The following is a 42,576-nucleotide window of genomic DNA, read 5'->3' as shown; positions in this document are numbered from 1 at the left end:
GGTGCGGGAGGAGCGGGGTCGGGGTTCGGCTCCACCTGCGTGCCGGGGTCCACCACGTCCTCGCGGCCCATGGTGTTCGCGCTCTCGTCGATGACGGGCTCGGTGGCCCCTTCCGCCGCTGCCAGCTCCTCGGCCATCTTGCGGAGCGCCTCGAGACGGGAGGCCTGGTCGCTCTGCGCGTTCTCCAGCTTGGAGTTCGCCTCGCTCACCACGCTCTCGGCTTCGGCACGCTTCGCTTCGAGCTCCTGGAGCTTCTTTTCCTGCTCGTTCTTCTGGAAGTTCAAATCATCGATGAGCTTCTCGTACGTCGCCGAGCGCTCCTTCTGCGCCTCGACCTCGTCGGCATGGTACTGCATGACCGCGCCGAGGTAGGACAGGTTGCGGGTGAGCTCGTTGAAGTCGCGCGCCTCGAGGACGAGCGTGAGCAGCGACTGCGCCGAGCCGCCGTCGCGGTACTCGTACACGGCCGCCTTGCCGAGCGCCGTGCGGCCTTCGACCACCGCCTGCTGCGCGTCAAGCGCCTGCGCGGCAATCTCGTCGACGCGCGCCTGCAGCTCGTCCACTTCCTGCTTGATGGCGTCGTAGTCGTCCGAGATGCTCTCCATGCGCTGCTCGGCGTCGTCGAGCGTGGCCTGCGCGTCGTCGACGGCCTGCTGCGCCTCTTCGGCTTCGTCGGCCCACGCGCGCGGCGCGGCGCCCGCGCCCAGCCCCAAGCCGATCAGGGCGAGCGCGCAAGCGAGCGCAAGCGACAACAGCGCCTCCGGGGTGCATGCTCGTGCTATGGCTCTCATACGGCGCCTCCTTCGAGCATCATGCGATCGTGCGTGGCGCCGAGCGCGCTGGCAAGATCGACGATCAGGTACTCGTTATCGGTAAAGTACTCGTCATCATAATCGACATCGGACATGATGGCGATGACGTAGGCGTCATTATCGACGAGCACGAGGCCCGCGTCGTTGAGGGCGCCCATGTCGTACCAGGGCGTGTCTATTTCGTAGCCGGGCTTCGACAAAACCTGGTGGCGCTCGCCGAGCGCCTTGCGCAAGAACGACGAGTCGGTTTGCAGCAGCAGGTCGGCGTACCAGGAAGCGCTCCCCTGCCCCTCGGCCACGTACGCGCCTATGTTGAGCCACAGTTTCGCCAGGTCGCGCGGTGTGTAGTACGGGTACCACTCGCCCTGCCACGCCGCGGCGTCCACGTCGGCATCGGCGCACCAGGCCTCGAAGCCGCCTTCGTTGAAGCGCTCGCGCAGCAGCCCGTAGCCCGTGTTGTCGGAATGCACGATGGTGTTGCTCATGACGGTTTGCAGGTCGTAGCGGTCGATGTTGTCCGACGACATGACGCCCGTCCCGTCGAGGATCACGTCTTCGACGATTTCCTCGTCGAACGATGCCTGGCCGCCGTCCACCATGCTCTGCGCCGCAAACGCCACGAACGGCGCCTTGATGGTACTTGCCGAGAAGAACTGCGCGTCGGCGTTGTACCCGACGCCCTCGCTCGTGGTGAGGTCGTACATGACGAAGCCCACCTCGTAACCCGCATCGTGGTACGCGGCAACCGCGGCTTCGATCTCGGGGATTTCCTCGGAGGCGAACGTGCGCGCGATGCCGGTGGTGGAGTTGAAGCGGTTGACCTCGTCGGTGCCGGATGCGGCGTCGAGCGCGGTGCGCGCATCGTCGGCGACGATGCGGGGGTCGGGCGTATCGTCGGCGTCGGTTTCGGCCGGCGCGGCGGCTTCGGGCTTCTCGTCGTCGTTCTCGTCGGCAATGGCGGGCATGATGGGCTGATCGACGTGCGCGGCGTTGCCCGCAACCGCCCACCCGCCGATGAGCAGCACGGCAAGAGCGCCCACGATCACGCCCGCCACCAAAGCGGGCGAGTGCTTCAGACGGCGCTTGATGCGATGTCGAATCCTTTTGAAACTATCTACCACGGTGGCCTTTCCGGCTGGCTCGTGTCGGGGTTCTCCATACGCCGAACGCAGGTGCGCTCAGCTCGTCAGAGCAGTATTCCCTAACGAACGCCGGGATACAAGTGTGCAACGAACAAACAACATATGAGAGCCACGCCCGCGCACACAACCTCCCCGTGCTAGTCGTCCAGCCGAGCCTCCACGCCATCGGCGTGCAGCGGGTCGTGCTAGTATGGGAGCCCACCTCATGGCACGAAAGGACGGCAGGATGGCCCGGCACGAAACACACCCGACGGCGCGCTTCGCCACGCGCGACGACTTCGAAGCGATACGCGGCGTGTACGCGCCGTACGTCGACACCCCCATCACCTTCGACGTGGCCGTGCCCTCCCCTGCGCAGTTTGCCGCGCGCATGGACGCCGTCGTGCCACGCTACCCGTGCTTCGTCGTCGAATGCGACGGGCGCGTGGCCGGGTTCGCCTACGCGCACGCGCTGGCCGAGCGCGCCGCCTACCGCTGGAACGCCGAGCTGTCCATCTACCTGGCGCCGGAGGCCACCGGGCGCGGATGGGGCACCCCCGTCTACGAAGCGCTTGTCGAACTCGTGCGCCTGCAGGGTATCGTGTGCGTGTACGGCCTGGTCACCGTGCCAAACCGAGCGAGCGAGCGACTGCATCGGTCCCTCGGATTCGACGCCTCCTGGCAGCAGCGGCACGCCGGCTGGAAGAACGGCGCCTGGCACGACGTGACCTGGTTCTCGAAGGAGATCAACGCGCCGCGGGAGCAGCCGGCCGACCCCGTGCCGTTCGACGAGCTCCTGCGCACCCGCTCCGCCGACGCGCAGCAGGTGCTCGACCGCCTCAACGTCGCGCTCGCGGATCGCTGACGGATTCGCCATGCAGCCTCAACGCCTGTTCGAGATCGTCTACCTGCTCATGGACCGCGGCACCTCCACCACCTCCGAGCTGGCGGCGAAGCTCGAGGTATCCGAGCGCACGGTGCGCCGCGACGTGGACGCGCTGTCGGCGGCCGGCGTGCCCGTCTACATGACGCGCGGCAAAGGCGGCGGCGTGCACCTCATGCCCGGGTACGTGCTGGACCGCTCGGTGCTGAGCGAACGCGAGCAGAGCGACATCATGGCCGCCATCGCGGCGCTCAACCAAACCGGCGCGGCAGGCGACGAGAGCGACGTGACGGCCGCGCGCCTCGGGCGGCTCTTCCAACGCGAGAACGTCGACTGGCTCGACATGGACTTCTCGTTTTGGGGCGCGCCGCCGCAGTACCGCGCGGCGTTCAACGTCATCCGCAACGCCACCATCGGGCGCCACCCCCTGGCCTTCGCCTACCTCGACGCCGCCGGGCGCCGCACCGAGCGCATCGTGGAACCCGCGCAACTCGTGTTCAAGGAATCGTCGTGGTACCTGCGCGCCTGGTGCCGCGAGCGGCAGGACTGGCGCACGTTCAAGCTGTTCCGCATTATGTGGGAAACGCTCGAAGCGCTACCCGACACGTTCGAGGCACGCGTGCCGCCCGCCTTCGACGAAGGCGGGTATATGCAGGGTAGCGACCGCCTGGTCATGCGCTTCGCGCCCGAGGCCGAACCGCGCGTGCGCGAGGAGTTCGCCCCCGACTCCATCGCCCGCGAGGCCGACGGCAGCTGGCGCGTGGTGCTCGACTGCTCCATCACCGAGCGCACGCGCTACTACTTATTGTCGTTCGGCCCGCTGCTTGAAGTGCTCGAGCCGCCCGACCTCCGCACCTGGCTGCGCACCCAAGCCGCCGCCGTCGCGCGGCGATACGATGAAAACAATCTCGCATAACCGGACACGCCCTGTCCGGTTATGTTCGGTATCGTGTCTTTTGTCAGCACCGCCAACGAAAGGATACGAACCATGCACTACGACATCGTCGAACTTCCCGCCCGCACCGTCGTCGGCCCCACCATCCGCCTGTCGAACGGCTCGCCCGACGAAGGCTCGGCCATCGGCCAGCTGTGGCAGCGCTTCATGGAGGAGGGCATGAACCGCGCCATCCCCGACGTGCAGGTTGCCCCGTACGGCTGCTTCGGCCTGTACTTCGACTACGACCTGAACGAGATGAGCTACGAAATGCTCATCGGCTGCGAAACCGACGGCGCCGCGCCCGAGGGCATGCGGGCCCAGGCCATTCCGGCCGGGCGCTACGCGAAGTTCGCCATCCGCGGCGGCGACTGCGTGAAGAGCGTGCAGGACGTGTGGGAGGCCGTGTGGGCCGACGAGGAGCTCACGGCGAAGCGCGCGTTCACCGGCGATTTCGAGGCGTACCTGCCGGGCGAGGACATGTCCTGCGCCGACATCGACATCTTCGTGGCGCTGCGCTAGCGGAGAGCGGCACCACCCCGCGATGCGCGAGGCAACCGGCTGTTGCTTGACGGGGCCTCGCGCATCGTGGTTCCATGAAGGGACGCATCGATACCCCGGGAAAGGACGCCCCTATGGCCATCAAGGACACGCTCATCGAGATCAGGGAACGAAGCGGCCTCACGCAGGCCGAGATGGCGGAGCGCCTGTTCGTCACGAGACAGGCCGTCTCGCGCTGGGAATGCGGCGACACGCAGCCGGGCATCGACGTGCTCAAGCTCATCGCCACCACCTTCCACGTGCCCGTGGAGGCGCTGCTCGACATGCCGCTGCAAGCCGTGTGCCAAAGCTGCGGCATGCCGCTGTCGGACGAGAGCCTGCGGGGCACGGAAGCCGACGGCACGCCGAGCGAGCACCACTGCACGTGGTGCTATGCGAACGGAGCCTACCGGGGGGAATGCACCATGGACGAGATGGTGGACATCTGCGTGCAGAACATGACGGGTCCCGACGCTCCCTTCACCGAAGACGAGGCGCGCGCCTACCTGGAAGCGCTGCTGCCCACCCTCGATCGCTGGAAAAACTAGAAAACCGAGGAGACTCCCATGGCTGGCGCATTCGATTTCAAAAAGGCCTACCCCGACCTCTACCTGCCGAAAACCAAGCCCGCCTTCATCGACGTGCCGCCCATGAGCTTCGTCATGGTGGCCGGCACGGGCAACCCGAACGAGGAGAACGGTTCGTACAGCGATGCGCTCGGCCTGCTGTACGCCTTCTCGTTCACCATCAAGATGTCGAAGATGGGCTCGTGGCAGCCGGAGGGCTACTTCGACTACGCGGTGCCGCCCCTCGAGGGGCTGTGGTGGACCACCGACGAAGCCTTCGACGGCACGCGCATCCTCGACAAGGACGCGTTTTCCTGGATCTCGATGATCCGCCTGCCCGACTTCGTGACGCCCGCGGTGTTCGCATGGGCCGCCGAGCAGGTGGCGGCGAAGAAGCCGCAGCTCGACCTGGCGCGCGCCCACCTCGGACGTTTCGCCGAAGGGCCGTGCGCGCAGATCATGCACAAGGGCCCCTACGACGACGAGCCCGCCACCATCGCGCAGATGGAGGCGTTCATCGCCGCGTCGGAGTACGCCGACGACATCGCGAACCCGGCGAGCGCCGACGAGCTGTTGGCCCTGCTCGACGCCGACGGCGGCGTGCCCGCGGTGCGCCTGCACCACGAAATCTACCTGGGCGACCCGCGGCGCTCCAAGCCGGAGAACCTCAAGACGGTCATCCGCCACCCCGTGAAGCGCGCATGAGCGAGGCGCCCTGCCCCACCGTGCGCGCGCGGTCCATCCTGCAGAAGGTGCGCCATCGCGGCGATGAGTGGTTCGGCATCGACTACAACATGAACCTGTACCGCGGCTGCAGCCACGGGTGCATCTACTGCGACAGCCGCAGCGAGTGCTACTGCATCGACAACTTCGACCAGGTGAGCGTGAAGTTCGACGCGCTCGCCATCCTGCGGCGCGAACTGCGCAGCCGCCGCACGCGCGGCATCGTGGGCATCGGCGCCATGTCCGACACGTACAACCCGCACGAGCGCGCGCTTGAGGTGACGCGCGGGGCGCTCGAGCTGATCGACGAGTTCGGGTTCGGCGTATCGGTGGACACGAAGAGCACGCTCATCACGCGCGACGCCGAGCTGCTGAGCGCCATCGGGAAGCGCGGCGGCGCCGTCGCGAAGATCACCATCACCACGCCCGACGACGACCTGGCCCGGCTCATCGAGCCGCACGCCCCGCTGCCGAGCGCGCGCTTCGCCGCGCTCGCGCAGCTCGCGGACGCCGGCGTGTTCTGCGGCGTGCTGTTCACGCCGACGCTTCCGTTCGTGACGGACGACGACGCCACCGTGCGCGGCATCGTGGAGGGCGCGGCGGCGGCCGGCGCGCGGTTCGTCTACCATATGACGGGCGTCACCATGCGCGACCGGCAGCGCGCGCACTTCCTCGAGCGCATCGCCGCCGTCGACCCTGCGCTGCCCGCGCGCTACCGCGAGGCCTTCGGCGAGCGCTACGTTTGCAACAGCCCGCGCGCGAACGAGAACCGCGCCCTGTTCCGCGCCCTCTGCAAGCAGCACGGCCTGCTGTGGCGCATGCCCGACATCATCGCCGCGTACAAGCCCGCGCGCCCGATAGGGACGCAAACCTCCTTGTTCTAACCTGCTTTCTGCGAAAAACCGACCGTTCGCAGCCGAGAATCCGCCAATCGCGGGCACCGTTACCGTGCGTTCATTGACCCTGTAATTGTTACAGCCCCCATGATGACCGCACGGAAGCACCTGACTCCCGACCCCGCAATTCCCGGCATTACGAACAGGAGGACGGTCATGAAAGCAACGAACAAGGAAATGAGTGTACGGAAGTTCTGGACCTCGAACGAGCTGCTCGACGCCGTCAGCGCGCGCAAGGCCGTGTCCATCGGCATGCAACGCGGCGACGCCCTGCGCACCGCCTTGCGCGAGCTGCGCGCCCCCGAGCTGCTGGCGCTCCTCGCGAACGTCGAGGTGAGCCGCGTGGCCAAGATTGTGGCCATCTCCACCATCGACGACGTCGACCTGCTGCTTGCCATCGCGGCGAACGAGACGAACGCGGCGAACGCCTTCCCGCAGTTCGTCAGGCGAGACGCCCTTCATCGTATCGACGAGCTGTGCGACCGCACGCCCCTCGACCCGCATGACGCACGACGCCTCGTCCCCTGCCTGGACGAGAAGGACCTCGTCGCCTTCGCGGTGGCGCTCATGGACATGAGCGATTACGACTGGCCCGCGCACGGCGACGTCACCACGGTGGGCGCGCTGTGCCAGGCGCTCTACGATTGCACGAGCATGCACGAAACCGTGCTGCTCGAGGACGCACGCGCCCACCTCATGCACCGCCGTCCCGATTTGGAATCGAACATCAGCGCCTGCAGCCCCGAGCAGTATCCCCTGGTTGCCTAACACGCTTCGCCCCGTCGCACCCGCCCAGAAGGGAGTCTCCCATGAACCGCAACACGCGCAACGCCTTCATCAGACAAATGCTCCAGAACGAATCGACCATCGAGCCGTCGCCCGAGTTCAGCTACAACGCCCTCATCAAGAGCCGACAGGACTACGACGACCTGTACCGCCGCTCGCTCGACGAGCCCGAGGCGTTCTGGGCCGACATGGCCGCCGAGCACCTCGACTGGTTCAAGCCGTGGGATGCCGTTGAAGAGTACGACTTCCACGCTGAGGAACCCTACGTCCGCTACTTCCGCGGTGCCGAGCTCAACGTGTCGTACAACTGCATCGACCGCCACCTCAGCGGCGCGCGCAGGAACAAGGCCGCCCTCATCTGGCAGGGCGAGCCCACCGAAGAGGTGGACATCTACACGTATCAACGCCTGCACCGCGAGGTGTGCAAGGCCGCGAACATGCTGCGCCACCTCGGCGTGAAGAAGGGCGACCGCGTGGTGCTCTATATGCCCATGGTGCCGCAGCTGGCCATCAGCATGCTGGCGTGCGCGCGCATCGGCGCCATCCATTGCGTCGTGTTCAGCGGGCTGAGCGCCGAATCGCTCAAGGACCGCATCGTCGACTCGGGCGCGTCGGTGGTCATCACCTCCAACTACGGGTACCGCTCGGGCAAGATCCTGCGCCTCAAGGAAATCTGCGACAAGGCGCTCGACATGTGCCCCGAGGTCACGAGCTGCGTCGTGGTGCGCCGCATCGAGAAGCGCACGGCCATGAAGGCCGGCCGCGACTTCTGGTGGGACGACGTGCTGGCCTCCGAGGCGCCGCAGTGCGAACCCGAGCGCATGGAGGCGAACGACCCCCTGTTCATCCTCTACACGAGCGGCAGCACCGCGAAGCCGAAGGGCATCCTGCACGGCACGGGCGGCTACCTGCTGTACGCCACCCTCACGTCGAAGTACGTCTTCGACCTCAAGGAGAACGACATCTTCTGGTGCACGGCCGACGCCGGCTGGATCACGGGGCACTCGTACCTCGTGTACGGCCCGCTGTCGAACGGCACGACGTCGCTCATGTTCGAGGGCGTGCCCAACTTCCCCAAACCCGACCGGTTCTGGGAGATCGTGGAGAAGTTCGGCGTGAACATCCTGTACACGGCCCCGACCGCGGTGCGCGCCATGATGAAGGACGGCGACCGATGGGTGAACGACCACGACATCAGCAGCCTGCGCCTGCTCGGCTCGGTGGGCGAGCCCATCACGTCGAAGGCGTGGATGTGGTACTACTCCACGGTTGGGCACGGCACCTGCCCCATCGTTGACACGTGGTGGCAGACGGAGACAGGCTGCGTGATGATCACGTCCATCCCCGGCGCCGTGGACATGAAGCCGGGGTCGGCGGCGCTGCCGTTCTTCGGCGTCGAGCCGAAGGTCATCGGCGCGGACGGTGCCGAAGCGGGTGCCGGCGAGCGCGGCAGCCTCGTGGTTTCGCGACCGTGGCCGGGCATGATGCTGGGCGTGTACGGCAACCCGACCGCCTACAAGGACGTGTACTTCCCCACCCCGGGCCACTACCTCACGGGCGACGGCGCGTATCGCGACGAAGACGGCTACTTCTGGATCACGGGCCGCATCGACGACGTGATGAACGTGTCGGGGCATCGCATTGGCACGGCCGAGGTGGAAAGCGCGCTCGTGTCGTACCCGCAGGTGGCGGAAGCGGCCGTGGTGGGCTGCCCGCATCCGGTGAAGGGCGAGGGCATCTACGCCTACATCACCGTCAAGGAAGGCACGGTCATCGATGCCGACCTGCGCGCGTACCTGCTCGCCCACGTGCGCGAGAACATCGGGCCCATCGCCACGCCCGACATCATCCACTTCACCAACGCGCTGCCGAAGACGCGCAGCGGCAAGATCATGCGGCGCATCCTGCGAAAAATCGCCGCGCAGGAGACGGAGGATCTGTGCGACATCTCCACGCTTTCGGAGCCCTCCGTGGTGCATGAGCTCATCCAGGAGACGAAGCGCCTGAGCGCCTAGCCTGCTGGGATGCCGCACCGCCCGCATCGGTCGCACGAACGAACCGCCCGCGATTCCCTACGGATCGCGGGCGGCTTCGCGTTTCGGCTCCTTACACGTCCACGAGCACCGAGATGTGCAGGAGGTAGTCGTCCGCCGAGTCGGACATGAGGTACGAGTTCATGTCGAACTCGTACACGGGGCCCATGATTTCGAAGCCCTCGCGCTTGATATAGCGCAGCAGCTTGGCGTAGGACTGCGCAACCGTGCTCGTGCCGCCCTGATGGAGGATCACCGCGTAGTTGCCGCGCTGCTTGCACACGAGGCGGTCGCCCAACAGCATCGGATGTTCGGGCGGGGAAATCCACGTGATGAGCTTCGTGTAGTAGAAGTCTTCGGGATCGGCGAGGTCGGGGAAGTACACCGCGCGCCCGAAGGGGAACTTCGTCACGCCGGCCGACGACTTGCAGAATTCGGCGTGCTCGCTCACAGCCTGCGCGAACGACTGCTGCGTGCGCTCGAGCTTCACGTCGGTGGTGATGAGCCACGTCTCGTCCCAAAACGACAGGCGCGGCTTGTCCTTCGGGAAGAGCAGCGCGCGCTGCGTGATGTAGCGCATCTTCTCGATCATGCCGATGCGCGCGTCGAGCACGTCGCGCTGCTTCTTCATCTTCTCGATGCCCGCCTGCGTCGTTTCGAGAAAGAGGTCGGTGGTGCGGTTGTCGAGGTAGGCTTTCACCTCTTTCATGGACATGCCCGTGTCGAGGAAGAACCGGATGGCGTCCATGAGGTACAGCTGCTTGAGCGAGTAGTAGCGGTAGCCGTTCTTGCCGATTTCCTTCGGCTTCAACAGGCCCACCTTATCGTAATGGATGAGCAGCTCCTTGCTGACGTTGCACATCCGGGCGAACTCTCCCGTGGAGAGCAGCAGCGATGAGGGTGGCTGCATGTCATCCTCCTTCTTGCCGTGTCCCCTGCGGGACGATTGCTGACAGCATACCGCCCCGAACCACTGTTTTCCCTGGTAAATAGGGTAACGACACCAAACTGACCGCCAACGCACACGCCATCGCCACCACGTCGGCAAGCGGCGGCTCAGCGCGTGCGACGGCCGTCCCAAATGCCCTTGCGCTCGGGGCCCTTCCCCCTAGCGGCCGCGGTGCTTTTCTTTGCGCTTTTGCTGCTTGAGGGCGAATTGGCGCTCGGCTTCGGCCCGTCGGCGCTCGCGCGCGTCGTCCTTGCGCTCCTCCTTGTGCTGCTCGTAGCTGGCGCTCATGGCCTGCTGCGCCTTCGTGCCCACGCCCGCGCGCTCGACGAGCTTGCGCGCCTCGCGTTGGCGGCGCTTCGGGTTCGCATGGGACAGCGCGGCATCCGGGCCCTGCGCCGGATCGGCGGCGAGGCTGAACGGCAGCTGCGTCCAGCGCGCGCAGACGAACGCCAGCAGCTCGGTGTCGGTGGGCTCGGTGGCGCCGAACACGACGCGGCACGCACCGTAGCGTCCCTCGTCAGCGTGCTCGAAGATGCCGACCCAAAATTGGCCGTCGTGGAGCACGGTCAGCGTCGTTGAGGTGATGACCTGCATGATTGGACCTCCTTGTATGATGACGTACCGCGAAGGACGGACAACCAAGGAGGCAGGTTACTGACGAAACCGACGACGCGCGCAAGCGCGGCGGCGGCTTCGCGTCCGGACTACCAACCGGACCGTGTTTTCACCTTCGCACGGGACATCATAGCAAGAGAGCGCGCTTCGGTGCAACTGGGGCATGCGCTCGTGCAACACGCGGCGGGCGGCCTTGTGCGCGCACGGCGCTTTCGGCATACTGACGGCGTTGGCCAACCATCTGCCCGCCCCAACGTTAGGCACGCCCATGAACGTCACCATCACCGAGAACCCGCGGCTCGTCGACATCGAAGTCACGGTCGCCTGCCCGCGCATCGACGAGCGCGTACAGCGCATCGTCGCCGGGCTGAGCACCTTCGACCGCAAACTCACCGGCGAGTCCGACGGCGCCACCTACCGCCTCGACCTCGACGACGTGTGCTACGCCGAAACCGTGGACGGTCGCACCTTCCTCTACACGAAGGACGCGGTGTACCAGACGCCGCTCAGGCTCTACGAGCTGGAAGACCAGCTGGCAGGCACCGAGTTCATCCGCGCCTCGAAGCAGCTGCTGGCGAACTTCGACCACGTCAAAGCCATCCGGCCCGAACCGGGCGCCCGGTTGCAGCTGCTGCTCGACAACGACGAGGCCGTGATCGTCTCGCGTCAGTACGCGCCCGCCATCAAGCGCAAGCTCGGCCTCTAACGCACCCGCCCGCCTCTGCAAAGGAGCATCCCATGAAAGCATTCCTCAAGCAATTCGCCCTTGGCACCTGCGTGATCTTCACCATCTTCATGACGCTGAGCCTGCCGATGGCCTACTACTACGCCGGCCTCTCGGGCGCCGACACGCAGGGTCTCACCATCACGCTCACCCTGCTCATCGCCTGCATCTGCTTCTCGTTCCTGCAGGGCTTCTGGTTCAGCGGCCTCATCATCAAGAAGCTGGCGTATCCGCTGCGGCTCACCGGGTTCGCCATCACCGGCGCGGGCACGCTGTTCGCCTGCGGGTGGTTCGGCAACTGGTTCCCCCACGAGATCGAGGTGGTCGTGTCGTTCTTCATCACCTTCCTCGCCATCTTCGCCATCGCCACCATCGGCTACGGTATCTACTTCAAGAAGACGGCCGGTAGCTACGACGCGGCCCTCGCCCGCTATCGCGAGACGCACAAGGAGCGTTAGCGCCCGCACGCCTCGCCGCTAGGCTACCGGGAAGTCCTCGGAGCTGAAGTTCGTGTAGTACCGACCCCGATCCGCCGTGAAGCGCAGCACGCAGTAATCGGGGTCGGTGACCCCTTCGGGGTAGTAGATCTCGTCGCCCTCGCGCCAGATGAGCTCCTTCGATGCGGCGTCTTCGAGCACCTCCATGGTGCCCTTGAGCATGACGCCGCGGAAGAAGCGCCGGTCCATGAAGTAGATGCACGCCTGGGGATGCGCGCGATAGTGGCGCACGCGCATGGACGAGGTGTTCGTGGTGAAGTAGAACGTGCGGATGCCCTCGCGCTTGCGCGGCGGCAGCATGGCCTTCATCTCGGGGAAGCCGTCTTCGTCCACCGATCCCACGAACGACGTGTTCTGGTGGTCGATGAGGTTGCCGATGGTCTGTTCCGGATCTCGCATCATGCGCGTGCTCCCTTCGGCGCGGCGCGCAGGAGCAGCAGCGCTTCCGCATCGCGCAGGATGGCCTCGCTCGTGACCTCGATCATGAGCCACCGGCCCATGCTGCTGTCGGCCGATCGTTCGTACACCGCGCGCACGTGCGGATCGGCCACCGCAACGAGCGCCTCGGCCTCCTCTTTCTCCTTCGAGCCCACCGACACCATGCAGATGAAGAACCCGTCGTGCGGATACACCGTGCACAGCGCCCGGCTGCGCGCCTTGTACTTCACGTTCCAACCGGGGGCGCCGCCGCAGCGGCTGTACTCGATGCGCGGCTGAGCACCGTACGTTTCGTCGATGAACGCGGTGAACGAATCCCACAGAGGGTTGTCGATGTACGCGACGATATCGCCCATCGAAGGCTCGCGATCGAGGGGAAACAGCTCGTGCCAAACAGTCATGGGGCATCCTCCAAGCGTCGAGGGGCGATTGACCGCAGTATAGCATCCGGGCGACCCGCGTGCCGTCGCCGCCCGACGAAGAGGCTTCGCCGCGCATGACGGTTCGCCTACCGCTAACCTTGAGGCCGTCAAACCGGTGAGTGCCCGTGCTATGATTTTTATTGTAATAGTATTGCGTATCAATAAGGTCTCCCCTCGGCGGGCAGACCGCACGAAAGGACGGCTCATGGGCATCTACGTCATCACCGGCGCCTCGAGCGGCATCGGTGCGAAGACGGCCGAAATCCTGCGCGAACGCGGCCACGAAGTGGTGAACATCGACCTCAACGGCGGCGACATCAACGCGAACCTCGCCACGAAGGAAGGGCGCGCGGGCGCCATCGCCGAGCTGCACGAACGCTACCCCGAAGGCATCGACGCCATGATCTGCAACGCGGGCGTCTCGGGCGGCAAGGTTCCCATCTCGCTCATCATCTCGCTCAACTACTTCGGCGCCACCGAGATGGCGCGCGGCGTGTTCGACCTGCTTGAGAAAAAGGGCGGCAGCTGCGTGGTCACCTCGTCGAACTCCATCGCCCAGGGCGCGGCCCGCATGGACGTGGCCGGCATGCTGAACAACCACGCCGACGAGGACCGCATCCTCGAGCTCGTGAAGGACGTCGACCCGGCCATCGGGCACGTGTACTACGCGTCCACCAAGTACGCCCTCGCCCGTTGGGTGCGGCGCATGAGCCCGGATTGGGCGTCGCGCGGCGTGCGCCTGAACGCCGTCGCGCCCGGCAACGTGCGCACGGCCATGACGGCCAACATGCTGCCCGAGCAGCGCGCCGCCATGGAGGCCATCCCCGTGCCCACCCACTTCGGCGAAGAGCCGCTCATGGACCCGGTGGAAATCGCGAACGTCATGGCGTTCGTCGCCAGCCCCGAGGCCAGCGGCATCAACGGCGTGGTCCTGTTCGTGGACGGCGGCACCGACGCCCTGCTCAATTCCGAGAAAGTCTACTAGGAGGCGACCATGGTCATCAACGATTTCGTGTCTGCGATGCAGAGCAAGGATCACGAGGCGCTGGCCGCCTGCTTCACCGAGGAATGTCGCCTGTTCGACTACTGCCCCTCCATCGTGAAGCGGCAGAACTCCTTTCTGTACGGCCGCAACGCCATCGAGATGTTCTTCCACAACAAGTTCACGTTCGGCGGCTTCGGCATGCTCGACCCGCGCGTGGTGAACGAGCGCACGGTGAACTTCTACGCCGACTACAACGGCACCATCATCCATGCGCTCGCCCAAATCGAGAACTGCACCGACGGCTCCTGCAGCCTCGACGACAGCCTCATCCAAGAGCTCGTCATCCGCCCCGCGTAAGGGCCGCGGCGCGCGGCGCACGCGAACGAAGAAGGGCCCCGGCGAGGGCCCTTCTTCGTTTCCGGCGGGGCTTCTTCGTCCCACGGACTCCGCGCCTCCGGGGCCCTTCCCCACCTTGTGCACCTTTTTTCGTTCATGGTTGGCAAGTTTTTTCGCGATTGCGGTCGAATCGCGGCAATCTGCGCGCGACGTGCCGTCGCGTCCGAGCAAAAGCCCTGGTGGCGAATTTTCCGCGAGGCCATCGGGAGCCACGCGACGTCGTTCGCAGCGCCGATGCACCGCAATCGCGAAAAAACTTGCCACGTACGCTCGTTTTCCGGAGCAAGGACGGCCGCGCCCATGCCGCGGCAACCGCGCGGCCCGCGAACCTACGGCCGCACGCTTAGGGGTTGCAGACCGAGCAGGCGTCGTAGCCCTGCGCAACGGCGTCGGAGCGCGAAATGGCGATCTGGCTCTTCTTCAGGTAGCGGCACCCGTCGCGGTGGAACTTCTCGCCGGTCTTCGTGATGTACACGGTGTCGCCCCCGCCGCCGCCAGCCGATGCCGCAGCCGCCGCTGCGGCCGCTTCCTGCTCGGCCACCGCGGCAGCGGCCTCTTCCTCCGCCGCGGCCGCCGCTGCAGCTGCCTCCTCTTCCGCAGCGGCGGCAGCAGCGGCCGCAGCCTGCTCCTTCGCAGCCTGCGCTTCCGCCATGGCCTCGGCGTCGCGCACCAGCTTGATGTGCACGGTATGATCTGCGGAGCCGTCGAACGCGTAGGCGACATGGACCGCCGCGAATATCTCGTCGCCCAGCTTCAACGACGCGGAATCGACGTCGAAGGCGTACGATCCCTCCGGATACGCGGTTGCGTACGTCTTGCCGAGCGCCGCTTCGTATCGGTCGTCCACCTTGACGCCGTCGCCTTGCGTGCCGGTCACGAGGATGCCCACCGACGCCGGAAGGTCCGAGCCTTCGGCATCGACGACGAAGCTCAGCTCGTGCTGCTCGATTTCCGCCGCGGGTTCCTGCTGCGCAGATGCAGCGTCGCTCGCGGGTTGCTCACCGGGGTCGGAGCTTGCGCAGCCGGCCAACAGCGTCACGCCGAGCAGCGCCCCCATCAGCGCCAGGACAAGCGACCGCGATACGGCCGCACCCCGAGCACGAACATCCCCGCAACGTGCCTTTCCCGAACCCCTCATCGCGCACCATCCTCGCTCGAAACCCTGCTTCAACTTTTGGTTGAATTGTAGCAGAAATGGTGAGCTGTTCGCTGAGAGAACGCCGGGGGGCGCTACGCCTCCCGCAGCGTCACGGTGATGCGCAGCACGTCGCCGTCGAGCACGGCATTCACCTGGGCGTTCATGGCTTCGGCCAGCTGCGAGACGATAGCCAGCCCCAAGCCGGCGCCGGCGCTCGAGCGGGCGCCGGCGCCCTGGTAGAAGCGCTCGAACAGGCGCTCCACGTCAAGCGCGTGGGGATTGTCCACGCGGTTCGCGAACGTCATGCGGCCGCCGCGCTGCTCGATAACCGGCGCGTCCGCGCCGTGCCGCAACGCATTCGCCACGAGGTTGCGAAAGACGCGGGCGAGCGCTTCGGCGTCGGCCAGCACGAGGGCTTCCTCGTCGAGCGACACGCGCGGCTCCCACCCGCGCTCGCGAAACTGCGGGTACAGGCTGGCCAGCACATCGCCCGCCACATCGGCCGCCCGCACCGGCTCGCATGCCACCGCGAACGACGGGTCGTGCACCTGCGCGAACGCGAACAGGTCGTCCAGCAGCACGCGCACATCGCCCAACCGGTGCGCCGCCGCGCCGAGGTATCGCTCCTTCGTGGCGGGATCGGGCTCGTCTTCCGCCAGCTGCAGGTAGCCCTGCGCGCCGGCGAGCGGCGTGCGGATGTCGTGCGACAAACAGGTCAGTCCTGCCTGGAACGACTGGCGCGCCGTTTGCGCGGCGATGCGCTCGTCCTGCAGCGCGTCGAGTTCGGCGTTCACGCCGCGCGCAAGCGACAACACGCCTCGGGTGCGCACCTCGGCCGTCATGCGCGCATTGCCGACGGGTTCGCGCTGCTCCAAGAACCGCGCCATGCGCCGCAGCTCCCGCTCGTAGCGCATTGCCGCGAGCGCCGCTCCTGCAACAACCGCTGCGATAACGACGATGACCAGCGCGAACCCATCCATTGCCTACACGTCCTTCCGCGTGCACACCACCAGGGCGATGGCCGTGCATATCACCAGCGGCACGCCGCACGAAATGAGGATGTGACCCACATCGCCCGGCGCGGCCAACAGCGCGTCGCCGCCTTGCTTGAGCAGGGCGTAGTTGGCGTTCGGCAGCCATTCCGCAGCGCGAGCGAGCGGCTCCCACAGCACGGCAAGGCTCGAGAACGTCATGGCCAGCACGCTGCCCAGCACGCCCGAGCTCACGATGAGCGCCGACGCGATGCCCGCCGCCTTGCTCTGCGTCAGCCAGGTGACCACGGCCGTGATGGCCGCGTACGTCGTGAGGATCACCACGGAAAGCAGGAACCAGGTGGCGATGCCGCCCGCAGAATCGACGTGCACGTACGTGAACCCGGTCACGAGACGCCCCACTTCGAACGCTGCAATGCCGAACAGGAGGAACGCCGTCGACAGCACCGCCATGAGGAGGGTCTTCTCGCCGTAGTACGCCAGCCTGTCGCGTCGCGACGACGGGAGGTTTTTCACGTAGCCGCTCGTGAAGTCGGCGGCGAAGAACAGCGCGATCACCATGGCCACGATCACCGCGAGGCCGCCGCCACTCAGCCACATGCTCGTCTGATTCTGCGCGAAGTCGGCGATCTCGGAGCCGTTGATGCCCTCCATGCCGGTTGACGTGGTGGGAACATCGGTCTCGCCGAACGTGACGCCCATCGCCGCGGCGTTTTCCTGCTCCTCCAGCATCTGGTTGTGCATGTACACGGTGAATTCCGAGGTGGTCGACAGCCACATCATGCCCGCCATAAACACCGACATCACCAGCAGAATTCCCAGCGTCACCCACAGCATCTTGCCTTTGACCAGCCGGTACATATCCATACGGAGATACTTAAGCATTGATCCCACCCTCTCCCATGAGCTCGAGGAAGAAGTCTTCCAGATCGCGCGTGTGCGCTCGCAGCTCGTACACCGGCATGCCCTGCGCGGCGAGGAACGTGCCCACGCTCGCGGGGTCGAGCGTCTCGTCGTCCGGGGCGCTTTGCAGACGCAGCGCGCCGTCCGGCATGGCCGTGCACGCGATGCGCGGATGTGCTTCGGACAACAGCGCGATGGTGCGTTCGGGGTCGGCCGTGCGCACGACGAGGTAGTCGCCGCAGGCCTGGGTCACGTCGTCGGCCGTCATCTCGCACACCATGCGGCCGGCGTTGATCACGCCGTAGCGCGTGGCCATGCGACCGAGCTGGTCGAGCACGTGCGAGCTGATGACCACCGTGATGCCGCGCTGCTCGTTCAGGCGGATGATGAGGTTGCGCATCTCGCGCACGCCCTCGGGATCGAGCCCGTTCATCGGCTCGTCGAGCAGCAGCACGTCGGGCGATCCCAGCATGGCAAGCGCCAGCCCCAGACGCTGCTTCATGCCCAGCGAGTAGCGCTTCGTCGGCTTCTTGCCCGCGGCGTCCAACCCCACGATGCACAGCAGCTGCTCGATTTCGGCGACGCTGTCCACCAGCCCGAGGGCCATGGCTTTGCAGCGCATGTTCTCGAGCGCGGTCATGTTGGGATACAGCCCCGGGTTCTCCACAAGCGCGCCGATGCGCACGGCGCCGGCGCTCGTCGAGCTTTCCGGCGCCTCGCCGGACGCGTCGATGGAGGGGCGGTCGAACAGCAGCACCTCGCCCGCCGTCGGGCGGATCATGCCGCAGATCATCTTCATGGTGGTCGATTTGCCGGCGCCGTTGCGCCCGACGAAACCGTAGATATCGCCTCGGGTGACGTGCATGTCCAACCCGTCGACCACATTGCGTCCGCGATACGCCTTGCACAGGCCCCGCGTCTCAATGGCCAGCATGTGAGTCTCCTTCCTGTCGTGAACTCTCTGCCAACCACGATACGGGGGAGAGGTTTGGGAACCTTCCTGAAACTGTTAAGAAAGTTGTAAGAACGGGAGCGGGGGTGCGCGCGGGAGCGTGCGCGAAGGTGCGCGCAAGCGTGGGCGGGGGCGGCGAAGGCGTCATTCGGCCAGCTTGAAGCCGATGCCCCACACCGTCTCAATCTCGCCTGCGGAACCGGCGGCGCGCAGCTTGCCGCGGATGTTGCTCACGTGCACGTTGATGGCCTTCTCCTCGATGGCGCTTTCCTCGTTCCACGCGATCTCGAACAGCTCGCGCTTCGTGAACACCTTGCGCGGCCGGCGCACGAGCGCTTCGACGATGTTGAACTCGAGACGCGTGAGCCGCACCGCATCGCCCTGCACGCACAGCGTGCGGGCGTCGGTGTCGACCGTCCAATCCTTGTAGCGCATGGTCGCGGCGGACGATCCCGTCGCACGGTCGGCTGCGCAAGGCGCGGGCGCGGCGTCGTTCGCATCGCCCGCTACGGCGGACGGACGGCGGCGTTCCGCATGCCGCAGCTGCACGCATACGCGGGCCAGCAGCTCGTCGAGATCGAAGGGTTTCGTCAGGTAGTCGTCGGCACCCAGCTTGAGCAGGGCAACCTTGTCGGCGGCGGTCGTGCGCGCCGACATCACGATGACGGGCACGTCCACGCTTGCGCGCACGAGACGCACCACATCCTCGCCCGCCATGCCCGGCAGCATGAGATCGGTGATCACGAGGTCGAACGGCTGCCCGCCGCCCAGCAGCAGCCGCCCCTCGCTGCCCGAGAACGCCTGCGTGCACGCGAACCCGTTGCGACGCAGATGCACCGCCACCACCTCGTTGATGGCAGCGTCGTCCTCGATGATCAAAATGGATGCGTGTTCACTCATGCCCGCTATTGTAGCGCATGAGGAGCATGTATCGCATGCGTCCGATGTCGGCACCCGTGCGAGGGGCTTGGTATTCACCCCTCGCATCCGGCCATCAGCCTTCGTAGACGATGCGTCCGTCCGAGACGGTGTAGAGCACCTTGGAATCGGATATCTTCTTCGGGTCGACCCCGACGATGTTCTGGTCGAGCACCACGAGGTCGGCGCGCTTGCCCACCTCCACCGTTCCCACCAAGTCCTCCATGAAGTTCTGATAGGCGACGTTCTTCGTGTACGCCTCCAGCATCTGGTACGCCGTGAGCCCCTGCTCGGACCAGCGATGCATGTCGATGTCCTCTTCGCCTTCGAAGGGGCTGTTGCGCGTCACGCCCACCTCGATCTCGTCGAGCACCACGTACGGCGTCACGGGCGCATCCGACGCGCCGCTTACCACAACGCCCGCCTCCCGCATCTGTTTCGTGGGATACATGGCCAGGGCACGATCCTCGCCGATGTAGGCGCGCTCCAACTCGTAGAGCGAATCGCCGTACATCCAGAGGAACTGCAGCGCGCCTATCACCTTGAGGTCGGCCATGCGCTTAACGTCATCGTTGGTGATGGCGCACACGTGCGTGATGGTATGACGAGCATCGCGCTCCCCGTTTTCCGCCAAAGCCTCCTCGTAGGCGTCGAGCGTCGCATGCACCGCGCCGTCGCCGATGGCATGGACGTGTACCTGCACGCCCGCCGCATCAAACTCCTTCACCATGCGCTTGAACTCGTCTTCGGACCAGATGGGCTCGCCGTGCCAGTCGCTTCCCAGACCGGCCTCGGGCAGATACGACTCCAGCATGACCGCCGTGCCGCTTTCCGTGACGCCGTCGTAGAATATCTTCACCGTGTTGGTGGCCACCATGTCGGTGTCCTTCGGCGCGCTCTTGGCGATGACGTCGAACACGTCCTGGTACTCGTAGAGCGGATCCATCGTCGTCACCACGCGCATACGCAAGTTGAGCCGCCCCTCTTTCTCCAACCTGCGGTACAGATCGTTCACGTCCAGCCCGCCGCGCGTTATGTTGGTGATGCCCGTCAGGCCGTAGGAGTTCGCCTCCTCCATGAATGCGACCAGCGCCTCTTCCATCTGCTCGTTCGTGACGGTTGCGGGCACCGCGGCGGACACGAGGTCGTAGGCCGCATCCGACAGGCATCCCGCCGGCTCGCCGTTCGCATCGCGGTAGATGACGCCTCCGTCGGGATTCGGCGTATTGGCGGATATGCCCGCCATCTCCAGCGCCTTGGAGTTCACCCAGGCGGAGTGGCCGGAAACATCCGTTATCACGATGGGCTTGTCGGGGCAGATGGCATCGAGGTCAACCTTGCTGGGGCCGGGATTCGAACCATCGGACTGCTGGTAGGCGTTCAACATGAACGGCCTCCCGAAATAGGCATCCATATCGGGGTGCGCGTCAACGAACGCCTTGATTGACGCCAAGTACTCATCATTGGTTTTCATGCCCTCCAGGTACACGTTGAACAGCCTATCGAGCCACGTGCCGGGTGCATGAATATGTCCGTCCATGAAGCCGGGAGACAAAAACGCCCCGTCGAGATCAATCACTTTCGCACCATCCGCCACGAACGATTCCGCGCCAGCGTTGTCGCCCACGTACACGATCTCGTTGCCCCGCACGGCAACGGCTTCGGCGACATCGTCCTCCGACACCATCGTCTGCACGTGACCGTTCTTGAACACGAGGTCGGCGGCTTGCTCCGTCGCCTTTCCTGATGACGATGCGCCCTCTCCTTCCGATGCCGATTCACCGCATCCCCCGAGACCCGCGATCGCCCCCAACGCCAGCACGGTGGAACCCGCGAGGAACGAACGCCTCGTCAAGCGCACCTGCTTACGACCCTTTCCATCCCGCTCGTTCATACCCGCTCCCTTCGTTGTCGCAACGCGTTTGCGCAGCCCTTCCTTCGAGCCGCTGGTAACACCTTAAGAAACGCGCATAGTTTTCGGCAGGACGAATCGGGATTAGAAAGCGGTTTAGTTTTTTTCTATCCGCAGAATGAACGGTCCGGACGCTTGCATGCGTGCCGTTGCGCAGCATCCCCTTTATACTTACGCTATCGAAAGGGGATGCTATGGCCTATCTGCTTTTCTTCTACAACATAGCCATCAGTTTCGCGAGCATTCACCTGTGCTCCACCTATTGGTCCCTGTACCACGCTGAAAGACAGAGCACTTTTTTTACACGGCGCTGCTCTACCTACTCTACCTAGCCGACATTATCGTGCTGTACATGTCTGACTTCATTCCCGAATTCGAAGACGCGCTCGCCTGGCTCCAAGAATCCGCGTCGTACGCCTATCCGGCACTCAGTGTCGCCATGCTTTTGTGCTACCGGCTTATCCTCACCAGTGCGTGCGGACGCGAGAACTTCCGACGCGACGTAGCGTTCTGGGCCGCGTGCTTTATGGGCACGATTGCCAGCTGGGCCATTCCCAATTTCGCCATATCGGTGAGCGTCGAATGGGCGTTCACCACCGTCCTACGCATATGGATCATTGTGTTCGCGATGCGAATGATGGCCACCCCGGAAGTGAATCAGAACCGAGTAACTCTCGCAACACTCGGAGCGCTGTTGACTGTTTTCATCATCTGCGAAACCGCTGACTCGTTCATCACGCTGTCGAACGCCCAAGCGGGCCTTTACCCGTTACGTCGCGTCCCCATGGAGATACTCGGAAACCTATACCTGCTCACAGGCTTCTTGTACCTGCGCTACCGTCGGCGCCTCGCTTCGAAAGCTGCAGAAGCCGACCTCATCAGCATCGTCGCGCAGCGCTACGATTTAACGAAACGCGAGCAGGAGATGCTTCGTATGATGGCCGACGGCATGAGCAATCGCGAGATCAGTGAACGCGAGTACATATCCATTGGAACCGTGAAAACGCACGCACACAACACCTACAAGAAGCTCGGAATCACCGGACGCACAGAATTGGACGGCTTCCTCCAAAATGAGCTCGAGAATGCAAGCCGTCCCTCTCTGCGCTAAGCAAGCATCTTCTATGTGCAAATCGGCCCCCGAGCTTCCTAACCGTTGGGTAACGAAACGGGGAACGGGGAGCGACGGCAGGCGGGCGCGTCCTAGTATGGTGGGCGCTTTGGGCGGCGGTATCACATGAGAGGCAGGGCACGTGAAGGGGTTCTTCCAGAATTTGTCGATGAAGATGGCGCGTTGGATGCAGGGGCGCTACGGCGTGGACGGCCTGTCGAACGGCCTCATGGCCCTCGGCGTCATCACCATGCTGCTGTCCATCATCCCCCATCTCGACCTGCTGTCATGGGTGGCCATCGCCTGCATGGCCGTGGCCCTCTACCGCATGTGCTCGAAGAACTTCGCGCGCCGCCGCAAGGAGAACGAAACGTACGAGCGCGTGATGAAGCGCCCCAAGCACACGTACGCGCTCGTCAAGAAAGCGTGGGTCAACCGCAAAACCACCCGCTACTTCAAGTGCAAGAACTGCGGCCAGGTGCTGTCGGTGCCGCGCGGCAAAGGCACCTTGCGCGTGGTCTGCCCCAAGTGCAAAACCGAAACCACGCGCAAGTCGTAAAGCCAACGCCCCGCAGCAAACCGTCGTTGCCTCTACCCCACCGCCGGTTGCTGCTGCGTCATGCAGTGGATGCAACCACCGCCCATGAGGATGGCGCGCGCCTGAACGCCCACCACTTCGCGCTCGGGGAAAACCTCGCGGAATGTCTCGAGCGCGCGAGCGTCGAAGCGCTCATCGCCGAACTGCGGCACCACGACGCATCCGTTTCCTAAGAAGTAGTTGATGTAGCTGGCCCCAATGCGGTCGCCCGCCTCGTAGCACGTCGTGTCCTCCACCGCGTCGAACGAAGCAACCTCTTCGGCGGTGAAGTACAGCGGATCGGGCAGGTGCAGCTTCGTCACCTTGAGAGAGCGACCCTGCGCATCCACCTCGTTGCACAGGATTTCGTAGTTGTCGCGCATGAGCTCGTAGTTCTCGTCATCCTTGTTGTCCGACCACGCCAGCATAACCTCGCCGGGACGAGTGAACGAGCACACGAGGTCCACATGGCCCCACACGCTATCGTAGGCAACGCCGTTCTTGAGCCAGATGACCTTTTCGGCCCCCAAATATTCCTTGAGCACCTCTTCGAGCTCGGCTTTGCTCATTTTGTTCTGGTTGTGCACAAGCTCCGAGCTTTCGGTGACCAGCACGGTTCCCTCGCCGTCCCCGAAAATCGCACCGCCCTCCAAGATGATGGGAGCGCGGTAGCGGTCCACGTTCTCGAGCTCGCAGATTTTGCGTGCGGCCAGGTCGTCCTGATCCCATGGGAAGTAGAAGCCCTCCTCCAAGCCTCCCCATGCCTGGAAGCGCCAATCGACGCCGCGCACCTCGCCCGCGGCATTCCTGAGAAACGTAGGGCCAATGTCGCGCAGCCACCCGTCGTCGCACGACAACTCGATCACCTTCACGTTGGGATGCTCGGGAATGGCGCTGCGCGCTGCCTTGTAGTGCTCGCGCGGCACGCACACGTTCACCTCCTCGAACGGGGCGATGGCGGCAATCACGTCCACCATGGCCTTCTGCGCAGGCTTCGCGCCGCCCGGCCACACGTCGGTGCGAAACGGCCATCCCACCCAGCACTTCGCCTGCAACTCCCACTCGCCGGGAAAGTAGAACCCGTCCTGCTTCGGCGTAGAACCCTTGATCGTACAAGCCACGATATGCTCCTTACCCTTGATTTTCTACAAGCAACGCCTGATCATCGTTCCGTCCACTATCCTGCGCTTCACCCTCAACCCGCTTGCGCGCCAGCACGCGCTGTATGAACTCGCCCACGCCCAGCGTCAGCCCCAACCCCACGAGAATGGGAACGCTGTACGCCGCATCGAACGGTTGACCGGGAACCCACACGAACAGCACCATCGCCGCCACGAGAACCGCCGTGCACACCACGGAAAGCGCCACGCCGAACGGCGCCTTGAACGGACGTTCCGTCTGCGCGTCGGTTTTCTTCAACCTGATGTACGCGGCGAACATGATGACGTAAGGCATGAAGAAGATGATGGAACTGAACGCGAGCAGCGTGAAGAACAAGTCCGACGCCGACTCGGCCATGAATCCGTACACGACGATGGTGACGGTTGACACGATGCCCGATATCACGAGAGCGCCCACGGGCATACCGCCGCGCTTCGTCTCCTTGCCGAACACTGCCGGGAGCTCGCCCGCCTGCCCCGCCTCGGCCGCACCGCGACCGCCGGCAATGCTCCAGGTGATCATCTGCACGAACACGCCGAACAGCAGCAACACCAGCACCATGTTGCGTATAAGCTCGGAGCCGAATGCAACGCTGGCAACCGTCCCGATGCCGGTGACCAAGTCGAGGCTCTCGAGCGGCACCGTTTGCAGCACGCCCCATGAGGCGAAAATGTTCATGGCGATGGCAAGAATCACCACGCCGATCACCGCCATAGGCAGATCCTTTCGCGGGTTCTTCATCTCGTGCGCGCTCATAGCGAGCACTTCCAGCCCGCAGCAGCAGTACACGATAACCGGCAGGTATTGCAGCCCCTGATCGAACGTGGGCATCATCGTATGTACGCTCAGCTCGTTGGCGGGAGCCGCGCCCTGCAGTACCATGGCGATGCCGCAAGCGCCCACCGCGAGGAATATGAGCACCTTCGCGATGCCGCCAAGATTGACGATCCACTTGCTCTCCGTCATGGGCATCGACGCCACGAACACGGTGACCCAGGTGATGACGATGGACACTGCCACTTGCGCCAGATAGCCCATATCGGGGAAGAAGGCGCCGCACAGCGCGCCGCTGAACCAGATGAAACCCGATGGCATCCACAACGCGCAGTTGATCCAGTACAGCCACGATAACCGCCCCGCCCACCGCGAGCCGAACGCCTTGTTCACCCAGCCGTAAATGCCGCCCTTTTCCGGATACGCCCCGGAAAGCTCGGCCGTCACCAAGCCGTTCGGAATGAAGAACACCACGCCGATGATCAGCCACCACACGATGACCGACGGACCGATGGACGTGTTCGAAATAATGACGTCAGCGAACAGGATCGCGCAGATGATGCCGCAGACGATATCAAGCTTGCCAAGAGCTTTGTTCTCTTCCATGCACGAGCTCCTTACCTCGAATGCATGAGGGCGGCGCGAAACCGCTCGTGTTCGCACGCGCCCTGCCAGCCTACAGATTCTCGGCGATCCACGTTTCGATGAGGGCCTTCTGCTGGTCCTTCACCTGCTCCGACGCGCGTTTGCGCGCCGCATACATGAGCTTCACCAGAATGGCCATTTCCCCGTACAGGCGATTCTCGGCCCCGTCCCACAGCAGCGAGCGTTCGTGATCCATTATGCCGTCCGACATCTCGTAACCGCGTTGAGCCGGCAGATAGTGCATGAACATGGCATGATCGGGCGCGCAGGAGGCCAACTCTTCGTTGATCTGGTAGTCGGGCAGGAAATCGTGCATGCGCTTTTCGCGATCGGAATCGAAGCCGTCGTACCACATGACCGACGAGTAGATGTAGTCCGCGTTGCGCACGGCCTCCCGGGGGTCGTGCAGAATCTCGAACGTGCCGCCGCCCTCCTCGCATGCGCGGTACGCCGGAGCGTAGAAGTCATCGTCGGCGCAGTATCCCTCGGGAGCGCAGTAGACGAAGTGCGCGCCCAGACGCGGCAGGATATGGGACAGCGCCGTGCCCACGTTCTCGTAGATGGTGGCATCGCCCACGAATACCAGCGTGACGTCGGACAGAGCCTTGCCCTCTGGCAGATGCTCGGACATGGTCATGAGATCGCACAAGCACTGGCAGGGGTGCAGGTACGTGCCCATGCCGTTGATGACGGGAATAGTGGCATCGGCCGCGAGACCGACGATCTCATCGTCAGCGCACGAGCGAATCTCAATCGCATCGAGCAGGCGCGACATGACGAGCGCCGTGTCCTTCACCGTCTCGGACGTGCCCAGGTGAATCTCGCCGGGCCGCAGGTACAGCGCGTGCCCGCCCAGCTTCGTCATGGCCACTTCGAACGAAATGCGCGTGCGGGTAGACGGCTCGTCGAAGATCATGCCCAGGCTCGCGCCATCCAGCAGGGGCGGGCACGCGCCCAGCTTGTCGGCACGCTTGAGCATGCTGCCCAGCTCGATGAGCTCGTACACCTCCTCGTTCGTGTAGTCCATCAAGTCCAGAAAATGCCGTGTCATAGGTTCCTCCTTGGGTGTCGATGAGTCGGCAGGCCCGCTTCAACGCGCCGCGCGAAACGTCGTATTCGCAAGCCCCGCCCTGTTCACAGGGTACGTTCTGAACCGACTTGAGAGTCAACGGCCCAATTTCGAGCGGGAAAGCGCGCCCCTCACCTGCTACACTCTTTCCGAACCGGACAGACGCCGCTGCGCCCATCAGGGCGTTTCCGCAACGGTCCGGCGGCGTGCATGCCCCGTCCGGACGCGTGCGCCGACGGAACCGCGCCGAACAACCTTCAAGTCGGTTGAGCGTTCGGGGTTCGGAGAAAGCTGAAGAGAGCGCACGGCAACGCGAAGGGAGCCTCATGAGCGACAGTACGAGTGAAGACTATTGGGCCGAACTCAGCATTTCCGAGATTGCGAACCTGCTGCACATCTCCCAGTCCGCCCTTCGCTACTACGAGGAGCAGGGGCTCGTCACCCCGTCGCGCACCGAGAAGTCGGGATACCGCAAGTACTCTGTGCTGTCATTGGTGGAATTGACCGACATCATGCTGTACCGCAGCGTCGGCGTGCCCGTGAAAACCATCAGCCACCTCATGGAATCGCCCATTGGCGAAACAGCGGCCGCCGTCGACCAGGCGCTCGACGAAACCATCGAACAATTGGCGAACCTGAATAAAACGCTCAAGCTGCTGTCGTTGTACAACCGTCGCATCAGGAAGTTCTACACAGCGCGCTCCCATGGCGACCACCTGGTCGATCGGCCCGAAATCGACGAGCTCTACCGGTTCGGCATGAAGGACGAAGCCTCGCTTCAAGCGTACCTCGACGACCTCAAGACGAGCTACGCCCTCTACTTCGAAAGCGCGCTGCAGTCGGAGCAGTACGTCGACTGTGCCATCAAGCCCGTGCTGCCCGACGCGACGGACCCCCTCTGGAAGCGCACCGACAAGCCGCAGGCGTACCTCGAGTGCCTCCTGCGCACCGAGTACTGCTTCGCGCAGCACAACGACCTCGCCGACCACGTCGCCTACCTGCGCTCGCTGGGGAAAGAACCCGGCCGTGTGGTAGCAAAGTACCTCACCTTCGACTACTCGGAAGCCGACCGACAACGCTACGACTACTACCTCGCTTGGATCGAAGTACGCTAGCACGAGGAAACCGCAAAGGGGCTCCACCCGCAAAGCGGGATGGAGCCCCCTATCTCACGAACGCGCGCCGCTACAGGGTGGACGGAGTGGATTCCGCCTCACTCCATGGAAGCTTCTTGCCGCTCTTCCGCGCGAACAACAGCAAACCGGCAATGACCACGTTCAACGCGATGCACAGTCCGAACACCGCCGTAAAGGTACCGGTTGACGCGTAGACCCCCGTCATAACCGGCATGCCGAACGCGCCCACGATGTAGCCGGCCGAGCAAATGAGGGCGAAAATGCGGCCGAAGTCGCGCGAGCCGAACACCTCCATGACGAGCACCGTCAAACCGGCTCCGGCCACCACGTACATAACATCGTTCACGCCGGCGGCGAGGATGGCCAGCCACGAATGTCCGGGTGCGAATATCAACATTACGAACGACAGGATGCTGACGCCAATCCACGCAAGCAATGCCTTCGTCGATCCGAACTTATCGCAGGTCGACCCTACGGCCGGATTGAGGAAGATGTCGAACATCGACGCTGCGGACACCATGAACCCACCGACGAGCGGGCTGAAGCCCACCTCCACCGCATACGTCGGAAACAGCTGGTTCATGCAAACCGTCAACTGCACGAGGCACAGGAAGCCAACGCAGGCGAAGAACGCCGGCGACTTCACCGCGGCCTTGAACGGCACGCCGCGCAACGCTTCAGGAGCTGCCGTCTGCATCATGGGGTCGGCTGTTACCTCGTACCCGTACGGGAGCATGCCCTTGTCGGAGGGGCGATAGCGAATGATGAACAGCGTGGAGGGCAGCACCAAGAGAGCCGATATGCCGGCTAGCACCAAATAGGCGCTGCGCCATCCGATCGCTTCGATAAGGCCCGTGATGACGGGGCTCATAACCAACATGTACACCGAGTTCACCGTCCAGCACAGCCCGATAGCCAAACCGGCTTTCTTGCGAAACCACTGGTCCACCACCGCACTCATGCACACGCCGGTCGTGAAAGCGAAGCACACGCCGATGATGAAAGCGCTGACGAACCACATCCATACCTCGGTATAGAACGACATGGCAGCACCGGCCACCAGCATCACCGCGGCTATTGCCGTCAGGCCGAACTTCCCCACCACCTTCGGCAGAAGCTTGCCCACGAACGGCAAGGACAGGGCAAGCGCAAGAAGCGTGATGGTGAAGTAATATGACATGATGGTGATATCGATGCCCAGGTCTTCGCAGACGGGGGTCAGAAAACTGCCTGCAACCACGCTGTACGAACCCGTGGTGCCGGCGGACATGAGCCCAAGGCCCAGAACCAGCAGCCAAGCATACCTGCGGCTACTTTTGAGTTGAGAGGTTTCCATTGCTCGTTCCCTTCTGGAATGGGGCCGGCCTACAAACCCAACACTGCGGCCATGATGGCTTTGATGGTGTGCTGACGATTGCCGGATTCGCGGAAGATCACCGAAGCGTTCTTCTCGAAGCACTCGTCGGTGATCTCGAGCCCCTCGGCGATAAACCGGCGCTCTTCCTCGTTCGGCGCCTGACTCAGGAGACGACGCCCCGTCGCATGGTCGGCGTTATGGGTGGAGGGCAGCTCGTGCATGCAGAAGATGTCGGGGTTCTTCGTGCGCTCCATGATTTCGCTGCTCACACGATACGGACGCAACTGCTCGAAATCGCCCATCCAGCTTTCGTACAGGTTCGGATCGCATACCTCGTCGCCGCATTCGGGATTGAGGTAGCGCCATTCCTCAGTGACCAGCACGTCAACGCCCTCAAGCGCATCGAGATCGGACGTGACCACGAACGACGAGTGCGGAGAGAGACGATCGAACGTTTCCTGCACGTCGTCCACCATGCGCTTGCACATCTGATGGCGATCCTGATCGGGACCGATCGCGTAGAAGTCCATGTCGAGCATGGCGGCCAGTCGTCCGTAGAACAGCGGTGCCCCGGCGCAGTTGCCAACGAAAGCAAGCTTCTTGTGACGGCTCGATCCGCGACCGCCCCACTGCTCTTCCATGGTGAGTGCGTCAGCCAGCATCTGCGTGGGGTGATCCCCCAACGACAAGGCGTTGATCAGCGGAACTTCCGCCCATTCGGCCATCTTGTAGAGGTATTCCTCGTCGCGCTGCGCGCGGATGACGATGAGGTCATACATCTCGGAGAATACGCGCATGGTGTCCCGAATGGTCTCGCAATCGCCCATGTGGGAGTTGGTGAGGTAGGTGAATCCCATACCCAAATCGTTGCACGAGGTTTCGAACGCGCAGCGTGTGCGCGTGGAGCCCCATTCGAAGTTGGCGACAACGTTCTTGCCTGGGAAGTAATGCTGATCGACGCCAGCCTGTTTTTGCGCTTTGAGGGTTGCGGAAAGATCGATCAGATAACGAAACTCTTCTTTGGTGAGGTCGCGCAGGTTCAAGATGTCGCGACCGAGCAGGTTATGGTTCATGGCAGTATGCCTTTCTGATATGATTGTTGCTATGATTTTCCTGGCCGTACCGGTTATCCGCCCGACAATCGGTACGGTCGCTTGCTGTCTGGGGCCCTACGCGTTCATCGTTGCGACGGGCACGTTTTTCGTCCAGCAGTGCACGCCTCCGCCCGACATGTTGAGCGCCAGGCTGTCCACCATCACCACGCGACGATCTGGGAAGCACGCCTGCAGCACCGCTTCCGCCTGCTCGTCCTTCGCCTTGATGGCCGGGTCCATGCCCTCGTTCCAGTAGCGCTGCCCCACCACCACGCCATTGCATACGAGAAAGTTGCAGTACCCGGTAGATGCGATGAAGTGAAGGTCGCCCTCGGGCCACGGAGTACCGTCGGCGAAGCGGCCGTCCATCTCGTCGATGAAGCCTTTGTACAGGTCGTAATCGTCGTCTTGCGGAGTCAACAGGTAGTCGATAGGCACCGATACGGGCATGCGCACGATGGCGAACGGCTCGCCATGCACGTCTGTTTCGCTGCGGAGGATCTCGTACGCGGCATCGAGCCGACGCTTGCTCTCCGCAGCGGCCGCGCTCGACGCGGCCTCCTCGTCGGACACCTCCGCCAACAGCACGGTGGTGCGGTCGATGAAGCGGCACATCTCATCGATATGGGCGGCGAAACTCGTACCGAAGTACGGCACGCCATCGCGGTACTCGAGCGGACCCAAACGGTAATCGTCGTCCTCGATGGTGGGCTGGGGAATCCAGATGATCTTCTGCACGTTATAGAGGCGCTTGTACTCTTCTTCCACCTGCGCTTTCGTGAAACCGGGATTGCGCTTGCGCACCTCGGTATCCTCGATGCACATCATGACGCCGTCGCCGTTGAACTCGCGGTCTCCTCCTTCGGATACCATATCCGAGCTCAGGATGTCGAAGCACCCCAACGATACGGCCATATGCACGCCCGCCCTGCGTGCGCACACCGCCTCGAACGCATCCTGGTTCCATACGCCGTAGTACGACCATCCCGGGTTGATCATGAGCATGCCGCCCTCATCGTCCACCATGATAGTGGGCCCGTTGTCGCGAACGTACCAGTTGGTGTCGGCGAACTGCGTGAACTCGATACGCTCGACGTCGACGCCTTCCTGCTCAAGGATGCGGCGCGCTTTCTCCACCACCCCTTCCGCCCCGCCGTTGATGTGCAACTTTGCATCGCCGTACGTCTGAAGCGCCTTGACAATCTCCACACAGGTAGCGCGATTGTCGTAGCCTTGCATTTGGATGTCGTCGGGGAGCCACGTCATGAACACGTCAGATTGCGGTTCGAATTCCCCTGGATGCCGATAGTTCTCTAACACGGGCTTCCTCCTCCGTGTACGTCGAGAGCTCAACGGAATACGGCGCGACATCCGTCGATACCGCCAGACGTGCGTCCCCATCCCGCAACTCCCGATTCATGGTTTTTGTTTACCTACCGGTCGGTATACTCTATAATAGTGAGTGCGGAGAGGTTCGTCAACCGTGGATTCAAGGAAAATCTGCATCGAATCCCACACGGTCGCAACCGCCGAAGACGCTTCTCAAGTAGAATGACAATCGTCGACCCTATTGCACAGGGTTGTGAAGAGGAAGGGCGCACCATGGAAGAACCGAGCACGCGAGACAAGATTCTGAAAGCGATGTACCAGCTCATCGCCGAGAAAGGCTACGACAAGGCGTCCATCAGCCAAGTCTGCTCGCTCGTTGGCATCACGAAGCCCTCCCTGTACTATTACTTCCCCTCCAAGGAGGAGTTGTTTCTCGCCGTATCCGAAAGCATGTGGCCGACGTTGGATTCGTTCGACGAGAGCTTCCTCGCCACCCACGACGCCGAAGCGTATCGCGCCTATCTCGACGAGACGGGGCGTTCCATCATCGCGAACTATCACGATGACGAAGAGCGGCGAAACGTGCTTGCCGAAATCGACCTGCAAGCCACGCGCATCCCCGGTATCGGCTCACAGCAAAAACGCTTGGGTACGTCTATGGTCGACGCGCTCACCGCCATGCTGCAACACGGAGTTGACATCGGCGTGTTCGAGAACGATTTCGACGTGCATGGAAATGCGAAGTTCCTGTACGTCGTGCTGAGCGGCATCAGCCAAGTGATCTCGCGTCACGAGAACCCCGACGTCAACGACACCTGGAGCAAAGCCCTCAACGCCGTATTTCGTGAGGCCGCACAGCACTAGACACGCAAGCGCCCCGTCCGGAACCCTGGACGGGGCGCTTGGCGCAGGTAGGTGCGAGGCCGCCTACTTCCCTAGCTTGGCGAAGCTTTCGTTGACGAAATCCTCGATGGCGCCCTGGTGGTAGGCCTGCAGGGCCGCGCTCTTTTGCTGGCCGTACATGAACCAGGTGCAGATGGCCTTCTCGGCGTGCAGGCGATTCTCAGCCTCCTCGAACAGCAGCGAGTTCGGGCCGTCCCACACCTCCGACGTGATCTCGAAGTCGCGGAAGCCGGGCAGGCAGTGCATGACGCCCAGCGTGGGCTTGCCGGCATCCACGAGCGCCTGGTTCACCTGGTACTTCGGCAGCAAGAGCCCGAGGCGGCGGCCCTTGAAGTCGTCGCTTTCGGCGCCGTGGTACCACCAGGCGTCGGAGAACGTGAAGTCAACCTGGTCGATGTACTCGTAGGGGTCCTCGGTGAACAGCAGCTTCGCGCCCCTGCCGCTGCGCTCGGCAACCTCCCAGAACACCTGCTGATCCTCCTCGCAGATCCACATCTCCTTCGGGCCGCAGCAGATGTACGTCATGCCCAGCAGCGCGGCCACGCGCCACATGGAGCCCTGCGTCGGGCAGAAACGGTCGTAGGCGCGGTTGCAGTCGCCCATGTTCATGAACACCATGTCCTCGAACGGCGTCTCGGGCAGGTGCTCGCGCATGGTGAGCACGTCGCACAGCACCTGCGAGGGGTGCATGTCGAGGCTGCAGCCGTTGATGACGGGCACGTACGAGTACTTCGCGAAATCCTCGATGACCTGCTGTTCGGCCGTGCGGATCATGATGGCGTCCACCATGCGCGAGATGACCTCGGCGGTGTCGCGCATGGTCTCGTGGTCCTCGCCCACGTGGAGCGTTTTGAACTCGAGGAACTCCGCGTGGCCGCCGAGCTTCGTCATGGCCGTCTCGAACGAGACGCGGGTGCGGGTGGAGGGCTGGTCGAACATCATGCCCAGCACCTTGTCCTTGAGCAGGGGCACCTGCACTCCCTGGTAGTGGGCGCGCTTGAGCATCTGGCACAGCTCGATCATGGCCAGGTACTCCTCGCGGGTGAAGTCGGCGTCGTCGAGCATGTGGTCGTTGCGCTTGAGATGAGGTTGAGTGCGCATGGTAGGTTCCTTTCGATCGGTTCGTATGATGGTTGTGCGGCAGGGTTACTGGACGGCGAACGTGTAGAAGCCGACGGGGGCGGTGCGGGGCATCGTCTCGCTGCGTCCCGACGCGTCGGCCGCCGCCACGTAGTACTCGTAGGCGGTGCCGGACGGGCCGCCGGGCAGCTCGGCGCGGTACACTTCCCGCGTCGACGTGGCCGCAAGCGGCACGCTTTGCCATGCCTCTTCGCCGCGCACGCGGTAGAACGCCTGCAGGCTCTCGGGAAGCAGCGCTTCGCCGCTGTACGCCTTGATGGTTGCATGCAGCACATGCGCGTCAGCCGCGGGCACCTCCTTGTCGAGCGTGTCCACGTGGATGTGCAGCATGCCCGGGTCCCACACGGCGCGCGTGCGGCAGTGCAGCACGTCGCCCGGGTCCCAGCCGATGCCCTCGTACAGCCCGTCGGGGTTGTAGGCCTCGGGCTCGTCGTCGAGCACGAACGTGAAGCCCTTCACGTCGTAGCCGGGCATGGCCGCGCGCCACTGCTCGAGCGCCCGCTCGTCCTCCGGGATGCCGTACTGAGGCACGTACACGCACGTGTTGAGGATGAGGCTGTTCACGTACGCGGCCATGCTCTCGCCGTCGGCCAGCACGCCGGTGTCCACGCGCAGGATCTCCCACGGCTTGCCGTACGAATTCACCGCGCAGGCGATTTCCTCCTGCACGATGCGCTCGTAGCGCTCGAAGAGCGGATGGTCCGCCGGCGGACGCTGCACGAGCAGGCGATGGTCGTCGAGCACCTTGAGGAAGCAGTCCACGTGCTGCAGGCTGTAGTCCTCGTAATCGGAGAACACCGAATAGTTCGCCATGCCCGTGACCTCGGCCACGGCGTCGAAATACTCCTCGACGGACAGGCCGTCGAACTTGTTCTCCAGCAGCAGCACCTCGGTGCTCAGGATGCTGTCGATGCCGTCGGTCAGCACGTTGCCGCCCGTGAAGGCGAACGGCAGCTTCACGAACTCGACCCCCAGCTGACGGGCGATTTCGCCCGCGGCGGCGTCCTCGCAGCCGTCGCACTCGTACTGATCGAGCGACAGCGGCTCGTCGAGCCAGGGAGCGCACGTCAGGGGCGCATCGTGCTCGGGGCCGCAGAACGGCGTGCTGTACACGTAGCGCGGGCCGAGCAGCTTGAACGTGCCGTCCGCGTCGAACAGCGGCTGCGGGCCCCAGTCGCGCGGCCAGGTGGAATCCTCGCCCTTCGGAACGCGCAGGTAGCGCACGCCTTCGGCATCGATCCCCCATCGTTCAAGCGTCTCGCGCGCCTCGGCCACCACGGCATCGTCGTCGGCGCACAGCAGGTAGAGCTGCGTGTCGCTCGCCAGTTCGCGCACGAGCGCACGCGGCAGCGAGGCCGGCCACGCCACCATCACGCCGATGGCGGGCTCCCACTCTGCGGCAATTCTCTTCTTCATCGGTATCGTTCCTTTCGTGTTTCCCGTTAGCCTTCGACGGCTTCTTCATCCAACTGAGGGCTCGGCGCGGCCGCGTCCTGCAACTTCGCCTTCGCGTTCGCATAGCGAATGGCCAGCTCGCCTGTGATCAGCATGAACGCCGCGCCGCCCACGTTCGTGATCACGTCGGGGTTCCAACCGTGACCCGGGATGTAGATCATGAGCAGCAGCGTTACCACCTGGACGATCTGGCACACCCACGACAGGGCGAACCCCGCCGGCGCCTTGAAGCCAACGTATCCGTCCATCGCGCCGCGGCGCTTGAGGCGCTGATAGGCGATGAGCATGAACACGTACGGGATGAGGCTGCCGATGACGCCGCAGCTCAGCAGGCTGAAGAACAGGTCGGCCGCCGTGTCGGCCATGAAGGCGTACAGGATGAGCATGATCGTGCTGGCCGCGCATGTGGTGAGGATGGCGCCGATGGGCTGATGCCCCTTCGTCTCCTTGCCGAGGAACGCGGGCAGCTCGCCCTCCTTCGCGCTCTCGGCCGTGCCGCGGTTGCCGCCCACGAGCCACGTGACGCACTGCGCGAACACGGCGAACAGAAACGCGATGCCCGCGATGTAGTAGAAGGTGGACGATCCGAAGCCCACGAGGAACAAATCGAGGATGCCCAGGTCGAGATCGATGCCGTCGACGGGCAGCACCATGAGCATGCCCAGGTTGGCCAGGACGTTGAGCACCACCGCGGTCACCGCCACGCCGATGATCACCTTCGGCAGCATCTTCGACGGGTTGTCAAGCTGCTCGGCCGACGCGGAGGCCAGCTCCATACCCGTGCAGCAGTACACGATGATGGGCAGGAACATGAGGCTCTGATCGAGCGTCGGCGTGAGCGTGGCCAGCGAGATGTCGTTGGCGATGGCGTTGCCCTTGGCCAGATACGCGATGCCGGCCACGAGCGCCAACGCGAAGATGGCGATTTTGACGAGGCCTGCGATGTTCACCACCCACTTGCTCTCGGACATGGGACGCATGCACACGAGCGCCATCAGCCACACGAACACGAGCGCCACCGCAACGCGCGCCACGAAGGGGGCCGCGGGATAGAACAGCGTGAACAGGATGTCGCTGCACATGACGAACGACGACACCGGGATGAACAGGCCGCAGCAGAAGAACAGCCACGACGTGCGGGCCGCCCATTTCGGCCCAAGCCCCTCTGAAATCCAAACGAAAATGCCGCCCTCGCCCGGAAATGCGCCCGACAGCTCGCCGATGATGAAGCCCGACGGAATCATGTACAGCAGCCCCAGGATGAGCCACCACGTGATGGACGGCACGCCGGCCGACGAGTTCGAAGCGATGGCGTCGGCGAACATGAGCCCGCAAATCAAGATCATGAACGCGTCGAACTTCCCCAGTTTTCCTTGCATTGCTACCCCTCTCTTTTACCGCTCGGAATGATCTTCGTGGTAGATCGCAGACGGCACGTCGCGTTCCACCGAATGCAAGAGCGCCTCGACTTTCCCCAGGTGATAGGCTTTAAGCGCCTCTTCCTTGGGGTCGGTGCGCATGAACCACACGAGGATGGCCTTCTGCGCGTGCAAGCGGTTCTCGGCCTCCTCGAACGCAAGGGAGTTGGGGCCGTCCAGCACGTCGGAGGTGATTTCCTCGTCGCGTTGGCACGGCAGGCAGTGCAGCACGCCCAGTTCAGGCTTGCCCGCGTCCACGAGCGCCTGGTTCACCTGGTAGGCCGGGAACAGCTTGGTGTGGCGCGCGATGGTTTGCGGATCGTCCTCGGGCATACCGAACACGAAGGAATCGGACACGGTGAAATCCACGTCGGCGATGTGCTCGTAGGGGTCGTCCGAACAGATGAGGCGGGCGCCCGACGCGTTCTCGGCGGCAAAGCGCTCGAACTGCGCCGTGTCCGCCGCGCTCGGCCACATGTCGCGCGGCCCGCAGGCGATGTAGGTCATGCCCAGCTTCGCGGCCATCCACATGAGCTCGCGCTGAATGGGCACGAGCTTGTCGGCGTTGTCGTTGTTGTCGCCCAGGTACAGCATCGTCATCTCGTTCAGCGACGTGCCGGGAAGGTGCTCCATCATGGTGAACACGTCGGCGAGCGCCTGCGTGGGATGGCCGTCCATGGTCATGCCGTTGAACACGGGCACATAGGAGAAGCGGGCGAACTCCTCCAGGTAGGCGTGGTCGTTGCAGCGCATGATGACCCCGTCGGTCATGCGCGAGATGACCTCGGCGGTGTCGCGCATGGTCTCGTGCCCGTCGCCGATTTGCAGGTTGCCCATGGCAAGGAACTCCGCATGGCCCCCCAGCTCGGTCATGGCCGTCTCGAACGAGATGCGCGTGCGCGTCGAGCTGATCTCGAAGATCATGCCCAGCACCTTGTCTTTGAGCAGCGGCAGCTGAACGCCCTGTTTGTGCGCATCCTTGAGCAGCTTCATGAGCTGCAGGATGTTCTTGAGCTCGTCGGCGCTCAAATCGGCCGTCGAGAGCAGGTGGTTGTTTCTCGCCAACGTCGGCATCACTCTCATGCGGTACCCCTTCCTCTGATTTTATCTTTGCATAATATTATCTACAGATAATATTTGAGAGGAGCATACGCGCGTGCCGAATACTTGTCAAGGTTAATTTTATCTTTAGATAATTTTAGGGGGGGGCACGGGCTTTTAGGGAAGGAGCGCGGACGCAAAAAAGCCGAGCCCCTCGGGGCTCGGCTTGCGGTGGCGCGTCGGTTTCGCAGCGGGGCGGGCTACCTCCCCCGCTTCACCACCTGGCACGCGAAGCGCTCGTCGCACTCCATGGTGAAGCCTTCGGCCAGGGCGAACACGTGGTCGCACCAGCCTTCGACCGTCTTCGCGTCGGCCCCCAGCAGGAAGAAGCAGCACGAGATGTCGCGCCTGACCATGTCCTCGATGCTCTCTTCCAAATAACCGTGGTACACCGCCTGCACCAGCTCGGTCTCGGTGCCCTCCACCATCGACGTGATGGTGCGCAGCGCCGCGTCGCTCACCTGCACGCCGCTGCCCTTCGCAAGCGTGCGCATGACGTCGTCCTGAATCTTGAGCGAGCTCTCGTGGAACGCGCCGTCTGCGCGGATTTCGCTATAGAAGCGGCAGGCGCATTCGTCCTCGGAGAGCAACCGGAACATCAGCAGCTCGATCATGATGTTCCGCTCCGGCTGCACCATGTCGTCCGGGCTCCACCAGGCGTTGACGGCTGCCTCCATGCTGTCGACGAAATCGCCGAGCACCTCGATGGCAATGTTGTTCTTCGACTTGAAGTAGTACGGGATGAGGCCGCGATTCACCTCGGCCGCCTCGCAGATGTCGTTGTACGAGGTGGCCTTGATGCCCTTGCGGTAGAACAGCTCTTTGCACACCCGGTATATTCTCGTACGCGTCGCGACGCCCACCGCGTATTCGCCCATACGTCCTCCGTCGTTCGGATAATATTATCTAAAGATAATATTATCCGAACACCCCCGCCCCTGCAACACTCAACCAGAAAACAAGGCGCCCCCGCTCGCGCAGCGAGCAGGGGCGTCATCGGTTCTGCGGATTGTCGCGCGGCTTTACGCCGTGATCACGGTGCCGGTTTTGCCTTCGAGGCCGGCGGCGGCGCACTCGAGCGACGTGATGAGCGCCTTGCCCTGGGGATACGCCTCGACGTACTCGATGCAGGCCTCCACCTTCGGCAGCATGGAGCCGGGAGCGAACTGGCCCTGGGCGATGTACTCGCGGGCCTCGGCCACGGTCATGGCGGAGATCTCGGCCTGGTCGGGCTTGCCGAAGTTCACGCACACCCTCTCGACGGCCGTGAGGATGACCAGCATGTCGGCCTGGAAGTCGGCCGCGAGCTTCGCGGACGAGCGGTCCTTGTCGATGACCGCGGGCACGCCCGCGTACTGGCCGTCCTCCTCGAACACCGGCACTCCGCCGCCGCCCGTGGACACCACGATGTAACCGTCGTCCATGAGGTCCTTCACCGCGTCGAACTCGACGATGCGCACGGGCTTCGGCGAGGCCACCACCTGGCGCCAGCCGCGGCCGGCGTCCTCCTTGAACGTCCAACCGGTTTCCTCGGCCTTGGCCTTCGCCTCCTCCTCGGTGAGGAAGGCGCCGACGGGCTTCGTGGGGTTCTGGAACGCGGGGTCGGCCGGGTCGACCACCGTCTGGGTGATGATGTTGGCCGTGGAGCGCATGATGCCGCGCGCCTTCATGTCGTTGAGGATGGCCTGCGACAGCTGGTAGCCGATGTAGCCCTGGCTCATGGCGCCGGCCTCGGGGAACGGCATCTCGGGCGTCTTGCCGTCATGGGCGCTCGCGTAGGCGAACGCGTTGTTGATCATGCCGACCTGCGGGCCGTTGCCGTGGGACACGACGACGTTCGTGCCCTCCCCCACCATGTCGACGATGTGCTTGGCCGTGTTCTTCACGAGCGCGAGCTGCTCCTGCGGCGTGTTGCCCAGGGCGTTGCCGCCCAGCGCGATGACCACGGACTTGCCGGTTCCCTTTTCGTAAGGCATAGGAAGGTTCCTTTCTGGTTTGCTTCGGCGCGCCGCGAAGCGCGCCAGGGGAAACGAAGAGGGCGACCCTGGCGAAGGGGCCGCCCCCGGGCCGGGGCGCCCTCCCTCCGCTGCGCAGCGGACGTGCGGGAAGGGCGCCTCGGCCTTCTGGAAAATGCCAGGAACTGATGCGAGCGGTTGCCGCTACTTACCAGCCGGCTCCTGCTGAGTGATGCAGTGGATGTTGCCGCCGCCGAAGACCACCTGGTCGGTCTTCACGCCCACGGCCTTGTACACGCCTTCGCCCCACGCCTCGTCGAACGCGGCCTGGATCTGCTCGACGGCCAGCGCGTCGTTCTCGTCGCCGTACTGCGGCACGATGACGCCGCCGTTGACGATGAGGAAGTTCATGTAGGACGCGATCAGCGGCTCGTCGGCCACGCGCGGCTCGGCGTACTCCTCGGTGTCGATGGAGTCGCAGGACGCCTGGTCCATGTACAGCGGCTTCACCGGCATGACGAGCTTGGTGACCTCGAGCTTGCGGCCCTTCGCGTCGACGGCGTTGGACAGCGTCTCGTAGGCGGCATGGCACTCGTTGTAGAACGGGTAGTCCGGATCGTCGGACCAGATGCACAGCATCTTGCCGGGAGCCACGAAGCAGGCGACGTCGTCGATGTGGCCGTTCGTCTCCTCGGGGTCGATGCCGTCCTTGACCCAGATGACCTTCTCGACGCCCAGGTAGTCCTTGAGCTTCTCGTCCATGTACGCGCGCAGCTCCTCGGACCATGCCTCGTAGTCGGTCGCGGACGCGTTGCGGCCGGGATCGAGCAGGCACATGTCGGTGGTGACGACCGTGCCCTCGCCGTCGACGTGGATGGAGCCGCCCTCGAGGATGAGGCTCTCGGGGCGATAGCGGCGGCAGCCGCTCATCTCGGCCATCTTGAGGGCGATCTGCTCGTCCTTGTCCCACGGGAAGTACAGGCCGTTCTCGAAACCGCCGTAGGCGTTGAAGTGCCAATGCACCGCGCGCTTGTCGCCCTCGTCGTTGACCACCCAGGTGGCGCCGGTGTCGCGCACCCATGCGTCGTCGGTGGTCATCTCGATGACGGTGACGTTCTCGTCGTCCTCGAACACCGCTTTGGCGTTGGCGTAGTCGACCTGGTTCACGCACATCGTGACGGGCTCGAACTCGGCGATGGCACGGGCGACCGCGGCGTACTGCTTCTGGGCCGGCTTCGCGCCCCACGCCCACGTGTCGGTGCGGTGCGGCCACGCCATCCAGATGCGGGTCTGCGGCTCGAACTCGCCGGGCATACGGTAGCCGTCGGCCTTCGGGGTGGACACGCTCTCGTGAATCGTCTTCATAGCACAGGTCCTTTCGTTTGGTTGCACTACTGCTTCTAAGGGGATCGGTCGCCCACCCTCAAGCGGGCGACCGGGGGGTTTGGAGCGTTACGCCACCGGTACGGGCGCGGGCTCCTCGTCGTTCGCAGCCGCTTCGCCCTCGGGCTCGGCTTCCGCTTCCGCAGCCTCTTCGGCCAAACGCTCGGCGGCCAGGGCAGGCGTCAGGCCCTTGTACTCTTCGGTGCGGCCGCGCTTCGACCAGACGCGCACGACCTCGCCCAGGATAACGAACACCACGACGCCGATGAGCATGGGAATCTTCGACAGCTCTTCCTCCGTGCCGTTAAGGGGCACGATGGTGGCGATGATGGCCAGCACCAACTCGATCGCGGGGATAGCCAGCATCACGTACATGAGCTTGCCCTTGAACGGGAAGGTGAAGATGCGCTTGCGGTTCGGGTCCACCTTGCGCAGCTTGAGGAACGCCGGGAACATCGGGATGTAGCTGATGAGCAGGAACACGACGTTCATGGAGAACAGCATCCAGAAGATACCGTCGGAGATGGCCGGAATCGGGATGAGCTGCAGCATGAGGGCCAAGGAGGCAACCACGCCGTTGACGATAGCCGCGCCGGTGGGCATCTCGGTCTTCTTGTTCTCATGCGAGAACACCTTGGGCATGTTGCCGTGCTTCGCCGCGTAGTCGGCCACGAAGTTCACGCCGAAGGACCAGGAAGCCATGTTCGCGAACAGGGTGACCAGGAAGATGAGGCAGATGATGACGAAGATCGGAGAAGCCTCGCCCACCATGGTCATGACCGCGTAGATCATGCCGAAGTCGGGGTCGATCTGATCGGCCGGGATGGCAGCGCCGATGCCGAACGAGCAGAACAGGTAGATGGCGCCGATAGCCAGACCACCGAGGATGATAGCCTTCGGGATGTCGCGCTCGGGGTTCTTCATCGCGCCGGCGAACGTGCAGATAACCTCGAAGCCCATGAAGTTGAACAAGATGATGGACAGGTAGGTGAGCGCGTTCGTGTTGGTGAGGTCGGGCAGGAACGTGGCCGGCGACATGTCGCTGGCGAAGCCGTTGCCCATGGCGTACCAGATGCCCAAACCGCCCACGGCCACGGCGATGATCACCTTGAGCACCGCGCCGCCGTTGAGGATCCATGCGGAGTCCGACACCTTCGAGAAGCTCATGAACACGACGATCCACACGAAGGCCAGCTCGATGAGCAGCACCGGAGCCAACTCGAACTCGACGCCGAACACCATGCCCAGGATATCGGGGAACAGCGTGGCGAGCGAGGCGATCCACAGCGGGAAGTTGATCCAGTAGTACCAGGCCACGCGGCTGCCCCAGCGGTCGCCGAGCGCCTCGCGAATCCAGTCGTACAGACCGCCGTCGGAGTCGTAGGTGGTACCCAGCTCGGCTACGACCATGCCGTACGGCAGCAGGAACGTAAGAATGAGGAAGATCCACCAGAAGAACTGCTGGTTGCCGATGGCGGCGGCAGGGGCCGCGGCCTCGGCCACGAACACAACGCAGATAACGGAAAGAATGACGCTGATAAATGAGAACTTTTTGACTTTGCCCATTGGTTTCCCCTTCCAGGGGTTCAGCCCCACCGGGCCGCGTCAGCTTGCGCGCGGGCCCGACCCGGTAGAGCATTCGATCAGTGCGAAGGAACGCAGATCACTAGCCGATCTTGGCGAGCACCGCGTTCATGCGGGCCTCAGCCTCGTCGGCCACGGCGGCGTCCTCCTTCGTCTTGGGGCAGAGGTAGGCCAGGATCGCGCGGATGGAGTGCTTGCGGTTCTCGGCCTCCACCCAGCAGAGGCTCCGCTCGGGATGGTCCATGACCT

Annotated in this window: 42 protein-coding genes and 1 pseudogene; 16 read left to right on the top strand and 27 right to left on the bottom strand. The window is 63.9% G+C overall.

The annotated features are described in order from the left end of the window. Positions 1–791, bottom strand: a 791-nt coding sequence (locus C1876_RS15200) for a coiled-coil domain-containing protein (protein ID WP_114547573.1), incomplete at its 3' end; no start/stop codon positions are given. Beyond that, positions 788–1,933, bottom strand: a complete 1,146-nt coding sequence (locus C1876_RS15195) for a serine hydrolase (protein WP_227113188.1) — start codon at positions 1,931–1,933, stop codon at positions 788–790. The genes C1876_RS15200 and C1876_RS15195, both read right to left, overlap by 4 nt. 247 nt (positions 1,934–2,180) lie before the next feature. Here C1876_RS15195 and C1876_RS15190 point away from each other — a divergent pair, with 247 nt between their 5' ends. The 8 genes from C1876_RS15190 (at position 2,181) to acs (ending at position 9,276) form a co-directional block, all read left to right on the top strand. Continuing rightward, positions 2,181–2,798, top strand: coding sequence for a GNAT family N-acetyltransferase (locus C1876_RS15190; RefSeq protein ID WP_114547572.1), 618 nt, complete (start codon positions 2,181–2,183; stop codon positions 2,796–2,798). 10 nt (positions 2,799–2,808) lie between these two features. Then, entirely contained in the window at positions 2,809–3,732 is a 924-nt protein-coding gene (locus tag C1876_RS15185; RefSeq protein WP_114547571.1) for a helix-turn-helix transcriptional regulator, read from the top strand. Positions 3,733–3,804: 72 nt separating this feature from the next. Further along, positions 3,805–4,272, top strand: coding sequence for a GyrI-like domain-containing protein (locus C1876_RS15180; RefSeq protein WP_114547570.1), 468 nt, complete (start codon positions 3,805–3,807; stop codon positions 4,270–4,272). Positions 4,273–4,385: 113 nt separating this feature from the next. Beyond that, positions 4,386–4,838: a zinc ribbon domain-containing protein gene (locus tag C1876_RS15175; RefSeq protein WP_114547569.1), complete on the top strand. Its 453-nt coding sequence runs from the start codon at positions 4,386–4,388 to the stop codon at positions 4,836–4,838. An 18-nt stretch (positions 4,839–4,856) separates the two neighbouring features. Further along, complete coding sequence (locus C1876_RS15170) at positions 4,857–5,561, top strand: GyrI-like domain-containing protein (protein ID WP_114547568.1); 705 nt, start codon at positions 4,857–4,859, stop codon at positions 5,559–5,561. Continuing rightward, entirely contained in the window at positions 5,558–6,463 is a 906-nt protein-coding gene (locus C1876_RS15165) for an SPL family radical SAM protein (protein WP_114547567.1), read from the top strand. The genes C1876_RS15170 and C1876_RS15165 overlap by 4 nt, the downstream gene beginning before the upstream one ends. Before the next feature lie 168 nt (positions 6,464–6,631). Next, positions 6,632–7,243, top strand: coding sequence for a hypothetical protein (locus tag C1876_RS15160; protein WP_114547566.1), 612 nt, complete (start codon positions 6,632–6,634; stop codon positions 7,241–7,243). A gap of 41 nt (positions 7,244–7,284) precedes the next feature. Continuing rightward, positions 7,285–9,276: an acetate--CoA ligase gene (gene acs / locus C1876_RS15155; RefSeq protein WP_114547565.1), complete on the top strand. Its 1,992-nt coding sequence runs from the start codon at positions 7,285–7,287 to the stop codon at positions 9,274–9,276. Between the two features lie 91 nt (positions 9,277–9,367). On the opposite strand, the gene C1876_RS15150 is transcribed toward acs, so the two are convergent. After that, positions 9,368–10,204, bottom strand: coding sequence for a MerR family transcriptional regulator (locus tag C1876_RS15150; RefSeq protein WP_114547564.1), 837 nt, complete (start codon positions 10,202–10,204; stop codon positions 9,368–9,370). A gap of 198 nt (positions 10,205–10,402) precedes the next feature. Continuing rightward, the gene (locus C1876_RS15145; protein ID WP_114547563.1) at positions 10,403–10,837 is read right to left on the bottom strand and encodes a YjdF family protein; all 435 of its coding nucleotides are present in this window, start codon (positions 10,835–10,837) and stop codon (positions 10,403–10,405) included. A 289-nt stretch (positions 10,838–11,126) separates the two neighbouring features. Between C1876_RS15145 and C1876_RS15140 the strand changes: the two genes are divergently transcribed. Together C1876_RS15140 and C1876_RS15135 are read left to right on the top strand one after the other, a co-directional pair. Continuing rightward, positions 11,127–11,564, top strand: a complete 438-nt coding sequence (locus C1876_RS15140) for a LytTR family DNA-binding domain-containing protein (RefSeq protein WP_114547562.1) — start codon at positions 11,127–11,129, stop codon at positions 11,562–11,564. Between the two features lie 32 nt (positions 11,565–11,596). Continuing rightward, on the top strand, positions 11,597–12,040 hold the full coding sequence (locus C1876_RS15135) for a DUF3021 family protein (protein WP_114547561.1): 444 nt from the start codon (positions 11,597–11,599) through the stop codon (positions 12,038–12,040). Positions 12,041–12,058: 18 nt separating this feature from the next. On the opposite strand, the gene C1876_RS15130 is transcribed toward C1876_RS15135, so the two are convergent. Together C1876_RS15130 and C1876_RS15125 are read right to left on the bottom strand one after the other, a co-directional pair. Next, positions 12,059–12,481 carry a pyridoxamine 5'-phosphate oxidase family protein gene (locus tag C1876_RS15130; protein ID WP_114547560.1) on the bottom strand — a complete coding sequence of 141 codons (423 nt, stop codon included), beginning with the start codon at positions 12,479–12,481 and terminating at the stop codon, positions 12,059–12,061. Continuing rightward, positions 12,478–12,918 (bottom strand): DUF3788 domain-containing protein, encoded by a 441-nt coding sequence (locus tag C1876_RS15125; protein ID WP_114547559.1) that lies wholly within the window; start codon positions 12,916–12,918, stop codon positions 12,478–12,480. Before C1876_RS15125 ends, C1876_RS15130 begins: the two co-directional genes overlap by 4 nt. Positions 12,919–13,144: 226 nt before the next feature. Between C1876_RS15125 and C1876_RS15120 the strand changes: the two genes are divergently transcribed. Further along, entirely contained in the window at positions 13,145–13,924 is a 780-nt protein-coding gene (locus tag C1876_RS15120; protein ID WP_114547558.1) for an SDR family oxidoreductase, read from the top strand. Positions 13,925–13,933: 9 nt separating this feature from the next. After that, positions 13,934–14,281: a Cif family virulence factor gene (locus tag C1876_RS15115; protein WP_114547557.1), complete on the top strand. Its 348-nt coding sequence runs from the start codon at positions 13,934–13,936 to the stop codon at positions 14,279–14,281. 382 nt (positions 14,282–14,663) lie between these two features. On the opposite strand, the gene C1876_RS15110 is transcribed toward C1876_RS15115, so the two are convergent. The 6 genes from C1876_RS15110 to C1876_RS15085 all read right to left on the bottom strand — a co-directional run bounded on the left by C1876_RS15110 (position 14,664) and on the right by C1876_RS15085 (position 21,117). Next, a complete protein-coding gene (locus C1876_RS15110) occupies positions 14,664–15,377 on the bottom strand; it encodes a hypothetical protein (protein ID WP_114547556.1) in 714 nt (237 codons plus the stop codon). 173 nt (positions 15,378–15,550) lie between these two features. After that, positions 15,551–16,438: a sensor histidine kinase gene (locus C1876_RS15105; protein WP_114547555.1), complete on the bottom strand. Its 888-nt coding sequence runs from the start codon at positions 16,436–16,438 to the stop codon at positions 15,551–15,553. Positions 16,439–16,441: 3 nt separating this feature from the next. Next, positions 16,442–17,335, bottom strand: a complete 894-nt coding sequence (locus tag C1876_RS15100; protein ID WP_114547554.1) for a hypothetical protein — start codon at positions 17,333–17,335, stop codon at positions 16,442–16,444. After that, on the bottom strand, positions 17,328–18,287 hold the full coding sequence (locus tag C1876_RS15095; RefSeq protein WP_114547553.1) for an ATP-binding cassette domain-containing protein: 960 nt from the start codon (positions 18,285–18,287) through the stop codon (positions 17,328–17,330). Before C1876_RS15095 ends, C1876_RS15100 begins: the two co-directional genes overlap by 8 nt. A gap of 162 nt (positions 18,288–18,449) precedes the next feature. Further along, on the bottom strand, positions 18,450–19,205 hold the full coding sequence (locus tag C1876_RS15090; RefSeq protein WP_114547552.1) for a response regulator transcription factor: 756 nt from the start codon (positions 19,203–19,205) through the stop codon (positions 18,450–18,452). A 94-nt stretch (positions 19,206–19,299) separates the two neighbouring features. Continuing rightward, a complete protein-coding gene (locus C1876_RS15085; protein WP_114547551.1) occupies positions 19,300–21,117 on the bottom strand; it encodes an amidohydrolase in 1,818 nt (605 codons plus the stop codon). A 370-nt stretch (positions 21,118–21,487) separates the two neighbouring features. Between C1876_RS15085 and C1876_RS18160 the strand changes: the two genes are divergently transcribed. After that, complete coding sequence (locus tag C1876_RS18160) at positions 21,488–22,246, top strand: helix-turn-helix domain-containing protein (protein ID WP_114547550.1); 759 nt, start codon at positions 21,488–21,490, stop codon at positions 22,244–22,246. A gap of 142 nt (positions 22,247–22,388) precedes the next feature. Continuing rightward, complete coding sequence (locus tag C1876_RS15075; protein ID WP_114547549.1) at positions 22,389–22,805, top strand: zinc ribbon domain-containing protein; 417 nt, start codon at positions 22,389–22,391, stop codon at positions 22,803–22,805. A 32-nt stretch (positions 22,806–22,837) separates the two neighbouring features. Here C1876_RS15075 and aguA (C1876_RS15070) read toward each other — a convergent pair whose 3' ends face one another. The 3 genes from aguA (C1876_RS15070) to argF (C1876_RS15060) all read right to left on the bottom strand — a co-directional run bounded on the left by aguA (C1876_RS15070) (position 22,838) and on the right by argF (C1876_RS15060) (position 26,454). After that, positions 22,838–23,944, bottom strand: coding sequence for an agmatine deiminase (aguA, locus tag C1876_RS15070; protein WP_114547548.1), 1,107 nt, complete (start codon positions 23,942–23,944; stop codon positions 22,838–22,840). Between the two features lie 10 nt (positions 23,945–23,954). After that, a complete protein-coding gene (locus C1876_RS15065; protein ID WP_114547547.1) occupies positions 23,955–25,364 on the bottom strand; it encodes an APC family permease in 1,410 nt (469 codons plus the stop codon). Between the two features lie 70 nt (positions 25,365–25,434). After that, positions 25,435–26,454, bottom strand: a complete 1,020-nt coding sequence (gene argF / locus C1876_RS15060) for an ornithine carbamoyltransferase (RefSeq protein ID WP_114547546.1) — start codon at positions 26,452–26,454, stop codon at positions 25,435–25,437. A 344-nt stretch (positions 26,455–26,798) separates the two neighbouring features. Here argF (C1876_RS15060) and C1876_RS15055 point away from each other — a divergent pair, with 344 nt between their 5' ends. Next, positions 26,799–27,587, top strand: coding sequence for a MerR family transcriptional regulator (locus C1876_RS15055; RefSeq protein ID WP_114547545.1), 789 nt, complete (start codon positions 26,799–26,801; stop codon positions 27,585–27,587). Positions 27,588–27,657: 70 nt separating this feature from the next. Here the strand turns inward: C1876_RS15055 and C1876_RS15050 are convergent, their stop codons facing one another. From C1876_RS15050 to C1876_RS15040, 3 genes are all read right to left on the bottom strand, one after another. Then, a complete protein-coding gene (locus tag C1876_RS15050) occupies positions 27,658–28,944 on the bottom strand; it encodes an MFS transporter (RefSeq protein WP_114547544.1) in 1,287 nt (428 codons plus the stop codon). Positions 28,945–28,973: 29 nt separating this feature from the next. Then, complete coding sequence (locus C1876_RS15045; RefSeq protein ID WP_114547543.1) at positions 28,974–30,038, bottom strand: ornithine carbamoyltransferase; 1,065 nt, start codon at positions 30,036–30,038, stop codon at positions 28,974–28,976. Positions 30,039–30,134: 96 nt separating this feature from the next. Continuing rightward, entirely contained in the window at positions 30,135–31,379 is a 1,245-nt protein-coding gene (locus C1876_RS15040) for an agmatine deiminase family protein (protein ID WP_114547542.1), read from the bottom strand. Between the two features lie 282 nt (positions 31,380–31,661). On the opposite strand from C1876_RS15040, the gene C1876_RS15035 reads away from it, so the two are divergent. Beyond that, positions 31,662–32,252, top strand: a complete 591-nt coding sequence (locus C1876_RS15035; protein ID WP_114547541.1) for a TetR/AcrR family transcriptional regulator — start codon at positions 31,662–31,664, stop codon at positions 32,250–32,252. Between the two features lie 63 nt (positions 32,253–32,315). Here the strand turns inward: C1876_RS15035 and C1876_RS15030 are convergent, their stop codons facing one another. The 9 genes and pseudogenes from C1876_RS15030 to C1876_RS18035 form a co-directional block, all read right to left on the bottom strand. Further along, complete coding sequence (locus C1876_RS15030; RefSeq protein ID WP_114547540.1) at positions 32,316–33,392, bottom strand: ornithine carbamoyltransferase; 1,077 nt, start codon at positions 33,390–33,392, stop codon at positions 32,316–32,318. Positions 33,393–33,437: 45 nt separating this feature from the next. Further along, positions 33,438–34,847 (bottom strand): agmatine deiminase family protein, encoded by a 1,410-nt coding sequence (locus tag C1876_RS15025; protein WP_114547539.1) that lies wholly within the window; start codon positions 34,845–34,847, stop codon positions 33,438–33,440. A gap of 26 nt (positions 34,848–34,873) precedes the next feature. Beyond that, entirely contained in the window at positions 34,874–36,265 is a 1,392-nt protein-coding gene (locus C1876_RS15020) for an APC family permease (protein WP_114547538.1), read from the bottom strand. Between the two features lie 15 nt (positions 36,266–36,280). Continuing rightward, the gene (gene argF, locus C1876_RS15015) at positions 36,281–37,387 is read right to left on the bottom strand and encodes an ornithine carbamoyltransferase (RefSeq protein WP_114547537.1); all 1,107 of its coding nucleotides are present in this window, start codon (positions 37,385–37,387) and stop codon (positions 36,281–36,283) included. Positions 37,388–37,605: 218 nt separating this feature from the next. Beyond that, positions 37,606–38,283 (bottom strand): TetR/AcrR family transcriptional regulator, encoded by a 678-nt coding sequence (locus tag C1876_RS15010; RefSeq protein ID WP_114547536.1) that lies wholly within the window; start codon positions 38,281–38,283, stop codon positions 37,606–37,608. A gap of 144 nt (positions 38,284–38,427) precedes the next feature. Continuing rightward, positions 38,428–39,381 carry a carbamate kinase gene (gene arcC, locus C1876_RS15005; protein ID WP_114547535.1) on the bottom strand — a complete coding sequence of 318 codons (954 nt, stop codon included), beginning with the start codon at positions 39,379–39,381 and terminating at the stop codon, positions 38,428–38,430. 183 nt (positions 39,382–39,564) lie between these two features. Beyond that, positions 39,565–40,725, bottom strand: coding sequence for an agmatine deiminase (gene aguA / locus C1876_RS15000; RefSeq protein WP_114547534.1), 1,161 nt, complete (start codon positions 40,723–40,725; stop codon positions 39,565–39,567). A gap of 87 nt (positions 40,726–40,812) precedes the next feature. Further along, positions 40,813–42,309, bottom strand: coding sequence for an APC family permease (locus tag C1876_RS14995; RefSeq protein WP_114547533.1), 1,497 nt, complete (start codon positions 42,307–42,309; stop codon positions 40,813–40,815). A gap of 100 nt (positions 42,310–42,409) precedes the next feature. Continuing rightward, positions 42,410–42,576: pseudogene (locus C1876_RS18035) on the bottom strand (putrescine carbamoyltransferase); the annotation flags it as partial.

Origin of the sequence: Eggerthella sinensis (genome assembly GCF_003339815.1) — a bacterium.
GTDB lineage: Bacteria > Actinomycetota > Coriobacteriia > Coriobacteriales > Eggerthellaceae > Eggerthella > Eggerthella sinensis.
Note: the sequence above shows the minus strand (reverse complement) of the source record. Positions and strands in the feature narration are given on the sequence as shown.

What these genes read in the sequence shown, in the direction of transcription:
- C1876_RS15190 (WP_114547572.1), top strand. Translation starts at nt 2,181, where the DNA reads ATGGCCCGGCACGAAACACACCCGACGGCGCGCTTCGCCACGCGCGAC.
- C1876_RS15185 (WP_114547571.1), top strand. Translation starts at nt 2,809, where the DNA reads ATGCAGCCTCAACGCCTGTTCGAGATCGTCTACCTGCTCATGGACCGC.
- C1876_RS15180 (WP_114547570.1), top strand. Translation starts at nt 3,805, where the DNA reads ATGCACTACGACATCGTCGAACTTCCCGCCCGCACCGTCGTCGGCCCC.
- C1876_RS15175 (WP_114547569.1), top strand. Translation starts at nt 4,386, where the DNA reads ATGGCCATCAAGGACACGCTCATCGAGATCAGGGAACGAAGCGGCCTC.
- C1876_RS15170 (WP_114547568.1), top strand. Translation starts at nt 4,857, where the DNA reads ATGGCTGGCGCATTCGATTTCAAAAAGGCCTACCCCGACCTCTACCTG.
- C1876_RS15165 (WP_114547567.1), top strand. Translation starts at nt 5,558, where the DNA reads ATGAGCGAGGCGCCCTGCCCCACCGTGCGCGCGCGGTCCATCCTGCAG.
- C1876_RS15160 (WP_114547566.1), top strand. Translation starts at nt 6,632, where the DNA reads ATGAAAGCAACGAACAAGGAAATGAGTGTACGGAAGTTCTGGACCTCG.
- acs (WP_114547565.1), top strand. Translation starts at nt 7,285, where the DNA reads ATGAACCGCAACACGCGCAACGCCTTCATCAGACAAATGCTCCAGAAC.
- C1876_RS15150 (WP_114547564.1), bottom strand. Translation starts at nt 10,204, where the DNA reads ATGCAGCCACCCTCATCGCTGCTGCTCTCCACGGGAGAGTTCGCCCGG.
- C1876_RS15145 (WP_114547563.1), bottom strand. Translation starts at nt 10,837, where the DNA reads ATGCAGGTCATCACCTCAACGACGCTGACCGTGCTCCACGACGGCCAA.
- C1876_RS15140 (WP_114547562.1), top strand. Translation starts at nt 11,127, where the DNA reads ATGAACGTCACCATCACCGAGAACCCGCGGCTCGTCGACATCGAAGTC.
- C1876_RS15135 (WP_114547561.1), top strand. Translation starts at nt 11,597, where the DNA reads ATGAAAGCATTCCTCAAGCAATTCGCCCTTGGCACCTGCGTGATCTTC.
- C1876_RS15130 (WP_114547560.1), bottom strand. Translation starts at nt 12,481, where the DNA reads ATGATGCGAGATCCGGAACAGACCATCGGCAACCTCATCGACCACCAG.
- C1876_RS15125 (WP_114547559.1), bottom strand. Translation starts at nt 12,918, where the DNA reads ATGACTGTTTGGCACGAGCTGTTTCCCCTCGATCGCGAGCCTTCGATG.
- C1876_RS15120 (WP_114547558.1), top strand. Translation starts at nt 13,145, where the DNA reads ATGGGCATCTACGTCATCACCGGCGCCTCGAGCGGCATCGGTGCGAAG.
- C1876_RS15115 (WP_114547557.1), top strand. Translation starts at nt 13,934, where the DNA reads ATGGTCATCAACGATTTCGTGTCTGCGATGCAGAGCAAGGATCACGAG.
- C1876_RS15110 (WP_114547556.1), bottom strand. Translation starts at nt 15,377, where the DNA reads ATGGGGGCGCTGCTCGGCGTGACGCTGTTGGCCGGCTGCGCAAGCTCC.
- C1876_RS15105 (WP_114547555.1), bottom strand. Translation starts at nt 16,438, where the DNA reads ATGGATGGGTTCGCGCTGGTCATCGTCGTTATCGCAGCGGTTGTTGCA.
- C1876_RS15100 (WP_114547554.1), bottom strand. Translation starts at nt 17,335, where the DNA reads ATGCTTAAGTATCTCCGTATGGATATGTACCGGCTGGTCAAAGGCAAG.
- C1876_RS15095 (WP_114547553.1), bottom strand. Translation starts at nt 18,287, where the DNA reads ATGCTGGCCATTGAGACGCGGGGCCTGTGCAAGGCGTATCGCGGACGC.
- C1876_RS15090 (WP_114547552.1), bottom strand. Translation starts at nt 19,205, where the DNA reads ATGAGTGAACACGCATCCATTTTGATCATCGAGGACGACGCTGCCATC.
- C1876_RS15085 (WP_114547551.1), bottom strand. Translation starts at nt 21,117, where the DNA reads ATGAACGAGCGGGATGGAAAGGGTCGTAAGCAGGTGCGCTTGACGAGG.
- C1876_RS18160 (WP_114547550.1), top strand. Translation starts at nt 21,488, where the DNA reads ATGTCTGACTTCATTCCCGAATTCGAAGACGCGCTCGCCTGGCTCCAA.
- C1876_RS15065 (WP_114547547.1), bottom strand. Translation starts at nt 25,364, where the DNA reads ATGGAAGAGAACAAAGCTCTTGGCAAGCTTGATATCGTCTGCGGCATC.
- argF (WP_114547546.1), bottom strand. Translation starts at nt 26,454, where the DNA reads ATGACACGGCATTTTCTGGACTTGATGGACTACACGAACGAGGAGGTG.
- C1876_RS15055 (WP_114547545.1), top strand. Translation starts at nt 26,799, where the DNA reads ATGAGCGACAGTACGAGTGAAGACTATTGGGCCGAACTCAGCATTTCC.
- C1876_RS15050 (WP_114547544.1), bottom strand. Translation starts at nt 28,944, where the DNA reads ATGGAAACCTCTCAACTCAAAAGTAGCCGCAGGTATGCTTGGCTGCTG.
- C1876_RS15045 (WP_114547543.1), bottom strand. Translation starts at nt 30,038, where the DNA reads ATGAACCATAACCTGCTCGGTCGCGACATCTTGAACCTGCGCGACCTC.
- C1876_RS15035 (WP_114547541.1), top strand. Translation starts at nt 31,662, where the DNA reads ATGGAAGAACCGAGCACGCGAGACAAGATTCTGAAAGCGATGTACCAG.
- C1876_RS15030 (WP_114547540.1), bottom strand. Translation starts at nt 33,392, where the DNA reads ATGCGCACTCAACCTCATCTCAAGCGCAACGACCACATGCTCGACGAC.
- C1876_RS15025 (WP_114547539.1), bottom strand. Translation starts at nt 34,847, where the DNA reads ATGAAGAAGAGAATTGCCGCAGAGTGGGAGCCCGCCATCGGCGTGATG.
- C1876_RS15020 (WP_114547538.1), bottom strand. Translation starts at nt 36,265, where the DNA reads ATGCAAGGAAAACTGGGGAAGTTCGACGCGTTCATGATCTTGATTTGC.
- argF (WP_114547537.1), bottom strand. Translation starts at nt 37,387, where the DNA reads ATGAGAGTGATGCCGACGTTGGCGAGAAACAACCACCTGCTCTCGACG.
- C1876_RS15010 (WP_114547536.1), bottom strand. Translation starts at nt 38,283, where the DNA reads ATGGGCGAATACGCGGTGGGCGTCGCGACGCGTACGAGAATATACCGG.
- arcC (WP_114547535.1), bottom strand. Translation starts at nt 39,381, where the DNA reads ATGCCTTACGAAAAGGGAACCGGCAAGTCCGTGGTCATCGCGCTGGGC.
- aguA (WP_114547534.1), bottom strand. Translation starts at nt 40,725, where the DNA reads ATGAAGACGATTCACGAGAGCGTGTCCACCCCGAAGGCCGACGGCTAC.
- C1876_RS14995 (WP_114547533.1), bottom strand. Translation starts at nt 42,309, where the DNA reads ATGGGCAAAGTCAAAAAGTTCTCATTTATCAGCGTCATTCTTTCCGTT.